Raw genomic sequence first — 41,663 nt, forward strand, 5'->3', positions numbered from 1 at the left:
GGAACCTTTGATGTTACGGTTGGACCTCTAGCTAAGCTTTGGGGCATTTTTACTGATAAAGCTAAGATTCCAACTAAGGAAGAAATTGAGCAAGCTATTAGCTGTGTAAGTTATAAAGATATAAGTATTGACAATGGACTAGGGGAAGTAAGGCTTATGAAAAGTGGTGAAAGTATAGACCTTGGAGCTATAGCAAAAGGATATGCAGCTGATAGAGCCATGGATATATATAGGCAATATAGTATAGAATCGGCTTTTGTAAATCTAGGTGGTAATGTAATGGTTTTAGGAAATAAACCAGACAATTCACCTTGGAGAATAGGTATACAAAATCCTTTTCTTGAGAGAGGAGTATGCTTAGGGGCAGTAAATGCATTTGATAAAACTGTAGTTACTTCAGGGGATTATGTAAGATTTTTTGAAAAGGATAATAAGAAATACCATCATATTATAGATCCAAGGACAGGATACCCATCTGACTCAAATCTTGTTAGTGCAACAATAGTAGCAGATCAATCAATCGGTGCAGATGCTGTATCTACTGGCATATTTATACTAGGACTTGATGAAGGGATTAATGTAGTTAAAAATTTGAAAGGTATGGAAGCAATTTTTGTCACAAAGGAAAAAGAAGTTCATATTACTAAAGGTTTAGAAAGAGACTTTACATTTTTTGAAGGAATGGATGATTTTAAGGTAATAACTAGATAGAATTTTTGTGGATGCTATTTATTTTTTAATAGCTATATTTTTTGAGATATTAATGATAATGAAAATCATTAATACGTTTTTGTTTCTTATTATTTAGCCTAAAATATTTAATTTTACTATCTTGTGGAGGGATTATTTTGAACACTAAAGCTTTAGATTTTAAAAAGAAGATAAATAAATTTAAGAGAAAGACATCACCGCTGAAGATTACCAGATTTTTTGTACAAGTAATATTTTTATATTTCTTTTCTGGATTCTTTACTTTAGCTTTTACAGGCTTTAAGAGTACACTTTTGAGAATGACAAAGGAAGACTTTAGTCTAGCCAATTCCTTTACCTTTGTTGCAGCTTTTGCAACGGTTGTTGTTTTATCATTTTTGGCTGGAAGGATATTCTGTGGTTGGTTGTGTGCATTTGGAACCTTTAATGATTTCTTATATTTTGTAGGTAGAAAGGTATTTAAGAAAAAGCTAAAGATATCGGAAAAGCTAGACAGAAGATTAAAGTTCTTAAAGTATATCATACTAGTAGGTATTATTATTTTTATATGGTTTATGAATTTATCACCTCAAAGTAACATGAATCCATGGGATGCTTTTGCTCAAATTCCTCAAGCAAAAACTATGATTACTCAAATTCCAGTAGCTTTTATTGTATTGGCTTTCATAGCTGTTGGTGCTATGTTTATAGAAAGATTCTTCTGTAGATATCTTTGTCCTCTTGGAGCTGTGTTGGCTATAACTTCAAAGTTTAAGATAATGAAGATCAGTAAACCAAGTGCTCAATGCGGTAAATGTACAATGTGTACACATAATTGTCCAATGGGCATCAATTTATCAAAGGTTGAGGTAGTTGATAGCGGTGAGTGTATATCATGTTTTAAGTGTGTTGATACATGTCATAGAAGCAACCCTCAGGTTGTAGCCTTTGGTAAGTTGAATTTTAGATGGTATGCTACAGCAACTGCAGCAGTTTTAATATTTGGACTTATGTTCTGGGGAAAGAAATTTGTAAAGCCAGAAACTAAATTTGCTAATAAAGTATCTACAGCTCAAATAGCGGAAGCTGACGAAGATATATATACTGATGGTGTTTATACAGGTATAGGAAAGGGATTTAGACCTAACCTAAAGGTAGAAGTTAAGATTTTAAAAGGAAAGATAGCTGATATTAAGGTGATTTCTCATGATGAGACTAAGGGATACTATGAGCAAGCTTTTGATATAGTACCAAAAGAAATAATAGCAGCTCAATCTGTAGAAGTTGATACAGTATCAGGTGCTACAAAGTCAAGTAATGGTATAAAATCAGCAGTAGGTGATGCACTTAATAAAGCGAGAAAGAAGGGAACTAAGAGTAAGGCTTCAGAAAATAATGTTCAGGAAAGTACAGAACAAAGTTCTGAAGAAAATAAAACTTCTCAAGCTACTGATGTTTCAATGGATAAAAATGTTAAGTTCAAGGACGGAGTTTATACTGGTGTTGGCACAGGTTATCAGCCTGGACTTACAGTATCGGTAACTATAAAGGATGGAAAGATAGCTGATATAAAGATAGTGTCAAGTAATGAAACAGCAGGATTCAAAGAAAAGGCTTTTGCAGTAGTGCCAAAGGAGATAATAGCAGCACAATCAACTTCAGTTGATGCAGTATCCGGTGCGACCTTCTCAAGCAGAGGAGTTATGGCAGCAGTTAAGAATGCACTACAAAAAGCAGTTATAAGTGGTGAGCTACCAGCAGATTCTAACACTAATTCAGCTTCAGCAAATACTAATGGTAGTAGTACAGCAGCAAACAAAGCTCCAAGTGAAGATAGTGCAAAAGTTAATGATACCAATCTTAAATATAAAGATGGGGTTTACGAAGGAATAGGACAAGGTTTTGGTAAAAATCTTAGGGTTTCAGTTAAAGTAAGTGGTGGCAAAATAGCTGATATATCAATATTAAGCCATAACGAGACTAAAGGTTTTTATGAAAAGCCATTCGAAATAGTACCAAAGGAAATAATAGAAAAGCAAAGTACAAATGTAGATGCTGTATCAGGGGCAACATACTCAAGTAGAGGTGTTATGGCTGCAGTTAGAAACGCACTAAGCAATGCAGTGGTTAGTGGTGAAATGCCAGCAGATACTACACCAGTAACTTCAGCTCCTGCTGAAAATATTACACCAAATAATGAGAATAGTAGTAATGCTAATAATCAAAATGGAAATAATACAACACCTTCAAATAGCACTAATGCTACAAATAGCTCTAACTCAACAAATAGTTCTGTTTTATACAAAGATGGCCAATATACCGGGGTAGGTAGAGGCTTTAGTCCTAATCTTAAGGTTTTAGTTACAGTTAAGGATGGAAGGATATCTGAAATAAAAGTGTTAGAACATGATGAAACTGAAGGCTTCTATGAAAAAGCTTTTAATACAGTACCTAAGGAGATAATCGAAAAGCAAAGTACTTTAGTAGATACTGTTTCTGGAGCAACAAGATCAAGTAAAGGTATAATAGAAGCAGTAAATAATGCCTTAAAGGATGCTGTAGTTGTTTCAAATAATAATGAAAACAACGGCGGCGCAACTAACAATGCAGGTAGTGGGACAACTACTCCAGGAACAGGAAACAACACTAATCCTGGAAACACAACTACTAATCCTAGTGGTAATGGAACTACAGAACCAGGAAATCAAAATAATAATGATAATGGCATAGAGATTAATAAGAATGCTCATTTATATAAGGATGGAATATACACTGGAATAGGAAAGGGAAGAAGATCTAACCTTATAGTTGATGTAACTATAAAAGATAATAAGATCACAAATATAAATCCTGTATACTATAGAGAAGACAGAGAATACTTTAAAAATGCTATGGAACCAATGGCTCAAAAAATAATTGCAGCACAATCTACAGAGGTAGATGTGGTTTCAGGTGCTACGCAAACCAGTGATGGAATAAAAGAAGCTGTTAATAATGCAGTGGAAAAGGCATTATATAAGGATGGAACTTTTGCAGGATCTGCAAGAGGATATAATAGAAAAGATATAATAAATGTTAAGGTTACAGTAAAGGAAGGAAAACTTACTAATATTGATTTAGTATCTCAAAGTGAAACTCCAGAATACTTTGAAAAAGTATGGCCGGTGGTACCAAAGGAGATTATTAAAACTCAATCAACTTTTGTTGATACAGTTTCAGGAGCTACAAGATCAAGTAATGGCGTGATAAATGCTGTAAAGACTGCTTTAGCTCAAGATCAATCTGTAGGTGAAGTAAGCACTTATCCATCACAAGAACAAACAATTGCTCCTTTTAGAGACGGAATTTATAAAGGTACTGCTACAGGCTATAAGGAAAACCTTAACGTTTCTGTAACTGTAAAGGACAATAAGATAATAAAGATAGATCTAGGTGATAACCAAGAAACACAAAAATATTTCTCTAAAGCATGGCCAGTTGTTCCTAATTCAATTATTGACAAGCAATCAGCTTCAGTTGATACAGTATCTGGTGCAACAAGATCAAGCCTTGGAATAATAAATGCAGTTAAGGATGCTTTAAGACAATCAAAGTTAGCGCTTACAGCAGATCCGGTTGCTCCTTATAAAGATGGTACTTATAGAGGAATAGGAAAGGGTTATAAGGATGGCTTAAATCTAGATGTTACGGTAAAGGATAATAAGGTAGTAAGTATTGATTTGAAAGAAAATAACGAAACACAAAAATATTTCGAAAAAGCTTGGAAACCTGTTTCAGGTTCAATATTAGAGAAGCAATCTACTCAAGTTGATACTATATCTGGTGCGACTAGATCTAGTAATGGAATAATTGATGCGGTGAAAGATGCACTTAGAAAGGCACATGACGCTACTTTAAACTTATAGTATTAGATAAAGAAAATATAAGAAATTTTACATTTAATAAGAGAACAAGTAATAGCAAAAAGCTAGGACAGTATGTCCTAGCTTTTTTAAGCATAAAATTATATATGAAAATAATAAAAAATGCAAGTGTTATGATTTAAAAATGTAAAAAAAACGAATTTTGATTTAATTCAATTTATGAAAACGATAGTAAAATCTAATATTCATAAAAAATATGCTGATTTCACCTATAAAGTTAACATAATATTGATAGCATCTTTTTAGCTGTATAAAATTAGTATATAAATATTAATTAATTATTAGAAATGAGTAATTAATTAAATTGTCAATTGAGAAAATAATATTAAAGGGGGAGAATATTTATGAATGGAGTAAACGGAGCGGATACCACCTTTGTTATCTTTGCTACAGCATTAGTTATGCTTATGACTCCTGGTCTAGCATTATTCTATGGAGGAATGGTAAGAAGAAAGAATGTATTGAGTACTACAATGCATAGTTATGCAGCAGTAGTTATAGTATCAGTTCAATGGATACTTATAGGATACACTCTATGTTTTGGTACAGATTTTGGAGGTATTATAGGTAAGTTTAATTTCTTAGGATTAAATGGTGTTACATTTGCACCAAATGCTGATTATGCAGGTACTATACCTCATCAAGCATTTATGCTTTTCCAACTTATGTTCGCTATCATAACTCCAGCACTTATATCTGGAGCTGCAGCTGAAAGAATGAAGTTCTTATCTTTCGCATTATTTATTTTATTATGGACTACATTAGTTTATGATCCAGTAGCTCACTGGGTATGGGGCGTAGGCGGATGGATCAGAAACCTTGGTGCATTGGATTTTGCAGGAGGTAATGTAGTTCATATAAGTTCCGGTGTTTCAGCTTTGGTATTAGCAATATTATTGGGTAAGAGAAAGAGATTAGAAACAATAACTCCTCACAATATACCTATGACAGTTTTAGGAGCAGGAGTACTATGGTTTGGATGGTTTGGATTTAATGCTGGTAGTGCACTAGCTATAAATGATGTTGCTCTAAATGCATTTATAACAACAAATACATCTGCGGCAATGTCAGCAATAGGATGGGGACTATGTGAATACCTACACAGAAAGAAAGTCACTTCACTAGGTGTAGCAAGTGGAGCTGTTGCAGGGCTTGTAGCAATAACACCTGGAGCTGGATTTGTAAGTCCACTTTCAGCAATAGCAATAGGTTTTATAGGTGGAGCAATATGCTTCTATGCGGTTACAGAGCTTAAAAAGAAATTTGGATATGATGATGCTTTAGATGCTTTTGGTTGCCATGGAATCGGAGGAATATGGGGAGGAATTGCAACTGGTATATTTGCTTCAAAAGCTATGAACTCCGCTGGTGCAGATGGTCTAATCCATGGAAATATTAAGCTTTTAGGAGCTCAATTAGTTGCAATATTAGCAACCATTGCATATTCTGTTATAATTACATTTATAATATTAAAGGTAATGAATGCTGTTTCTCCAATAAGAGTGAAATCAGAAGACGAACAAGCAGGTCTTGATGTATCACAACATGGTGAAGAAGCTTACGGTGGAATTATCTAATATAAGAGGGAGGTTATAAGAATGGGCGAGAAACTTAGTAAGATAGACATAATAGTATCACCTAGTAGGTTTGATGAGCTAAAGGATGCTTTGTCTGCTATAGGAATAACAGGTATGACTGTATCCAATGTACTAGGCTGTGGTATGCAAAAGGGGCACAAAGAATATTACAGAGGCTTAGCTGTGGAAATGAATCTACTACCAAAGATAAAGCTTGAGATCGTAGTATGTGATGTTCCAGTAGAATTAGTAGTAGAGACAGCTAAAAAGATACTTCATACAGGAAATATTGGGGATGGAAAGATATTTGTTTATGACGTGCAGAACGTTATAAGAATAAGTACTGGTGAAGAAGGAAGAGATGCGCTTCAGTATACTAAAGAATAAGCTTTGCAGTGTAAATAAAAAAGATCGAGGAGAAGTATTTATGCTCTTCTCGGTCTTTTCTTTTTATAAATTATTGCAAAGTTTTGAATTCATAATTTTTAGAGCGCAGGTATTCGATTATATCAGGTAAAGCATTTGCAGTTTCTTCCTTCCCATAGGTATCATGCATAAGTATAATAACTTTTGGATTATTTCCTACAGAAGTTTTTACCATTTGAAGTAATTCTTTTGAATTCTTCTTTTTTCCTTCCGCATCAAAGTCATATGCGTTCCAATCTACAGAAAATAGATTTTCTTCCTTCAATCTTTTGTTAAGCTCTGGAAGATTAGGATCATGGTAATAACTTCTACTCATGTATCCTCCAGGAAGACGCAAAAGTCTAGTTCTAAAGTTACTACCAAGGATTTCTCTCAAGGTATAGTTTGTTTTATCTACTTCTCCCATAAAATAGTTCACATCTATTCTATTATTAGGGTATAACTTTTTTAAATTATGTGTATAAGTATGATTTCCTATAGAGTTTCCGTCGTTATATATATTATTTACAAGTTCTTTACTCTGAGGGCTTTGATTTATATTTTGTCCTATTAGGAAAAAGGTTGCGTTTATATTATATTTTTTTAAGGTTGAAAGAATTTTAGGAGTAACTGTGGTTGAAGGACCGTCATCAAAAGTTAGATAAGCACTCTTTTTACCGTCATTAGTGAAGGCATTTTCTATTGCAGTAGAATTTTTAATTTTAGTATCTTCAGTAATTACTGTATTTAAATCTGGAATACAATGTGAGCGATTGTATTGAATTATATCTAAAACAGATTTATTTATAGATATAATTTTTGTCTTGTCAATCCAATGGGCCTTGTTGTCTGTAGTGCTTAAGTTAATACTTTTATATGAAGGTGTTTTTATAAAATGAAAGTTAAGCATTATTAAAATAGATAGTACTATTGTAGATATTGATATGAAAATACCTGCTGTAATTAATTTTATCTGTGTAGAAAAATTAGTAGAATGTTTTTTTATGAATTTTAAAAGAAACATATTATATATTACCTCCAGTAATAAAAAGTAATAAATTTGGAGCTATAATATAATATGCAAATGGGGTGGTAATTGAAGTATGTAATAAAATTACAATATTGTAACTTGCATTTCTGCCTCTTATAGAAATCTTTAGACAATATAAATAAAATTTATATTGCTGAATTTAATTGTATAAAAAGCTAACTTTTTATATGAATTAAGTGATATACTCTATTTGTAAATACTTATTTTTAAGAATGAATATTTACTTATTAAAAGTTGGTACCTTTAAAATATATATTTTATGATTGTTAAAGAATTACTAATATTAAGACGAGTGATATAATATAAATGTTTTAGACCGGCTTATAAAAAAGGCATATATTCAAAAAATCCTATTAAAAAGCCGTTTAACAATTGTTATAGCATTGATAAATATATACTTAATAATGTATAATTTTTATAATATAGGAATCTTTAAGTGTTTATATATAACAGAGCCTGGAGGACTAAATATGAAATTTATTTACAACTTAAGATTGAGAGCTAAACTTATAATGGCCTTTGCTATTATGTCGATTTTTATAATAGGGATTGGTGTAGTTTCAGTAAGTAATATAAAGAAGGTAAACAATAACAATAAGTATATATTTGAAAGAAACTCTAGGGTGATTGAAGATGTTTCTAGGTTTAAAAGCAATTTGATCCAGATTAATCTTGATATCTATAAGGTTATGGATGAGCAAAACGCTGATAAGGTAGAGGAGCTTACAAGTGAAATAGATAATTTAAGACGGCAAGATGATTTGTTCCTAGAGGATTATGAAAAGAACATAATAGATAATCAAGATAGAAAAAAGTTCGATTCACTAAAATCTGTGTTAAGTGAGTATAGAGAAAAGAGAGAAAAATTATTACAATACATATATCAATCAAACTATGCTGATGCAAGAAAATCATATAATGATTTGAATGTTGTAAGCGATAAAATAGTAAAAGATACAGACAATTATATAACTTTTAATTTACTTTTGGCCAATAAACTGGTAGAAGATAGTCAGTCGCTTTATAAAGATACCGTATCTGAGACAATAGTAATAGGATTAGTGGGCTTTTTGATATCAGTTTTAGTAGGTTACTTTATAGCCTATAGGCTTTCAGGGAAAATTGAAAAAATACTGAATTTTTCTAATTCCTTAAGTAGTGGTGATTTGGAGCATAAAATCAGTATGAAGTCTAATGATGAAATTGGGGCGTTAGCTATAGCACTAAATAAAGCTGCTGATAAGAGAAAAGAATACGAAGAACAACTTATGAGCAGCTACGAAGAACTTGAGGCTTCCTATGAAGAAGTTACAGCCTTAGAGCAAGAAGTAAGAGAAAAATATAACGATTTGGAAGCTTCCTTCGAGGAAATAACTGCTTTAGAGCAAGAGCTAAGAGAAAAATATACCGAGATATCAATAAATGAAGAAAAACTTAGAAATAACGAGGAATGGTATAAGCTTATAACAGAAGCATCCTATGATGCTTTATGGGATTGGCATATAAAAGAAGATAAAATGTATTTTTCCGATAGATGGTATAAGATCTTAGGCTATACAAGAGAGGAAAGTAAAGATATAGATTGGACAAGTCTTATAGATTCAGAGGATTATGAGCGAATTAAAGAAACTATAAAGCGTAGTTGGGATACGAAGGATACTGTGTTTTCGGTAGAATATAGGATAAAAGATATTAATGGAATATATACTTGGATGCAAACCATAGGCAAAACTTTGTTTGATGCTAATGGGCAGCCGTATAGATTAGCTGGTTCACATAAAAATATAAATGATATAAAAGAATATCAACATAGATTGGAATACATAGCATATCATGACTATCTAACAGATCTACCCAATAGACAATATATGCACAAGGTTGCAAGTGATTATTTTTGTAAAAGTAATTCAATTAATGGAACCAAGGGCGCTGTAATATTTGTTGATATAGATAATTTTAAATACATAAATGATACTTTGGGACATAATTTTGGAGACTTTTTAATCTGTGCCATCTCCGATAGGCTAAATAGGATAAAGAAGCAAGGAGATATCCTTATTAGATTAGGGGGAGATGAATTTGTTATTTTAGTTAATAACATTAATGATAGACAGGAAGCTGAAGCATTTTGTAAAAAGATATTGAGTTCTTTTGATGCCTCTTTTAATATTAATAATAATTTTCTACAAGTTACTTCAAGTATAGGAATATCAATGTTTCCAGAAGACGGTGAGGTTATAGATGAACTTTTAACTAAATCTGATATTGCTATGTTTAAGTCAAAGGGATTAGGTAGAAATAATTATACCTTCTTCCACTCTGGAATGAATGACAAAGTAATACAAAGGATGGAAATAGAGAGATATTTAAGAAGTGCTTTAGACAAAAATGAATTTATACTTTATTATCAGCCACAAGTAGATGCTGAAAGTGGAGCTATTTGTAGTTTTGAAGCTTTGATAAGATGGAATAGCCCAGAGCTTGGATTTGTTCCTCCAGACAGATTTATAACTCTAGCAGAAGAGAATCATAAAATAATAGATATCGGAAACTGGGTGCTTAAGAGTGCCTGTGAATTTATAAAGGAAGTACATACTAACGGCTATAACCAGTGTTATATATCCATAAATGTTTCTGTAATCCAATTGATGCAAAGTGATTTTGTAGATAATGTTATAAAGATAGTTAATGACATTACTATAGACCCAAATTATATAGAGCTAGAAATCACAGAATCTATATTTATTGAAAGTTATGAAAGTATATGTGAAAAACTTAATAAGCTTAGAGAAATAGGAATAAAAATAGCCTTGGATGATTTCGGAAAAGGATATTCATCCTTAAGCTACTTAAAGCAACTTCCTATAAGTACTCTAAAGATTGATAAAACCTTTATAGATGATGTGTTGGAAGATAATAAAATATCTCTAGTTGAAAATATAATTGATATAGGACATAAGATGAATCTGAATGTTGTTGCAGAAGGGGTAGAAACAAAAGAACAGCTGACTTACTTAAATGAGCATAGGTGTGACAGGATACAAGGCTATTACTTTAGCAGACCAGTACCTCATAGAGAAGCAATGAATTTGCTAGCTAAATAATAAAAAATAGAATATAGTCGCCTGCCAGAATTTCTTCACATACGCTTAAGAAAAGGCAGATGCGCAAAAAAAAATCACTAATGAAAATCACATTAGTGATTTTTTATTCTTTAGAGAATTATATTTCGGATAAGGTTGTTGGGAAGAATGTGTAGATAACTTAAATGAAAATATAGGAGAAAGAATAAAAATAAAAAATATGTCGCCTGCCAGAATTTCTTCACATACGTTCAGAAAAGGCAGATGCGCAAAAAAAATCACATTAGTGATTTTTTTATATCCCATTTAGGAAAGAATATAAAAGTGTAGGAGGTGTGACTCTTTTTGAAAAAATTAAGTAGCATTTATAAAATAAGCAGTGGAGATATAGATGAATTTTTAGAAGCGTCCTATAGAATAGATCCAAAGAAACAATCTTTAAAAGTAGCGCTGGCCTATGCTGTTGCTGGAGTAGTATGGATAATAATTTCAGATACATTATTAGATTTTTGGGCAGAACGTGACAGTCTTTATGAGAGTATGCAGACTTATAAAGGGTGGATATTTGTACTGCTGACTACCTTAGTAATATATATATCCATAAGAAACAGTCTAATGCTATTTGATAAGGCTATAGGTGAAATATATGATAACTATGAAGAACTTAATGAATCGCATAAAACCTTAATAAAGTTGGAAAATGAGATAGAAAGACAACTTCAGGAGCTCCATGTGTTAGCTTTTTATGATTCACTTACAAAGCTTCCTAATAAAATACTGTTTGAAAAGCAGGTGACTAATCTAATTGAGAGTATAGATAAAAAGTATTCAAATAAAAGTTTTGCTTTTATTTGCCTTACAATAGATAACCTAAAAGATATAAATGATGTTCTTGGCCATAATTATGGAGACTTGTTTATAAAAAACATAGGGTACATATTAAAGCATATGTCTGATAGTGACATTAGAGCTTGTAGGCTAAAAGAGAATGAATTTGGTATGATTATTAATTCCATTACAAATAATGAGCAGGTGTTATTAAAAATAAAAAAAATATTAAGCAAATTAAATAGAGCTTGGAGAGTTGATAGTCAGGAGTTTTTTATAACTTATAGTTTAGGAGTTTCAATTTACCCTAAAGACGCCAATGATTTTAATGGCTTGTTAAAAAATTCCAATATGGCTCTTTCTCATTCCAAGTCAGTAGAGAAAGATGAGATTACCTTTTATAGTAAGAAAATTCAAGAAAACAATATAGCGAAGATTAATTTGATAAATGATATTATTCATGCTATTGAAAGTAGACAATTTACTTTATATTATCAACCCATAGTTAGATTAGATAATAATAAATTAATAGGCGTGGAGGTTTTAATAAGGTGGATTCATCCTAAAAAAGGGTTTATTTCTCCAATGGAGTTTATACCTATAGCTGAAAGTATAGGTCTTATAAGTGATATTGAGAGTTGGGTGTTCTATGAAGCCATAAGGCAAAAGAGTATCTGGCAAAGTCATGGATATCCACCAATAAAAATGTCAATAAATCTGTCTTCCGAAAGATTAGGAAAGTTAAATATTATAGAGGAACTCAGCAGTTTGGTTGAAAAGTTTCATATAAACAAAGAGGAGGTACAACTGGAGGTAACTGAAACTTCTGTTATAGGAAACTTAAATACTGCCTTTGATCTTTTATCTAGGCTAAAAAATATGGGCTTTAAAATCGCTTTAGATGACTTTGGATCAGGATATTCATCTCTTACATATGTTAGCTCTTTACCTATTGATGTAGTAAAAATCGATAAGGAGTTTATAAAATCAAGTATGATAGAAAGTAAAGATAAGATAATAGTTAAGACAATTATTGAACTCATGCATAACTTAGGAATGGTTGTAGTTGCAGAGGGAATAGAAACTGAAGAACAGAAAGAATTCCTTAAAAGTAATGCATGTGATATGGGGCAAGGCTATTTCTATAGTAAACCAGTACCAGCTAATGACATAGTAAAAAAGTTTTTTTAACCTAATATTGAAAGGAGCATTAAAATGTTTGGTAAGTATGTAGAAGTGATTATGACCGTACTTTCAATACTTATAGTAATAGCAACTGTAATAGTTCTTATAACAGACGAGAAAGAAGCTTAAGGTAATTAATATTAAAGTTTACTTTAAATATTTTAAACATCATATTAAAATATTTAAGTGAGGTGTTTTTATGGAAGAAAAATATGCTAAAGAGGCCCAAAAGCTATGGGCTAAATATAAGTATTGTGTAATGGAAAGATCTTATGGTCAGTATAAAAATATAAGTAAGTATTTTGCAACGGGAGAGGTTAACAAAAACGAATTTGATAAATTAATAAGTGAAGCCCTGGAGATAGAGGTATCAAAAGGCCAGGCAATAAATACTTTACAGCACGTTTGGGGGTATTTTAAGAAAATTTGTGATGAACAAGAAAAGTCAGGTTTCTTTTCTTTATTAGATATGTATGAGAATGATAAATGTTCTTTGATTGTTGTTAAAAATATGCTTTATAAGCTATCTAGAAAATATGAGGTAAGGTACTTGCTGGATAGCTTTTACTTTAATAACGGATAGATTGTTTTAAGTGAATATAATTGTATCTTATAGTGAATTAATTTGAAAAACACATAATTTCACACATCTATCTCACAGTTATCATAAGATTTTAACTTATAATAAAATAAGTAATATTGTGATATGTGAGGTGCTATATTTGAGAAAAAAGTTAATATATTTTAGTACTGTAATTATAATAATTTCAGCAATTATTATAATTTACAATAAAACTGGACAAGCAAAGACAGTTGAAGCAAATAAAACTGTTTCTGCAGTTAAAGTAGATAATAAAGCTGAAAGTACAGCACAGTTAATAGCGGAGCATAAAGAGGTTGATAAGGAAAAGAGAGCTGAGTTATTAGAAGATCAGAAAGAAAAGGAGCAAGATCAAAAAAATATAGAGACTCTTAAGCAACTAGTAGAGGATATCATTGGAGATAATAAAGATAATATAGGAGTAGCATATTTTGACGTAAGTTCGTCTTTAGGCTTTAATATTAATGGAGATAAGACTTTCAAAGCTGCCAGTACAGTAAAGGTTCCAGTAGTAATGGCTACAGCGGAGCTTATAAAAAATAATAAACTTAAACTGGATGATCAGGTTAGTTATACCTCTGATGATTATGAGGATGGTGCTGGGATACTTCAAGGATCAAGTAAATTAGACAATCCTATTAAAATAAGTGAGTTAGTAGATTATTCCTTGATTTACTCAGATAATATTGCTGTAAATATGTTACTTAGGACAATTGGCTCAAATTATAAGTATGATTTTATAGAGCAAACAGTTAGTCATTCAGTTAATAGATCAGCTAATGAAACAACACCATCAGATTCATTAGCAATACTTAAGCGATTATACTATAACTATGATAATGATGAAAATTATAATTTGATTACAAAGGATTTGAAAAATACAATATACCACGATAGAATTGACAAATACATACCGCAGAGTATTGTTGCACACAAGATTGGCGATTATGAAAATTACATAAATGATATAGCAATAGTATACGATGATAAGCCGTATATACTAACTGTGTTTACTAAGGATATAAATGATGTTGGTGATGAAATTATAGCAAAGATATCCAAGGTTATATACGATAACAGATAGATATGTACCGATTCAATCTGAAATTCCTAGAAATATCGATTTTTAGGCGAGTATAAATTAAGTTTTCGTAATGGAACCCTATAGTATAAGCTCTATCCAAAGGCTAAGTCTTTAGATAGAGCTTATAAAATATAAGATAATATTGTATTGTTTTATATGATGAACCTCAGTGTATTAGTTAAAAATAAATTCAAATAAGCTTAGTACTATTAATATTAAAGCAGATATTAATGGGGCTGTGTTACCAAGCCTTTTGGCTAAAAACTTGCTCCCTAAAATCATGCCGATAGGAATAACTATTATACTAAAAATAAAAGTAACAATAGTTGTATATGCAATATTTAGACCAGCAATACTTCCGGCAATTCCTAAACCTACATTATTGATTGCCAATGCTATTGATAATGAAAAGGATTCCTTTAAATCTATTGTTCCTGAATTGTCAAAGTCTGCTACTTCAGGATTATCTAACAGATTCATGCAACTTTTTTTATGGCTCTTATTTAAGTTTATGTCTAAAGCTCTCTCTTTTTTCTCCTTGTAATAATCGTATAAAAACCATAACCCAATCAACAATAAAATAGAACTTCCAATAATATTAGCTGTTTTGGGAATAAGCAGCTTTGCCAGTAATAAACCAAGAGACATAGATATAAATGTACCTAAGGAAGATACTATACTTATAACCAAGTTACTAAATAAGCTTATTTTTATATTTTTCACCCCGTATGCCAAGGCTACAGTAAAGTTATCAATACTACTTGTAAGAACAAATAGCATTATAGCGAGCAAACTCATCATATCCCTCCTTTGTGACTTAATTTCAGTATATTTAGACTAGGAAGGATATGTTACATAAATTGGAATGGTGCTGAGTTAAATAATTTAATTCAAACTAAACTTTTAAGCACCAATCTTCATTTAAGATGAACCAAAAATCTCTTGCCAATTTTCTAATAATGTATTCATATGGCAAATAACCATAGCCATCTTCCCCCCAAGAACTTCCCCAAGAGTTTTTTATTATTAATGCACCTGAAGTTGGGGTGTTGGAAGCTTTATTTATAGAGCAATACATATCATCATATCCTACAGCCATAACTGTTTGCCCACCTAAGAGATGGTTCTCTACTGAAGGTATAGTGATTTCGCCAGAGTCCTCTGAATACTCAATGCAATCATAAACTGAAAAGCCAAATATACAAGGAAGTCCCAAGTTTAAATAGTATTTTACTCTATTAAGAAGTTCTTCTTGAGATTTGTTATTTTTATCTAGCTTGAAAAATTTTAAGTTTTCATAGTTTTTTTTAAAGCCATAACAAAAGGCACTGGGTTCCTCGTCTATATTTTTAGGATCACTAGGGTAATATCTTTCTGGTGGCATTCCAAATAAAATTAATGAGTTTAATGCGGATCTAATAGAAACACCAGTATCTCCATTTAAATCAGATAATTTTCTGGAATTTTTATAGATAAATAAAGAAGCTCCATCAGTATTCCTACTAAAGATTTTGTAGTCAAAATATTCAACTAAACTAGCTAGTGCTTCTGCAGTACAAGAATTATATAATCCTTGGTCTCGTACTGGTGAGCACCAATGTCTTAAATCAACTAAATTAGGAGGTGATGTTTTTGTTTTTCCTTCAGATATATTAATATTATCTACAATAGATTTTATAAAAGGCGTTTCTTCTGTAAAGTCTCTTAGGTCATTAAAGTCAGGAATCCAACCTAATTTATGCTGCAGCATTATAATACCTCCTCTTTAAACAAGTGGGTTGTGTGTAGGTGTACTATTTTTAGAATTTTATATTTAAACTTAAGCATAATAGTATGTGATAGCTTATAGAATAAATTTTCACTAGAATATTACACCTTGAGTAGTTCTCTTATATACATATATGCAAGTAAATAGTAAATTGAAATAGAAATAGGTCAAAAAAACTCAAATAAAGATAAATATGTTGAATTATTATTTTCTTTTGCTAAAATATAGTTATAAGTAGTTGATAATGATTATATTTTAATAAAAATAGTTGATGAGGAAAATTCTAAGAAGTTGGTCTCAAATAGTAGCAGGATATTAATACTATTTGGATACTTAGTAAGTGGTAAGAAATTAAGTTTTTTACATTAAATAGGAAATAACAATATAATATAGATAAAATTAAATGATAGAGGTGAAATGTAATGAGAGAGATAGTATTTGCAGGTGGTTGTTTTTGGGGCGTAGAAGAGTTTATGTCTAGAATAAAAGGAGTTAAGGAAACAAAAGTCGGTTATGCAAACGGTGAAAAGATCTCACCATCTTATGAAGAAGTTTGTACAGGAACTACTGGTCATGCTGAAGCTTGCTATGTAAAGTATGATGAGAGTTTAGTGACTTTAGATCAAATATTAGAGGAATTTTGGAGTATAGTAGAACCAACAGTTCTTAATAGACAAGGGAATGATATTGGTCATCAATATAGAACTGGTATTTATTATATTAATGATGAAGACAAAGAAGTAATTTTAAAGAGTAGAGATAACAATCAGAAGAATTATGATAAACCAATAGTTACTGAAATAGAACCATTAAAGTGCTTTTATGACGCAGAGGAATATCATCAAAAATACTTGAAGAAAAATCCTGGTGGTTACTGTCACATTAAATTGGATTAGAAAAATATAATAAAGGGCACATCTATTTGAGGAAAAGCAATATACTTTAAAACTTATTATAAAGAGTTTTTAAAGTATATTGCTTTTTTATACGCATTTTTTATTTTTAAAAAATTAATGCTAATTTGTTAAAAATATATAGCAGATAATGGAATAAGTGAATAGTATATACCAAGTGTTATTAAGGTCTAATATGCAATTGATTCAGTAAATAGGTACTGGTTCTAACAAGCATTTTATGGAGGCGGGAGATATAGCTATATTTAGACTCTATTTTTAAATAAGCAGTAATTTATTTATATAATATTAGGTAATAAGAACACTTTTATGCTAGCAACATAATATATTATTGAAGTATCTAACGTAAAATGGAATAGGAGGATATATTATGCAAGAAAATTTTGAGGTAAAAGGAATGGCTCCATGCCCTTCACCAATTAGTGATGAATGTATAATTGCTAGAAAAGTATATGGAAAATGCAGGCAGCAAGATTGCTTAAGACCATTTGATAGCTCAGTAGTAACCCCCCCTCTAGGCGCAATTGAAATATCATCTTCTAGATTAGGAGAGGCTTCAGCTATCAGTGGAGCTGCTTTGGTTGGAACTATAACACCGGGTGAAATAATTGCATTTAATACTACAGTAACATCATTAAGGATTGTTCCAAATTCATTTAGAGTATCTGATATTAGAGTTTCTGTTTCCCCAAGTGCATTTGGCCAAGATGGATTCTATGATGTAACAATAGTATACACTTTCTCATATGGAATAAACTTATTAGATGCTACTGGCAATCCAATATCAGTAGCACTAGCTGGGGATCCTGCAGGACCAATATTTAATATCTGTGCTTATACAACTTATACTAAAGTTTTGTCACTATTTGGTGGTGAAGCTAGCGAACAAACAATTACTTCTGCTGACACTATATTTGGACCATCGTCAACATATGTAAATGTTGGCAATACACCATTTGCTTTCGTTCAAGCTATAGGAAATCCATTGCAACAGCCAATAATAGGAGTTTATGAAAGTATTCCAGGAACAGCTGAATATCATGCAGACATTGTTATAGGACTATTCACAATAATTAAGCTTTATAGAATAGTTAATATGACAGTAAGTTCAGCTGGTGACTGCGATATACCTGAATGTGAACCAATCACTGGAGATCCATGTGAGTTCTTTAATAGCTTACCATTCCCATTTGAAGATTTTGACCCACCTACAACTTTATAGAGGTATAAGTGCCAATACTCGTTATTGAGTATACTGGCACTTTTTCTTTATTAATTATGTAGATACAGATATTTGAGTTGCTAAATTTAATAAGGGATATTGCCGGATTATATGAATAGTCTGGCAATGCCCCTTATTTATATTTAATATATTAATAATTATGAAGAAATAATATAAGACTGCCAATGGCAGTCCTATTTATTATGGAGTAGTTACAATTGGAGTAGTTATAGTTGTAGTTGTTGTAGTTGTTGTTCCAAGTACTGGGCCAGGTACTTCTTCTGCTATTATATTAAAGAATTCACCTGGAGTAGTTATTGTACTATTTACAGTTAGAGTAGCTGCTGTTATTGTTATTCCTGTAGTTATTGCAGTAACTCTAAAGAAATATGAAGAAGTATCTGCGCAAAGTGGAACTGCTGGAGCGTCCACAAATTGGAATGGTAATATATCAAATATTGGAGCAGCTAAAGCGGCCAAAGCTGTTGCTGGCAACAAAGTTTGTCTTATAGTATATATTGGAGTTGTTGCAGTAGCACTTCTATAAACTGATAAAACTACATCAAGAGTTCCAGTTATTGCAGCAGCAGCAGCTAAAGCTGAAAGTACTACAGGGATTGTGCCCTCTATAAATACTCTTCCGCTTCTGTTAGATAAAGGTAGAATAATGCTTCCTATTGGAGTTTCTGTACCAGTACCAGGAAGTAGTGGAACTGGAACTGGTATAGGTGTTGTACCTGTAAGTGAAGCAAAGCTAGATGTTGTTTGAATTGATAAAGGTGTAGCCATAGATTAAAAACCTCCCTTTCATGTAAATCTCTATTACATATTATGTTGATTGTCGGATTTTGGTTACTAATGGAATGGCCTTAGGACGTGTAAAGATTTGTATTAAAGTGAATTTGAATATTTAACTTGACTTTTTGTTGAATTTTAGAGGATGGTTATTTAAGGATTATAATTATTATTATGATGAAACCAAGAAATAAGTTCTTAAATACTGAAAAGTTCTATATGTGCTATTTAATACTTCAATATTGTAATTTAATTTTACTAAGTGGTGTAATTTTTTCATATTAAAGAATATATTATACTAAATTGTTTAATAGCAGGTGAGTTGTATGAAAGATTTAAATGTATGCATAATAGCTTTTCCTTCAACCAGTGAAAGCGTTAATCTTTATAAGGTATTAAAAAATAAAAGATACAATGTTGTTATGATACAAACACCTTGTACAATTTCAGCAGGATGTGCAAGATCCATAGAGATTAAAGAAAAAGACTTAGAGAATATAATCAATGAAATAAAGACTAACAATATTCAAATTAGAGGAATATTTAAAAAAGCTTTAAGTGAGAGTACAAAAAGGTATTACTATGAGGAATTAAATATTTAAATAAGTTTTTGGAGGTCACAATGGTTTATTTGGATAATGCTGCAACTTCTTTTCCCAAACCTGAAGTTGTATATAACTCTATGCTAGATTGCATGAAGAGATACTGTGCTAATCCTGGGAGAGGATCACATAAAATGTCACTAGAGTGTGAAATGAAAATATTAGATACCAGAGATAAAATAAGCAGATTTTTTAATATAGATAATATGATGAACGTAATCTTTACTAATAACACAACAGAGGGACTGAATATTGCTATAAAAGGCTTGCTAGGTAATGGAGATCACGTAATTACAAGTTATATAGAGCATAATTCTGTTTATAGGCCTCTAAAGAGCTTGAAAAATAAAGGATTAGAAATATCAATGATCCCTGTGGATAGTAATGGATATATTCTAGAAGAGGATTTGAAAAAAAGCCTAAAGAATAATACTAAAGCAGTAATAATAAACCATGGATCTAATGTACTAGGGACTGTTCAGAATATAGAGGCTATAGGCAAGTTTGCTAAAGCAAATAACTTGGTTTTTATAGTAGATGGAGCACAAACTGCAGGTATAGTTGATATTGACGTAAAGCGCATGAATATAGATATTATGGCGTTTCCAGGACATAAATCTCTATATGGTCCTCAAGGAATAGGGGGAGTGTATATATCAAGTAAAGTTAGTATTACATCCTTTAAAGAAGGCGGTACTGGCAGCAATTCTAATATTATGGATCAACCGGACTTCTTGCCAGATAAGTTTGAAAGTGGTACATTAAACACTCCTGGTATAGTTGGACTTGGAGAGGGAGTAGATTTTATTAATAGAATAGGCATGAACAATATAAGAAAACATGATCAAGAACTGGCAGCGTATCTTACTGAAGAACTTAAAAAATTATCTTTTGTAAGGTTATATGGGGAAGAGAATTGTTATAAGAAGTGTCCAGTGGTATCTTTTAATATAGATGGCTTTGATAGTTCAGAGATAGGAGAAGCATTGAATTATAAAGACATATATCTAAGAACAGGATATCACTGTGCACCAAAGATACACTCCATAATTGGTACTACAAACTTAGGGACAGTTAGAGCAAGCTTTGGCTATTTTAATAAATTAGAAGATGTAGAAAGCCTTATAGAGGCTATAAAAGATATATATGAATAGATGAACTCGATATTCAGTCTTAAATAGAGGCTCTGTTAAAGAACTTTGTTTAAATTAAACATCGTGTAAATATAAGATTAAAACAAATATGTACCACTTCGAGTATAAATCTATTTTCAAAACTTCCCTGAGATTAGAGAGGGGGAGCTGAAAATAGATATTTTTTTCGAAGTGGTACCTTTATAAAAGGATAGCTTTACTCCTCGTCATTAAAAATTCTCTTAATGAAAGAGGATTTTTTTTGCTTAGAGGTTAGTTCTTCTATAGAAACATTTAGGGCATTTATCTGATTGATTAGTTCTGCATTCTTTTGAGTAATCTGAGTGATATTTTTATCTTTAAGGGAAAGCTGATTCTTAAGAGTTTCAATGGTTCTGTTTAACTCCTCTACATGAGAGGTATCCTTTTCTTTTGACATTGAGGCTTGAGCTATACTAGATGCTGATTTATAGCTGCCTATTTGGTTTTCTAAGTCGAAAATTACTTTGTTTAGTTCTTCAATCTTATTCTTGTAGGTAGAAACGATATTATACTTTTCGGTTAAGTTCTTTTCTAATTCGGTTATTTTATTCTCTTTGCTTAAAATATTTGCGTATAGGGAAGATAGTGTAGATTTAAGTTTTAAGTTTTCCTCATCGTTAATTGTTGTTGTTTTTGATAAATTTTTTAGCTTATCTTCATTAACAACAGACTTATATCTTAGATCCTTTATAGTAGCTTCTAAACTATTTATTAGCTGTTGTTTATCAAAAAGTTGCTTTTCATATTCTATCAACTTATTGGCTGTTTCTTTCAAGGAGTCGGAGGAATTGGAAAAGTCTTTTACTTCCATACCCTCATGATCTCCTAAAGCAAGGCTATAGTAGTAGGAGCTATCTGTGATTAAACTACCTTCATCATCTTTAGAGAAAAATATAGTATTAAGTATTATAGGATTGTTGCTTTGATAATGAACTTTAAAAGTAACAGAGTTAGGATTCATATCAATATCTTTAGAACCACAAATACCTTTTAATAGATCTACTGTTTTAGTTGATAAGCTAGTTTCACTTACATAAGTGAAGAAGAACTTACCATGAAAGAAAGCTACAGAGCAAGCTAACAATTTTGAGTTTACATTTATGGTGCTTCTTACTATATTAGTAGCAGTGCCATAGCCATATTTCAGTTGTCCTCTTCTCTGGCTATTAACTTTATAAGAATAAGCTAGGACCCCTCCTTCACCTACTATAAAGGAATAATCTTCTATAGGAAGATAGGAGCTATCCAATATGGTGAAGTTTCCCCAGAGGTTTTTTGTGGCATCATACTGCCTAAAGCCTAAACAGCTATTTTTCATTTTTTTATTATAGCATATATAGATATTATTACCCTGAGATGTGGCTATAAACGAGTAGGGAAGTGAATTATCAATTAAGTCTAGCATTAGTGGCGCTGTAAGTTTTAAATCTGATTTTATAGTTCTGTGATATAGAAAAGTTGAGTTGTCTGAAGTTTTTGAGTATATGACATTAAGACAGTTGTTTAAGGATATTATCTCTATGTAATCATTAGAAATATAATTGGTTGTTATTATAGAACTTGTTAAAGTATCTTTTGTAAGGCAATACATTAGTATGCTATTATCCATAGATTGGACGAATATATATATTGTGTTGTCTTTTGTAAGTATGACACTAAGTAGGAATCTACACTGGTCTACTATGACTTTTTCTTCCTTAAAAGAGTTATTATTAAATATCCTGAGGCACACTTGCAATTCATTTTGATAAAGATACCAAATAGAATCTTCTATATCTAGAGCGTATTCTTTATATTTATTTGCTAGCATTACAATAACATCCTCCATAAAATTAGTTAAACCTGCTTAATAAAATTAGAGAACTTTAACAATACTCTTAAAACATAGCCTGAAAGTAAACACATAAAGATAAATGTAAAAAAAGATCATAGAAGCTTTAATTTAATGATATAAGCAGTTATAGTATAGAATATGCTTTTATAAGCCATCTATATTACTTGATGTCTTCATTATTCTTATTATTTAGTTTCTGCAAATCTTCTATTATAGAATCCTTCTCTAGGGTTATATTAAGAAGCTTTGATATTAACCCTTCGTAGTACCGTACAGTTCTATTATTAAAATTCATAAGGGAAGTAATTTTTCGTTCAAATTTCTTATTGTTTTCTGAAAGCGTAGCTTTAAGGTTGTCTATTTCAAAATTTTTTTCATATAGTAATTTAATATACTTTAATGAAAGTGTGTTTATGGTGGATAACAAATAGCTTATCAGTCTATCATTCTTTTTCATACCTTTTATAAATTCTGATTCTTTAACGGGTGCTCCCTTAACTTTTTGGAGTTCATATATTGCAGCTTTAGTTGAAAGTCTTTTAGATAAGAAGCAAGTAAAAACCTCCATAGAATTGTTATTTACTATTATTACCCCTGGGATATTATGCTTTATATCGAAGCTAAAAGTAGTTGGCCAATTTCTTAAATCTTCGGAATTAGTGATATAAACTCTCTCTTTTGTGCTCCAACATATATAAAACTTATTTTTATAAAAAGAAATTAAGGGTTTCTGAACAGTTTCTTTGAGCTTTATTAATGACTCTTCTGAAAAAAGAAACTTGTCCCTAATTATATTTATAGACTTGTGAAAAAGAAAAATATCTCTTTCAACTATCTTATTATAAAACAACTCAATTTGATCCTCAGAAGTAAGGACATTTAAAGAAAAAGCACCTGGAAGGCTAAAGTATCTTATTACAGAAAAAAAGATTTCATCAATTATTCTCAGAGAGTATAGACTGTCCTTATTGTTTTCACAAATTAGCATAATTACTTTATTATCTAAAATTGCAGTATAGAATTGACGAACATACTTATAACAATTAATTTTGCAAAGTTCATATATTTGACAACTGTTTGACACAATTCCATGGTAAATATATGTTATAGTATCATTTAAATTAGCTTTGCTATAGAAAACGTGGATCAGGTTGTCCAATATTTCCATGGACAAGCAATTTATGTTTTCAAAGGAAAAGTTATTTGATTCGATCCAAGTAATATCAAATTCATTTATTTGTGATAGATTAATTTTTATTAACCCTAGTTTTGAAGCAAAGGTATAGAATAGTATGAAGATAGAAGTAGTGTTATATTTTACTTCAAATGATTTCACGTTTTGGTGAAGAATTTTATGAAAGTTGGAGTTGAATAGCTCTAGTTCTGAGTTATTAGAGGTTATGTAGAATATTTCTTTATTACTATTAATAACATAAAGTTTTTTACTATTCATAAAATCACCACCTACTACTATTTAGTACAAGACTTAAACTTGTCCCAATATCAAATTATGATTAAATTATAAGATTTAGCACTGAATGCTTATTAATTATGATAGGAGAATAAATATGGTACTAGGCTACTTTGTTATTATAAATATAATTGGATTCTTTATAATGTACATCGATAAAAGAAAAGCTATAAAAAGAAAATGGAGAATTTCTGAAAAAAACTTGTTTTTAATTGGAATAATAGGTGGAAGTTTAGGCGAAATCATCGGAATGAATTTATTTAGACATAAGACTAAACGTTGGTATTTCAAATATGGACTACCATTTTTATTTTGTCTACAAATAATATTATTGATTTTTGGGGAAAATATTTTAAGAAAATAAGAATTTGACATTTAAAATAAAAAAAAAGATAAAAATATCAACAAATAAACGATTACATTTTTTATATATAAATAAACAGTGTTATTAAAATAGGAAAATATAAAAACCTACATATCAGTAGACTTGATTTTTTTTAGGTATTGAAATATAGTATATAAGGATTTTCAACTGTATTAAACTAAGAATTTTCATGTTTATTGTTGTAAAATATAAATTCTAGTATATTGGTACTAATAAAAAACGGGAGTGAATTACATGGGGAATTTATTTGTTTATTATGTAACCAGAGTATTTCAGAGCTTAGTCTATACACTTACTTTGTATTATTTAATATTGAGCTTGTTTGGACTTTATAGAAGAAAAGAGAACAAAAACTATGTTCCAAGTAAAAAGTTTGCTATGATAGTTGCGGCTCATAATGAAGAAGTGGTTATCGCAAATCTAATAGAAAGTCTGCAGCATCAGGATTATCCGAAGGAATTATATGATATTTTTGTAATTGCAGACAATTGTACCGATAAAACAGCAGAGATTTCAGCAAAACATGGTGCTAAAGTTTTCGAAAGAAACAATAAGGAAAAAAGAGGTAAAGGTTACGCCTTAGAGTGGATGTTCGATAAGATATTCAAAATGGACAAGAAGTATGATGCAGTTGCCATATTTGATGCAGATAATTTAGTTTCACCTAATTTTATAAAAGAAATGAACTCAAAAATGTGTGATGGATATAAAGTTGTACAAGGATATTTGGATAGTAAGAATCCAGGAGATTCTTGGATAACTCAAAGCTATTCAGTATCATTTTGGTCTTCAAATAGAGCATTCCAGTTGGCAAGAGCAAACTTAGGGTTGTCAAACCAAATAGGAGGTACTGGATTTGCTGTGGATGTAGAAGTCCTTAAAACCTTAGGGTGGGGAGCTACTTGCCTTACGGAGGATTTAGAATTTACCTGTAAGCTCGTTTTAAACGGTGAAAAGGTAGGATGGGCACATGATGCAGTTGTTTTTGATGAAAAGCCTCTTTCTTTAAAAGACTCTTGGAATCAGAGAAAAAGATGGATGCAAGGTTTTTCAGATGTAGCGTCAAGATTTTTTGTTAAGCTTATTAAGAAAGCTGTTAAGGATAAAAATTTCGTAGCATTTGACTGTGCGTTATATGTTGCTCAACCATTTATGACATTACTTTTAGCTATATCACTTTGTATTACAACGATACAAGGATTCCAAAATGCATCTGAAAGTTTTCACTTTGGATTTATACAAGTATTCGGTATGTTCCAGTTCTTATTAACTCCGTTTTTACTAATACAAGATAAGAAGTTTACTAAGAAATTTTTTGCTATACTTGTTTTATATTCTACTAATGTAATTATAATGCCGTTAGTAATAAAGGCTTTTGGTGAAAAGCAGTATTTTATTATTGCTGGTATGTATCTTTTGTTTAATGTAGCATGCATACTTCTTACATTGGTTACTATGGGAAAAGATTCGGCATGGGCTTTCTTTAGATATTTGTTGTATGGAATATATACTTTAACCTGGGTACCTATAACTGTACAAGGAATATTGAATAGAAATAATAAAGAGTGGTCACATACAAAGCATGTTAGACAAATTGGAATATATGATGTATAAGAAAGTGTAGCAATAAAATACCCAATGCAATGGCATTGGGTATTTTACTCTTTATTGATAAAAATTTAGACTTTAGATTAAGTCTTGGATATGTTAATTCACTGTGTTGAAATTAAGTGGTAAATCATCCGATGCTTAAATTATACTGGAAGCAAGATAATAATATATAAGTGATTGCAAAAATATTACAATTATCTTGATTATAATAATAATATTAATTACAATTACAGAATGTAGTATATAATTTTGTACTCTTTTAGAAAAATAATTGAGATTAATTTCTATCTTTACAATGCATGCGAACAAATGTTTGACACCAAGGAGGAAATTATTTATACTTTCTTAATGAGGAAGTAAAGTTTAAAAGGATTTAAGGGTTTAAGCGGTGGATACGAAAAATTAATATATAAGATGTTATATATAGGTATAAATCACTTTGGAGGTTAAATATGGAAAAGGAAATTTTAAATAGCAGTTATGATGTTACAGACTTAACTTCACTTGAAAAACTTGAGCCAGTAAGAATAAGACCAGGTATGTATATTGGTTCTACTGGTAGCAAGGGACTTCATCATTGTGTTTGGGAAGTGCTAGACAATGCTATTGATGAAATAACAAATGGTTTTGGTGATAGAGCAGTGGTTATTTTGAATAAAGATAAGAGTGTAACTGTTCTTGATAATGGGAGGGGAGTTCCTACAGGAATACATCCTATAAAGAAAAAGTCTGGTGTTGAAATGGTATATACTGAACTCCATACAGGAGGAAAGTTTAATAATAAAAATTATAAGACTTCTGGAGGTCTTCATGGTGTAGGAGCAGCAGTAGTAAATGCCCTATCAAAGTGGCTAGAAGTAGAGGTATATCAAAATGGAAAGATATACAAACAAAGATTTGAGTATGCTATGGATAAGCAACTAAAGAAGCTTATGCCTGGAACGCCTGTAACTAAGTTAGAGGTAATAGGTGATACTGATAAGACTGGTACTAAGGTTACTTTTATGCCAGATGATGAAGTGTTCTCCAGTACAGATTTTAAGTTTGATGTTATAGATGAAAGATTACAGGAATTAGCATTTCAGAATAAAGGAATAAGACTTCAGTTTATAGATGATAGAAAAGAAGAAAGAGTTGAAAAAGAATACTATTCAGAGAGAGGTCTATTAGACTTTATAGACTACTTAAATGAGAGTAAAACACCTATTCATCCAACACCAATATTATTTGACGGAGATAAGGAAATAGACGGTTTGAAGATGTATGGAGAAGCATGCATACAATTTACAGACTCTTCTACTGAGTATATAGCTAGTTATGTAAATAATATTCCTACCACTGAAGCAGGGACTCATGAAACTGGATTTAAGACTGGAATGACTAGGGCTTTTAAAGAATGGACAAAGAAACTAGGACTAGTTAAGGAAAAGGATAAAGAGTTCGAAGGTGACGACCTTAGAGAAGGTATGACTGCCATAGTAAGAATAAAGATATCTAATCCTATGTTTGAAGGTCAGACTAAAACAAAGCTAGGTAATAACGAAGCTTATACTATGATGAATGAGCTTGCTTACATACGATTTTCAGAGTGGATTGAAGATAACAAAGAAATTGCAACAGCCATAATCAATAATGCTCTTGATGCAGCAGCGAGAAGAGAAAAGATTAGAAAGATAAACGAGGCTGAGAAGAAAAAGATAGGTAAAGGTACAGCACCTCTAGCTGGTAAGATAGCTGTGTGTACACTAAAAGATAATACACATACTGAGTTCATAGTGGTTGAGGGAGATTCCGCTGGAGGATCTGCTAAACAAGCAAGAGATAGAAGATTTCAGACAATAATGCCTTCTAAAGGTAAGATAATGAATACAGAAAAGCAAAAGCTAGAAAATGTTCTTGCCAGTGAAGAGTTAAAGATCTTTAATGCAGCCATAGGTACAGGTACGCTAGATAATTACAAAGAGAAGGATTTAAAGTATGATAAAATCATAATAATGAGTGATGCCGATGTTGATGGCTATCATATTAGAACCTTATGGATGACATATATTTATAGATATATGAGACCACTTATTGCGAATGGACATCTTTACTTGGCTCAGCCTCCGCTATATAAGGTCTACAAGAATACAAAAAGCGGAGAAGTTTTTCAATATGCTTACAGCGACGAAGAACTTGAAAAAGCAAAGAAAAAGGTTGGAAAAGGCGCATTGATACAAAGATATAAAGGATTAGGAGAGATGAATCCTGAGCAGTTATGGGATACAACCTTAAACCCAGAAACAAGAACTCTTTACCAAGTTAATATAGATGATGCGGCAAAGGCTGAAAAAATGGTGTCTTTATTAATGGGAGATGTGGTTGAACCAAGAAAAAACTATTTGTATAAATATGCTGAGTTTTAGACGGGGGGAATAACTTTATGGCAAAAAAGAATGAGGCAATTCCAAAGGATAATAATATAATTCCAATAGCTATAGAAGAGGCGATGCCTGACAACTATTTACCATATGCAGTAGAGGTGGCTAAGGATAGAGCACTGCCAGATGTAAGAGATGGACTTAAACCTGTTCACAGAAGAATTTTGTATGGAGCATATCTTCTAAGAGCATTTCCGGATAAACCTTACTATAAATCTGCAAGAATAGTAGGAGATATATTAGGTAAGTTCCATCCTCATGGTGACTCATCAGTTTACGAGGCTATGGTAATACTTGCTCAAAACTTCACAACTAGGGAACCGTTAATAGATGGACATGGAAACTGGGGATCTATTGATGGTGATAGTGCTGCAGCAATGAGGTACACAGAGGCGAGACTTGCGCCTATCGCTATGGAAATGATTAAGGACATAGATAAAGGAATAGTAGATATGGTTCCTAACTACTCAGATACAGATTTGGAACCTAAGGTTTTGCCTAGTAGATATCCTAATCTTTTAGTTAACGGTGCCTTTGGTATAGCCGTTGGTCTTGCAACTAATATACCTCCTCACAATCTTAAAGAAGTTTCTGATGGAGTTTTAGCTTATATTGAAAACCCAGAGATAACTACAAAGGAATTGATGCAGTTCGTGAAGGGGCCAGATCTTCCTACAGGCGGTATACTTATAGGTAAAAACTCTATGCTTTCAGCCTATGAAACTGGGGAGGGAAAGGTTTCTTTAAGAGCTAAGACAACTATAGAGAAGCTTGACAATGGCAGAATAGGTATAGTGATAACAGAGTTCCCGTATAGAAGAAATAAGGCTAAACTACTGCAGCTTATTTCAGAGATGACTGGAGATAAAAGACATTCTAAGGCTTTAGAAGCTATTACAGATATAAGAGATGAGTCTGATAGAACTGGTATAAGAGCAGTTATAGAACTTAGAAAAAATGCAGATGAAACTGTTGCAGATAAAGTTCTCAAGTATCTGTTTAAAAAGACAGATCTTCAATGTAATATTAGTTTTAACATGGTTGCCTTGGCAGATGGAAAGCCGGAGACTATGGGGCTAAAAACTATAATTAGACATTATGTTAATCATCAGAAGGATATTGTTAGAAGAAGGACTATAAGAGAACTAGAAGTAGCAGAAAAGAGATTCCATATAGTTGAAGGATTTATAAAAGCCATAGATATAATGGATCAAATCATAGAGACTATAAGGGCATCAAAGTCAAAAAAAGATGCTTCTATAAACTTAATAGCTAGGTTTGGATTTACTGAAATACAGGCTGAGGCAATATTAGAGCTTATGCTTTATAGATTGACTGGTCTTGAAATAAAGGAGTTCCAAAAGGAACATAAAGAATTAGAAAAGATAATAAAAGCCTTAAGGAAGATATTAAGTGATGAAGGCGAGCTTCTAAAAGTAGTTAAGGAAGAACTTAAAGAAGTTACTGATAAGTTTGCTAGCCCTAGAAGAACTGCCATTATAGAAGACGACAGTGAGGCTAAGATAGATATAGAAGAGCTTATTATAGAAGAAGATGTTATGGTAACTCTTTCGAATGACGGATTCATAAAAAGAGTTCCGCTAAAATCTTATAATAGATCCAACTCTAATCCAGAAGATATAGAGTATAGAGAAGGCGATTATCTCAAATATATATTTAGTTCCAATACAAAGGATAGTCTAATTTTCTTTACGGATAAAGGAAATATGTATCAGGTCAAATGTAATCTTATACCTGAATATAAGTGGAAAGATAAAGGTGAAAGGGTAGATGACATAATAAGAGGGCTATCCTTAGAAGAAGAAAGTGTTGTTATGGCGCTTTCAGTTGATAACTTTAGTCCAAGTAAGCTATTTAAGTTTATTACTTCTAAGTCTGTTATAAAGAAAACTTCTATGGACAAATTTATTACTGCTTATTCAAAGCTTTTAGCAATAAGACTTAAGGACAATGAGAAGCTTGTTCATGTAAGCTTAGTAGAGGCTAATGAAGAGGAGAAAGTTATTCATATAAAGACTAAACTAGGATTAGATTTCAAGGTTGAAGAGCCTATACTAGAGGCTGTAGACAGAAATATAATTGGGGTACAGCTAAGTACAATAAGTCAAGAAGACGAGATTTCTTTGGTTGAGTATGTAAATGAATATGATTTTGCTGATTTTGTTGTTGGAGTCAATAAAAAAGGCAACTTGAAGGTTTACCAAAAAGCAGCAAGAGATGCATTTATGAAAACCGCTACGGTTTCTAATGAACAGATCATGATATTTACCTCAAAGGGAAATGTTTATAAGATACCTAGTTATATGATACAAAACCTGTCAGAAGAAATTAATATAAGCCTATTAGTTGATGGCTTTGACGATAATGAAGAGGTAATCAGTGTATACTCAGAAAAGGACTTTAATGATAAAAAATCTGTAATATTCTTTAGTAAAAATGGTTTTGTAAAGAAGACATTGATGAAAGAATTTGAAGGAAACGCTAATTCTTTAGTGGCATACAAGTTGAAGACTGATAAAGATGAACTAGCTGCTGTAAAAGTTTATGATAATATTGCCGGTATAGATATATTGATGGTAACTAAAAGAGGAATGTTGATAAGATTTGTTGAAGAGAACGTATCTCCAATGGGAAGGGTAGCTTCAGGGGTCACTGGCATAAGCTTAAAAGAAGATGATCAGCTTGTATTTGGAACAGTTTTAAAGTCTGTTATTGAAACTAAAAATAACAAGGGGTATAATGAAGTTGCTGTAGAAGTAACTTATGCAGAAAAAGTTATATTGGTTTCAAGTATTGGTGAGAAAAAAGAACTTATGCTTAATGATATTAAAATACAGAACAGAGCAGGCAGAGGGAACTGTGTATTTTCTGTAGTGCCTAATGAATATATAAAAGAGGTACAGCTTAAATAGGAGGTATTCTATGAAAAAAGTTTTATTATTACTTGCAGAGGGCTTTGAAGAGATTGAAGCGCTAACTGTAGTGGATGTACTTAGAAGAGCTAATGTTCAATGTGATACCTGTAGTATTAAAGAGAGAGAAGTATCTGGCTCTCATGATATAGTGGTTGTGGCAGATATTACCTTGGATGATGAAAACTTAAATAGTTATGATGCTATAGTGCTACCAGGAGGAATGCCTGGAGCAGCTAATTTGAAAGAGAACATAAGAGTAGTAGATCTTGTTAAGGATTATTATGCTTCAGGAAGAATAGTTGCAGCAATATGTGCTGCGCCAATAGTCTTAGCTAAGGCTGGGATAATTGACGGTAAGCTTGTTACCTCATATCCTTCTTTTGATAAGCAATTAGAGCATTGTATTTACAAAGATGAATTAGTTGTGGTTGATGGAAATATTATAACTAGTAGAGGCCCTGCAACTGCATTACCTTTTTCTTATAAACTACTTGAGAAGTTAGGTTGCGACACAGAGGCTGATGACTTAAGAGAAGGTATGATGTACAACTTTTTGATGGATAGCAGATTGTAAAACTTCTGTCAGCTAAATAAATTTTAAAAGTTATGTTCTTTTTAATACGGTCTTTAAAACATAAATATTTTTGTTCCTAGGGGAAATCCTCTAGGAACTTTTAAATTCTCTCTTGGAGGTTTTTATGGAGAAAATAATTTTAGATAATGGTGTTAGGCTTTTATATGAGTATAGAAGTGCTGATATCACTTCATTTTGTATTGGATTTGAAGCGGGAGCTAATATGGAACAGGAATTTAACTTAGGAACTGCTCATGCTCTTGAACACATGCTTTTTAAAGGAACGTCTGAGTTAAATGAAGAGGAAATTAATTTAAGAAGCGATAGACTATTTGGTTTTAATAACGCAATGACTAATTTTCCATACTGTATATACTATGGAACCACCGCTAATGAAGATTTTGTAGAAGCTTTTTCTTTATACTCAGATATAGTAATAAATCCGGCCTTAAGTGAAGTTGGTTTTAAAGAAGAGAGGAATGTAATACTTCAGGAATGCAAGGAATGGAAGGAAGATTTTGAACAGTATTGCGAAGATGAAATACTGTTTAATTCTTATGGAAGTAAAAGAATTAAAGAAATAATAATAGGTACAGAGGAATCTATAAGGAATATTACACTAGATGAACTAAAAAGGTTTTATAATAAATATTATGTGCCAGAAAACTGTGTGATTTCAGTAGTATCCAGTATGCCGTTAAAAGAAGTTATTGATGTGGTAGAACCTAGATTCAAAGAATTTAAAGGTACTTATACTGAGATTATAGTTGCTAATGAAGCTATAAGACAAGGCGCGTACTATAAAGAGATAGAAGGCTTTGAAGGAGCTAAGTTACAATATATATTTGACATAAGCATGCTTAGTCATAAAGAAGTTGAAGCTCTTAGGGTGTTTAATACTTGGTTTGGTGAAGGGGTAAGTTCTAGGATTTTTGATGAAGTTAGGACTAAAAATGGATTAGCTTATGAGGTTTCTAGCGTAGTAAAGAATGAAAAGGGAATAAAGTTGTATTCTATAAACTGTAGCACTTCAAAAATCAATGTTGAAAAGACTATTAATATAATAGATGACCTAATCCATACAGCACCTAAAAACTTTGGGAAACTAAGTGAAGAAGATATGGCGTTTTTAATAAAAAGGCTTAAACTAAAAAGGTCCTTAGAACTTGAAAGAAGTATAGTTCTAGCTAATAGGCTAACTACCTATGAGATCATGCACGGTGACGGAGCTTTAGTAGACGCTGAATTAAAATTTAATTACAAATTAGAAATTAAAGATATAATAGAGGTTATAACAAAGGTGCTTGTCAATGGTTCAAAGCAAGTACTATGGTGATGGAGAGATGTATGAGTGAAAATTGGCTTTTAATAAACAAAGGAATAGCAGAGGCTAATAGCTTAGTCAGGGAATTGAACATAAGTCAATTTACTTCTAGACTATTGGTAAACAGAGAAATAAGTGACTTAAAGCAAGCAAGAAAATTCTTGTTTGGGACTATAGAAGACTTGTACGATGGCCACTTAATGAAGGATATGGATAAAGCTGTAGCTATGGTAAAGAGTGCTATCCATAGCAATAGCAAGATCGTGATTTATGGAGATTATGATTGTGATGGAGTAAACAGTACTGTAATTTTTAATAATGCACTAAGAAACTGTAAGGCTAATTTTAGCTACTATATACCTAATCGTGAGGATGAAGGCTATGGTATGAATAGCAATAGAATAAGAAAGTTAAAAGAGGAAGGTTATGAACTTATTATAACCTGTGACAATGGCATAGCGGCCTTTGAACAAGTGGAACTAGCAAAAGAGTTAGGGATGGAGGTTATAATAACAGATCATCATGATATACCGATTTTTAAAGAAGCTGATGGAACAGTGGTAGAAAAGTTTCCAGAAGCTGATGCTGTTGTAAATCCAAAGAGACCAGATTGCGGATATCCATTTAAAAAACTATGTGGTGCTGGGGTGGCTCTTAAGTTTGTTCAGTGCCTTTATGAAGCTTTAGGTATGTCTAAGGAAAAGTCATATGAACTTTTAGAATTTGCAGCCATCGCTACGGTATGTGATGTAGTTGATCTGGTTGATGAGAATAGAATCATAGTAAAAGAAGGGCTTAAAAGAATAAATAAAACTGAAAACTTGGGACTTAAGGCTTTGATGCAACAAACTAACTTAGAGGAAAAAACTATAAGTGCATATCATTTAGGGTTTATAATAGGTCCATGTGTAAATGCTACAGGAAGGCTTGAAACTGCTGATTTATCTGTGGAACTTTTACTTACAAGGGATGCAGAAAGAGCAAATGAACTTGCTAAGGAGTTACATGAGCTGAATCAAAGAAGGCAGGATATGACTACTGAGAGTGTAGAGCTTATTGAGCGTCAGATAGAACACAACAATATGACAAAAGATAAGGTGTTAGTCGTATATAATGACAGAATACATGAAAGCATAGCTGGCATAGTGGCTGGAAGGATAAGAGAAAAGTATAATGTACCGGCTATAGTTTTGACCAAGGGTAAAGAGATGGCAAAAGGTTCAGGAAGATCAATAGAAGAATACAATATGTTTGAAGAACTTTCAAACTGCAAGGAGTACTTGGATAAGTTTGGAGGGCATCCCATGGCTGCTGGTTTATCTATAGAACTAGATAACATACCTAAACTGAGAGAGAAGTTATTAAAGACCTGTAGGTTAAAGGATGAAGATATTGTTCCTAAGATCAGAATAGATCTAAAACTTCCGTTATCCTACATTAATGAGCAAGTGGTTAATGAACTTGACGAACTAGAACCCTTTGGTAAAGGAAATACTACGCCTATATTTGGTGAGAAGAACGTTGAAGTATTAAGGCTTTGGACTATAGGAAAAGAAAAAAATATATTGAAATTTAGATTTAAGATATTAGGTAGTAACTATAGCATGGATGGCATATGCTTTAATAAGTACGAAGATTTTAGAGAGCAGTTTATTGATAAGTATGGTGAAGAGGCATTTTTAAATATTTTAGATAGTTCCTTCTGCAACTTCAAAATGGATTTTCTTTTCTATCCATCTGTTAATGAATACAATGGGAATAAGAGTCTTCAAGTTATAATAAAGAGTATAAGGTTGTAGTTATTATTGTAAGATAAGATGCTGTTTTATGATGAGTATTTATAAAAAAAGCAGTGCATACAAGAAGTTTTTTGATATGCACTGCTTCTGCTTTTATATTAATCTTTATGTTTCCTAAAGTTTTATTTATGTTCTATGAAATTCTGCAAATGTGTTGTAACCCGCATTATCACTATAAATTCTTAAGAAGTTAAAAATATAAAAAGATAAGAAGTTATAAACTTTTTTCGTAATCTTCTATCATTTTTTTTACCATGGCACCTCCAACTTTACCGCACTGGTTTGCGGATACATGGCCGTCAGCTTCTGAAATTGGAACTCCAAGTTCTCGTGCTATTTCGTATTTAAATTTAGCTAATCCACTTTTGCTATCTGGTATTAATATCTTTCCTGGCATTACAATCTCCCCTTTACATTAATTAGTTTTTTATATTTATTACTGTGGCGGTAGTGGGAATCAAAACTAATGTATCAATACTTTTGAATAATGTAGAAAAGTATTATTGGCTAATAAGCTTGAGATTTATTGAAACATACTAATAGTATTGCAAAAAGTAAATATTATATGCTTGTACTTGTAAGATGCTAGTTTAGCAATTAGTGTATAGTTTTTTACTTTTTCCTAGTTCAAGCATATACTTGTTTATAGCTATGTTTGATATTATTGTTGAAATTAAATAAAAAAATAAGTTCATCTTTTTCAAGGATTTTAATATAATATAGATGGTTATAATTGAAATAGTGCAAAGTTTTAAGGGGATGATTTTTTGAAAAAATATAAAATTATTATGACTGGAGGAGGAACAGCTGGGCATGTTACTCCTAATTTAGCTTTAGTTCCAGAGCTTTTAAAAGAAAATTTTGATATAAAGTATATTGGTAGTAAAGACGGAATAGAAAAGGATATAATCAAAAAAGCCAATATAGAGTATTTTGGTATATCTAGTGGTAAGCTCAGAAGATATTTTGATTTAAAAAACTTTTCGGATCCATTCAAAGTGTTGAAGGGAATGCTAGAAGCTTATAAAATAATAGCAAAAGAAAAGCCTGATGTAGTTTTTTCTAAGGGAGGCTTTGTTACTGTTCCTGTTGTTATAGCCGCATCTATAAAAAAAATTCCAGTTGTCACTCATGAATCTGACATGACTCCAGGGCTTGCAAACAAACTTGCAGCTCCTTTTTGCGATAAATTATGCGTGACTTTTCCAGAAAGTTTAAAATACATAAAGGATAATAAAGGGGTATATACTGGTACACCTATAAGAAAAGAACTTTTTGATGGAAGCAGGTTAAAGGGGAAAAAAGTTTGCGGTTTTACTGATGATAAACCTGTTTTATTTATAATTGGTGGAAGTCTTGGATCAAGAGCTATAAATGAAGCCATAAGAAGCTCTTTAGATGAGCTGCTTAAAAAATATAATATTATTCATATCTGTGGAAAAGGAAACTTAGAACCAAAATATGAGGAGTTAAAGGGATATGTTCAATTTGAATATGTTTCAGAAGAGCTTCCAGATTTAATGAATGCTGCTGATTTTATTATTTCAAGAGCCGGAGCTAATACAATATGGGAAGTATTGGCGCTAAAGAAACCAAACATACTTGTACCTCTATCAGCTAAAGTTAGTAGGGGAGATCAGGTGTTGAATGCAGACTCCTTTAAACAGAATGGGTATAGTTTAGTTATCCAAGATGAAGAGCTAACTAAGGAAAAACTTATTGAACAATTAGACCTATTAGCAAAAGATAAAAATAAATTTATAAAAAATATGAGAGAAAGTCATGGGAAAAATGGCGTTTCTAATATAGTAGCTGTAATTTTAGAAGCAGTAAAAGGAAAAAAGAGCAATTAACATAGAAACGTAAATTTTTTAATTTTTTTTAATTCATGTTGTATACTGGCTTTGCTTAACTAATAAGGGAAGTCTTTGTACTTTCGAGAATAATATTTCTAAAAATGCGGAATTGAGAGAAAATTTAAACAAAAAAATGATTTTTCATAATAAATAGCATTAACAAGCAATCAAGGGATTTTATAATGAAAATAGGCGGTATTAGGCAAGTTTCTGCTGTTTAAGAATTATTTTCGTAAATATATTAAAATATGAAACTTGAAAAATAATTTCCATACTGTATAATATTTATGTGGACAAAGGGCAGATTTGTAGCCACAAGAAGTTGTTAAGAATTTAACAAGCAAATGAGGTGCTGTTACGATGAAGAAAGTATCAATAATTTACTGGAGTAACGGGGGCAATGTAGAAGTTTTAGCAGATACGATAGCGGCTAGTGCTACTGAAAATGGAGCGCAAGTAACTATAAAGCATGTAACTGATGCTACTGTTGAAGATGTTATGAATGCTGATTCCGTTGCTTTTGGAAGTCCATCAATGGACAATAATAGAATTGAACAACAGGAGATGGAACCTTACATAAACCAATTCAAGTTGTTGCCTAATAATGGTAAGAAACTAGTTTTATTTGGATCATACGGTTGGGATGAAGGTCAATTCATAATCGATTGGTCAGATAGAATGAAAGATTATGGGTTTGATGTAATTGATATTCTTGCAGTTAAAGAGTCGCCTAGTGATGCTCAGCTTGAAAAGGCGAAGGTGCTAGGAGAACAACTTGCAAAATAAAACTTTCACTAATAATCAAAAATAACAGTCAATCTTATTTTTCTAAAATTTATTTTTAGAATATCTCATCATACAAAACAAATATCATAAAACAATTTAAGAAAGAGGGGTCAGCGCGATGGCAATTAGAAAGATGAAAACTATGGATGGTAATACTGCTGCAGCTCACATAGCATATGCATTTACAGACGTAGCAGCTATCTATCCAATCACTCCATCATCACCAATGGCAGAACATGTTGATGAATGGGTCGCTCAAGGAAGAAAGAACATATTTGGACAAACAGTTAAGGTAATGGAGATGCAATCAGAAGCAGGTGCTGCTGGTGCAGTTCACGGTTCATTACAAGCAGGAGCTTTAACTACTACATTTACAGCTTCTCAAGGTTTATTATTAATGATACCAAATATGTATAAGATTGCTGGTGAGTTATTACCAGGAGTATTCCATGTTTCAGCTAGAGCTTTAGCTGCAAATTCATTAAATATATTCGGTGACCATCAAGACGTTATGGCTGCAAGACAAACTGGTTTTGCAATGTTAGCTGAAGGATCAGTACAAGAAGTTATGGATTTATCAGCTGTTGCTCACCTTACAGCTATAAAATCAAGAATACCATTTGTTAATTTCTTTGATGGATTCAGAACATCACATGAAATACAAAAGATAGAAGTTTTAGAGTATGATGAACTTGCTAAACTTCTTGATACTGAAGCTGTAGAAGCATTCAGAAGAAGAGCTTTAAACCCAGATCATCCAGTAACAAGAGGAACAGCACAAAATCCAGATGTATACTTCCAAGAAAGAGAAGTTGTTAATAAATTCTATGATGCAGTACCAGAAATGGTTGAAGGCTACATGGCTGAAATGACTAAGTTAACTGGTAGAGAGTATCATTGCTTCGATTACTATGGAGCACCAGATGCTGACAGAATTATAGTTGCTATGGGATCAGTTACTGACCTTGTAGAAGAAACTATAGATTACTTAAATGCAAATGGAAACAAAGTTGGTCTAGTAAAGGTTAGATTATTCAGACCATTCTCAGTTGAAAGAATGTTAAAGGTTATACCTTCAACAGTTAAGAAGATAGCTGTTTTAGATAGAACTAAGGAACCAGGATCAGCTGCTGAACCATTATTCCTAGAAGTTAAGAATGCTTTCTACGGAAAAGAAAATGCTCCAGTTATAGTTGGAGGAAGATATGGTTTAGGTTCAAAGGATACTGTTCCAGCTCACATAGTTGCAGTTTATGAAAACTTAGCTAAGAACGAGCCTAAAGATGGATTTACAGTTGCTATAGTTGATGATGTTACTAATACATCATTAGATGCTGTAAGCAATGATATAGATACTACTCCAGAAGGAACTAAAGCATGTAAGTTCTGGGGACTTGGATCAGATGGTACTGTTGGTGCTAACAAGAGTGCTATAAAGATAATCGGAGATCATACAGATATGTATGCTCAAGGTTACTTTGCTTATGATTCAAAGAAATCTGGTGGTATAACTGTATCTCACTTAAGATTTGGTAAGAAGGCTATAAAATCACCTTACTTAATAAACAAGGCTGATTTCGTTGCTTGTCATAATCAATCATATGTGTACAAGTACAATGTATTAGATGGATTAAAGAAGAATGGAACATTCTTACTTAGCACTATCTGGTCACCAGAAGAATTAGAAGAAAAATTACCAGCAAGCTACAAGAGATATATAGCTTCTAACAACATCAAGTTCTATACTTTAAATGCTGTTAAGATAGCTCAAGAAATCGGTCTTGGTGGAAGAATAAACATGATAATGCAATCAGCATTCTTCAAACTAGCTGATATAATCCCTGTAGAAGATGCAATTAAGTACTTAAAGGACGCTGTTGTTTCTTCATATGGTAAAAAGGGACAAAACGTTGTAGATATGAATAACGCTGCTATAGACAAGGGTGTTGACTCAATTGTTGCTATAGAAGTACCTGCTAGCTGGGCTAATGCTGTTGATGCAGAAGTTGCAGAAGCAAAGGTTAAGCCAGAATTCGTAACTAAGATAGTTGAACCAATGAACAGACAAGAAGGAGATTCACTTCCAGTTTCTGCATTCTTAGGCGGAATGGAAGATGGTACTTTCGAAAATGGTACAGCTGCTTACGAAAAGAGAGGTATAGCTATAAACGTACCAGAATGGCAAGCAGACAAGTGTATACAATGTAACCAATGTTCATATGTATGTCCACATGCTGTAATCAGACCATTCTTATTAAATGAGACTGAAAAGAACAATGCTCCAGAAGGAATGAAGATAGTTCCAGCTAAGGCTCTTAAGACTGCTGAACCAATGTCATTCACAATGGCTATAAGCCCACTTGATTGTTCAGGTTGTGGAAACTGTGCTCAGGTTTGTCCAGCACCAGAAAAGGCTCTAATCATGAAGCCACAAGAATCACAACACGTTGAAATACCAACTTGGGAATATGCTACTGAAAAGGTTGCTCCAAAAGCTAACCCAATGAACAAGAACACATTAAAGGGAAGCCAATTTGAACAACCATTACTTGAGTTCTCAGGTGCTTGTGCTGGTTGTGGAGAAACTCCATACGCTAAGCTTGTAACTCAATTATTTGGTGATAGAATGATGGTAGCTAATGCTACTGGATGTTCATCAATTTGGGGAGGATCTGCTCCTTCAACTCCATACACTAAGAACCATAATGGACATGGTCCAGCATGGGCAAACTCATTATTCGAAGACAATGCTGAATTTGGAATGGGTATGTATCTTGGAGTTGCTGCTATAAGAGAAAGATTAGCTGTAACAGTTAAATCTGCTTTAGAAGCTGATTTAAGTGAAACAACTAAGGCTGCTTTAGCTGACTGGTTAGAAAACATAAACAACGGTGAAGGTACTAGAGACAGAGCTAACAGAGTTATCGCTGCTTTAGAAACTGAAACTGCTGAAATAGCAAAAGAAATATTAAAAGAAAAAGATTTCTTAGTTAAGAGATCACAATGGATCTTCGGTGGAGACGGTTGGGCTTACGATATCGGCTTCGGTGGATTAGACCACGTTCTTGCATCAGGAGAAGATATAAATGTTCTTGTATTTGATACAGAAGTTTACTCAAATACTGGTGGACAATCATCTAAGTCAACTCCAGCTGCTGCAATAGCTAAGTTTGCTGCTAGTGGTAAGAGAACTAAGAAGAAAGATCTTGGAATGATGGCTATGAGCTATGGTTACGTATATGTTGCTCAGATTTCTATGGGTGCAGATAAGAACCAAACTCTTAAAGCTATAGCTGAAGCTGAAGCTTATCCAGGTCCATCATTAATAATAGCTTATGCTCCATGTATAAACCATGGATTAAAAGCTGGTATGGGTAACAGCCAATTAGAAGCTAAGAAAGCTGTTGAGTCAGGATACTGGGCTATGTACAGATTTAACCCAGCTCTTAAGGAACAAGGAAAGAAGACATTCTCTCTTGATTCTAAGGAACCAACTGCTGACTTTAAGTCATTCTTAATGGGCGAAGTAAGATATGCTTCACTTGCTAAGGCATTCCCAGAAGCTGCAGATGCTTTATTTGAAAAGACTTACCAAGATGCAATGGAAAGATTAGAAAACTACAAGAGACTTGCTGCTCAAGAATAGTTTTTAAAGATATAAAAGGATCAGTTTAACTGGTCCTTTTATTTTTTTGTTAAAGAATTGTGCTTAAATTAAGTGGTCAGTCATCCGATGCTTAGATGAGCTTGCGCAAAGAATTAAT

General features: G+C 32.1%; 29 protein-coding genes (1 of these 29 running past the window's edge). 22 read left to right on the forward strand and 7 right to left on the reverse strand.

The window, feature by feature from the left end:
* The 4 genes from GXK57_RS15585 to GXK57_RS15600 all read left to right on the forward strand — a co-directional run.
* A protein-coding gene (locus GXK57_RS15585; protein WP_160678157.1) for an FAD:protein FMN transferase crosses the window boundary here: on the forward strand, window positions 1-711 show its 3' portion. The gene continues 255 nt to the left of window position 1, outside the view; 711 of the gene's 966 nt are visible here — the last part of the coding sequence; its start codon lies beyond the left edge, outside the window; its stop codon occupies window positions 709-711.
* A 137-nt stretch (window positions 712-848) separates the two neighbouring features.
* On the forward strand, window positions 849-4,595 hold the full coding sequence (locus GXK57_RS15590) for an FMN-binding protein (RefSeq protein WP_160678159.1): 3,747 nt from the start codon (window positions 849-851) through the stop codon (window positions 4,593-4,595).
* A gap of 362 nt (window positions 4,596-4,957) precedes the next feature.
* A complete protein-coding gene (locus GXK57_RS15595; RefSeq protein WP_160678161.1) occupies window positions 4,958-6,190 on the forward strand; it encodes an ammonium transporter in 1,233 nt (410 codons plus the stop codon).
* 21 nt (window positions 6,191-6,211) lie between these two features.
* Window positions 6,212-6,577 carry a P-II family nitrogen regulator gene (locus tag GXK57_RS15600; RefSeq protein ID WP_160678163.1) on the forward strand — a complete coding sequence of 122 codons (366 nt, stop codon included), beginning with the start codon at window positions 6,212-6,214 and terminating at the stop codon, window positions 6,575-6,577.
* 70 nt (window positions 6,578-6,647) lie between these two features.
* Here GXK57_RS15600 and GXK57_RS15605 read toward each other — a convergent pair whose 3' ends face one another.
* Window positions 6,648-7,619 (reverse strand): polysaccharide deacetylase family protein, encoded by a 972-nt coding sequence (locus GXK57_RS15605; RefSeq protein ID WP_160678165.1) that lies wholly within the window; start codon window positions 7,617-7,619, stop codon window positions 6,648-6,650.
* 497 nt (window positions 7,620-8,116) lie between these two features.
* Between GXK57_RS15605 and GXK57_RS15610 the strand changes: the two genes are divergently transcribed.
* The 4 genes from GXK57_RS15610 (at window position 8,117) to GXK57_RS15625 (ending at window position 14,427) form a co-directional block, all read left to right on the forward strand.
* Window positions 8,117-10,750 carry an EAL domain-containing protein gene (locus GXK57_RS15610; RefSeq protein ID WP_160678167.1) on the forward strand — a complete coding sequence of 878 codons (2,634 nt, stop codon included), beginning with the start codon at window positions 8,117-8,119 and terminating at the stop codon, window positions 10,748-10,750.
* A 324-nt stretch (window positions 10,751-11,074) separates the two neighbouring features.
* On the forward strand, window positions 11,075-12,748 hold the full coding sequence (locus tag GXK57_RS15615) for a phosphodiesterase (RefSeq protein WP_160678169.1): 1,674 nt from the start codon (window positions 11,075-11,077) through the stop codon (window positions 12,746-12,748).
* A gap of 193 nt (window positions 12,749-12,941) precedes the next feature.
* Window positions 12,942-13,325 carry a YbgA family protein gene (locus tag GXK57_RS15620; protein ID WP_160678171.1) on the forward strand — a complete coding sequence of 128 codons (384 nt, stop codon included), beginning with the start codon at window positions 12,942-12,944 and terminating at the stop codon, window positions 13,323-13,325.
* 139 nt (window positions 13,326-13,464) lie between these two features.
* The gene (locus tag GXK57_RS15625; protein WP_160678173.1) at window positions 13,465-14,427 is read left to right on the forward strand and encodes a serine hydrolase; all 963 of its coding nucleotides are present in this window, start codon (window positions 13,465-13,467) and stop codon (window positions 14,425-14,427) included.
* A 174-nt stretch (window positions 14,428-14,601) separates the two neighbouring features.
* Here GXK57_RS15625 and ytaF read toward each other — a convergent pair whose 3' ends face one another.
* The gene (ytaF, locus tag GXK57_RS15630) at window positions 14,602-15,249 is read right to left on the reverse strand and encodes a sporulation membrane protein YtaF (protein WP_347709095.1); all 648 of its coding nucleotides are present in this window, start codon (window positions 15,247-15,249) and stop codon (window positions 14,602-14,604) included.
* Window positions 15,250-15,322: 73 nt separating this feature from the next.
* Window positions 15,323-16,177, reverse strand: a complete 855-nt coding sequence (locus tag GXK57_RS15635) for a C1 family peptidase (RefSeq protein WP_160678177.1) — start codon at window positions 16,175-16,177, stop codon at window positions 15,323-15,325.
* Window positions 16,178-16,617: 440 nt separating this feature from the next.
* On the opposite strand from GXK57_RS15635, the gene msrA reads away from it, so the two are divergent.
* Both msrA and GXK57_RS15645 read left to right on the forward strand, forming a co-directional pair.
* The gene (gene msrA / locus GXK57_RS15640; RefSeq protein WP_160678179.1) at window positions 16,618-17,091 is read left to right on the forward strand and encodes a peptide-methionine (S)-S-oxide reductase MsrA; all 474 of its coding nucleotides are present in this window, start codon (window positions 16,618-16,620) and stop codon (window positions 17,089-17,091) included.
* A gap of 388 nt (window positions 17,092-17,479) precedes the next feature.
* A complete protein-coding gene (locus tag GXK57_RS15645) occupies window positions 17,480-18,331 on the forward strand; it encodes a hypothetical protein (RefSeq protein WP_160678181.1) in 852 nt (283 codons plus the stop codon).
* Between the two features lie 201 nt (window positions 18,332-18,532).
* On the opposite strand, the gene GXK57_RS15650 is transcribed toward GXK57_RS15645, so the two are convergent.
* Window positions 18,533-19,120 (reverse strand): hypothetical protein, encoded by a 588-nt coding sequence (locus tag GXK57_RS15650; protein WP_160678183.1) that lies wholly within the window; start codon window positions 19,118-19,120, stop codon window positions 18,533-18,535.
* Window positions 19,121-19,452: 332 nt separating this feature from the next.
* Between GXK57_RS15650 and GXK57_RS15655 the strand changes: the two genes are divergently transcribed.
* Together GXK57_RS15655 and GXK57_RS15660 are read left to right on the forward strand one after the other, a co-directional pair.
* On the forward strand, window positions 19,453-19,728 hold the full coding sequence (locus GXK57_RS15655) for a DUF3343 domain-containing protein (protein WP_160678185.1): 276 nt from the start codon (window positions 19,453-19,455) through the stop codon (window positions 19,726-19,728).
* A gap of 20 nt (window positions 19,729-19,748) precedes the next feature.
* Window positions 19,749-20,882: an aminotransferase class V-fold PLP-dependent enzyme gene (locus GXK57_RS15660; RefSeq protein ID WP_160678187.1), complete on the forward strand. Its 1,134-nt coding sequence runs from the start codon at window positions 19,749-19,751 to the stop codon at window positions 20,880-20,882.
* Window positions 20,883-21,078: 196 nt separating this feature from the next.
* Here the strand turns inward: GXK57_RS15660 and GXK57_RS15665 are convergent, their stop codons facing one another.
* Both GXK57_RS15665 and GXK57_RS15670 read right to left on the reverse strand, forming a co-directional pair.
* Window positions 21,079-22,713: a hypothetical protein gene (locus GXK57_RS15665; RefSeq protein WP_160678189.1), complete on the reverse strand. Its 1,635-nt coding sequence runs from the start codon at window positions 22,711-22,713 to the stop codon at window positions 21,079-21,081.
* Window positions 22,714-22,897: 184 nt separating this feature from the next.
* The gene (locus GXK57_RS15670; protein WP_160678191.1) at window positions 22,898-24,190 is read right to left on the reverse strand and encodes a hypothetical protein; all 1,293 of its coding nucleotides are present in this window, start codon (window positions 24,188-24,190) and stop codon (window positions 22,898-22,900) included.
* 115 nt (window positions 24,191-24,305) lie between these two features.
* Here GXK57_RS15670 and GXK57_RS15675 point away from each other — a divergent pair, with 115 nt between their 5' ends.
* The 7 genes from GXK57_RS15675 to recJ all read left to right on the forward strand — a co-directional run bounded on the left by GXK57_RS15675 (window position 24,306) and on the right by recJ (window position 35,257).
* A complete protein-coding gene (locus GXK57_RS15675) occupies window positions 24,306-24,572 on the forward strand; it encodes a DUF1294 domain-containing protein (protein WP_243156451.1) in 267 nt (88 codons plus the stop codon).
* 255 nt (window positions 24,573-24,827) lie between these two features.
* Window positions 24,828-26,207 (forward strand): glycosyltransferase family 2 protein, encoded by a 1,380-nt coding sequence (locus GXK57_RS15680; protein WP_160678196.1) that lies wholly within the window; start codon window positions 24,828-24,830, stop codon window positions 26,205-26,207.
* Between the two features lie 449 nt (window positions 26,208-26,656).
* Complete coding sequence (locus GXK57_RS15685; RefSeq protein ID WP_160678198.1) at window positions 26,657-28,609, forward strand: DNA topoisomerase IV subunit B; 1,953 nt, start codon at window positions 26,657-26,659, stop codon at window positions 28,607-28,609.
* Window positions 28,610-28,626: 17 nt separating this feature from the next.
* Window positions 28,627-31,557 carry a DNA topoisomerase IV subunit A gene (locus tag GXK57_RS15690; RefSeq protein WP_160678200.1) on the forward strand — a complete coding sequence of 977 codons (2,931 nt, stop codon included), beginning with the start codon at window positions 28,627-28,629 and terminating at the stop codon, window positions 31,555-31,557.
* 10 nt (window positions 31,558-31,567) lie between these two features.
* Complete coding sequence (locus tag GXK57_RS15695) at window positions 31,568-32,134, forward strand: DJ-1 family glyoxalase III (protein ID WP_160678202.1); 567 nt, start codon at window positions 31,568-31,570, stop codon at window positions 32,132-32,134.
* Window positions 32,135-32,258: 124 nt separating this feature from the next.
* Window positions 32,259-33,470 (forward strand): pitrilysin family protein, encoded by a 1,212-nt coding sequence (locus GXK57_RS15700; RefSeq protein WP_160678204.1) that lies wholly within the window; start codon window positions 32,259-32,261, stop codon window positions 33,468-33,470.
* Window positions 33,471-33,481: 11 nt separating this feature from the next.
* Complete coding sequence (gene recJ, locus GXK57_RS15705; RefSeq protein WP_160678206.1) at window positions 33,482-35,257, forward strand: single-stranded-DNA-specific exonuclease RecJ; 1,776 nt, start codon at window positions 33,482-33,484, stop codon at window positions 35,255-35,257.
* A 214-nt stretch (window positions 35,258-35,471) separates the two neighbouring features.
* On the opposite strand, the gene GXK57_RS15710 is transcribed toward recJ, so the two are convergent.
* Window positions 35,472-35,654: an alpha/beta-type small acid-soluble spore protein gene (locus GXK57_RS15710; RefSeq protein WP_160678208.1), complete on the reverse strand. Its 183-nt coding sequence runs from the start codon at window positions 35,652-35,654 to the stop codon at window positions 35,472-35,474.
* A 370-nt stretch (window positions 35,655-36,024) separates the two neighbouring features.
* Here GXK57_RS15710 and GXK57_RS15715 point away from each other — a divergent pair, with 370 nt between their 5' ends.
* From GXK57_RS15715 to nifJ, 3 genes are all read left to right on the forward strand, one after another.
* Window positions 36,025-37,110 carry an undecaprenyldiphospho-muramoylpentapeptide beta-N-acetylglucosaminyltransferase gene (locus GXK57_RS15715; RefSeq protein ID WP_279285511.1) on the forward strand — a complete coding sequence of 362 codons (1,086 nt, stop codon included), beginning with the start codon at window positions 36,025-36,027 and terminating at the stop codon, window positions 37,108-37,110.
* A gap of 363 nt (window positions 37,111-37,473) precedes the next feature.
* Window positions 37,474-37,899, forward strand: coding sequence for a flavodoxin (locus GXK57_RS15720; protein WP_160678210.1), 426 nt, complete (start codon window positions 37,474-37,476; stop codon window positions 37,897-37,899).
* A gap of 124 nt (window positions 37,900-38,023) precedes the next feature.
* Window positions 38,024-41,545, forward strand: coding sequence for a pyruvate:ferredoxin (flavodoxin) oxidoreductase (nifJ, locus tag GXK57_RS15725; protein WP_160678218.1), 3,522 nt, complete (start codon window positions 38,024-38,026; stop codon window positions 41,543-41,545).
* Window positions 41,546-41,663: the final 118 nt, after the last annotated feature.

The organism is Clostridium sp. C8-1-8, assembly GCF_009928445.1.
In the GTDB taxonomy this organism is placed as follows: domain Bacteria; phylum Bacillota; class Clostridia; order Clostridiales; family Clostridiaceae; genus Clostridium_AR.

What these genes read in the sequence shown, in the direction of transcription:
- GXK57_RS15645 (WP_160678181.1), top strand. Translation starts at nt 17,480, where the DNA reads ATGCAAGAAAATTTTGAGGTAAAAGGAATGGCTCCATGCCCTTCACCA.
- GXK57_RS15695 (WP_160678202.1), top strand. Translation starts at nt 31,568, where the DNA reads ATGAAAAAAGTTTTATTATTACTTGCAGAGGGCTTTGAAGAGATTGAA.
- GXK57_RS15690 (WP_160678200.1), top strand. Translation starts at nt 28,627, where the DNA reads ATGGCAAAAAAGAATGAGGCAATTCCAAAGGATAATAATATAATTCCA.
- GXK57_RS15620 (WP_160678171.1), top strand. Translation starts at nt 12,942, where the DNA reads ATGGAAGAAAAATATGCTAAAGAGGCCCAAAAGCTATGGGCTAAATAT.
- GXK57_RS15600 (WP_160678163.1), top strand. Translation starts at nt 6,212, where the DNA reads ATGGGCGAGAAACTTAGTAAGATAGACATAATAGTATCACCTAGTAGG.
- GXK57_RS15665 (WP_160678189.1), bottom strand. Translation starts at nt 22,713, where the DNA reads ATGCTAGCAAATAAATATAAAGAATACGCTCTAGATATAGAAGATTCT.
- GXK57_RS15675 (WP_243156451.1), top strand. Translation starts at nt 24,306, where the DNA reads ATGGTACTAGGCTACTTTGTTATTATAAATATAATTGGATTCTTTATA.
- GXK57_RS15635 (WP_160678177.1), bottom strand. Translation starts at nt 16,177, where the DNA reads ATGCTGCAGCATAAATTAGGTTGGATTCCTGACTTTAATGACCTAAGA.
- GXK57_RS15680 (WP_160678196.1), top strand. Translation starts at nt 24,828, where the DNA reads ATGGGGAATTTATTTGTTTATTATGTAACCAGAGTATTTCAGAGCTTA.
- GXK57_RS15655 (WP_160678185.1), top strand. Translation starts at nt 19,453, where the DNA reads ATGAAAGATTTAAATGTATGCATAATAGCTTTTCCTTCAACCAGTGAA.
- GXK57_RS15685 (WP_160678198.1), top strand. Translation starts at nt 26,657, where the DNA reads ATGGAAAAGGAAATTTTAAATAGCAGTTATGATGTTACAGACTTAACT.
- GXK57_RS15670 (WP_160678191.1), bottom strand. Translation starts at nt 24,190, where the DNA reads ATGAATAGTAAAAAACTTTATGTTATTAATAGTAATAAAGAAATATTC.
- msrA (WP_160678179.1), top strand. Translation starts at nt 16,618, where the DNA reads ATGAGAGAGATAGTATTTGCAGGTGGTTGTTTTTGGGGCGTAGAAGAG.
- GXK57_RS15700 (WP_160678204.1), top strand. Translation starts at nt 32,259, where the DNA reads ATGGAGAAAATAATTTTAGATAATGGTGTTAGGCTTTTATATGAGTAT.
- recJ (WP_160678206.1), top strand. Translation starts at nt 33,482, where the DNA reads ATGAGTGAAAATTGGCTTTTAATAAACAAAGGAATAGCAGAGGCTAAT.
- GXK57_RS15650 (WP_160678183.1), bottom strand. Translation starts at nt 19,120, where the DNA reads ATGGCTACACCTTTATCAATTCAAACAACATCTAGCTTTGCTTCACTT.
- GXK57_RS15660 (WP_160678187.1), top strand. Translation starts at nt 19,749, where the DNA reads ATGGTTTATTTGGATAATGCTGCAACTTCTTTTCCCAAACCTGAAGTT.
- GXK57_RS15720 (WP_160678210.1), top strand. Translation starts at nt 37,474, where the DNA reads ATGAAGAAAGTATCAATAATTTACTGGAGTAACGGGGGCAATGTAGAA.
- GXK57_RS15595 (WP_160678161.1), top strand. Translation starts at nt 4,958, where the DNA reads ATGAATGGAGTAAACGGAGCGGATACCACCTTTGTTATCTTTGCTACA.
- GXK57_RS15710 (WP_160678208.1), bottom strand. Translation starts at nt 35,654, where the DNA reads ATGCCAGGAAAGATATTAATACCAGATAGCAAAAGTGGATTAGCTAAA.
- GXK57_RS15610 (WP_160678167.1), top strand. Translation starts at nt 8,117, where the DNA reads ATGAAATTTATTTACAACTTAAGATTGAGAGCTAAACTTATAATGGCC.
- GXK57_RS15605 (WP_160678165.1), bottom strand. Translation starts at nt 7,619, where the DNA reads ATGTTTCTTTTAAAATTCATAAAAAAACATTCTACTAATTTTTCTACA.